This window comes from Streptomyces sp. NPDC019531 (assembly GCF_044903305.1).
GTDB lineage: Bacteria > Actinomycetota > Actinomycetes > Streptomycetales > Streptomycetaceae > Streptomyces.
Window position 1 is genome coordinate 34,397 of record NZ_JBJDQL010000044.1, and the last position, 52,351, is coordinate 86,747.

Annotated in this window: 52 protein-coding genes, 1 tRNA gene, 3 pseudogenes and 1 riboswitch; of the genes and pseudogenes, 31 read left to right on the forward strand and 25 right to left on the reverse strand. The window is 70.5% G+C overall.

Annotation, left to right across the window (positions count from 1 at the left end):
* Positions 1-573: 573 nt before the first annotated feature.
* From ACI2L1_RS35905 to ACI2L1_RS35925, 5 genes are all read left to right on the forward strand, one after another.
* Positions 574-1,224 carry a class I SAM-dependent methyltransferase gene (locus ACI2L1_RS35905; protein WP_404743612.1) on the forward strand — a complete coding sequence of 217 codons (651 nt, stop codon included), beginning with the start codon at positions 574-576 and terminating at the stop codon, positions 1,222-1,224.
* Positions 1,225-1,355: 131 nt separating this feature from the next.
* Positions 1,356-2,294, forward strand: a complete 939-nt coding sequence (locus ACI2L1_RS35910) for an N-acetylmuramoyl-L-alanine amidase (protein ID WP_404743613.1) — start codon at positions 1,356-1,358, stop codon at positions 2,292-2,294.
* A gap of 163 nt (positions 2,295-2,457) precedes the next feature.
* Positions 2,458-3,279 (forward strand): hypothetical protein, encoded by an 822-nt coding sequence (locus tag ACI2L1_RS35915; RefSeq protein WP_404743614.1) that lies wholly within the window; start codon positions 2,458-2,460, stop codon positions 3,277-3,279.
* 127 nt (positions 3,280-3,406) lie between these two features.
* Positions 3,407-4,417, forward strand: a complete 1,011-nt coding sequence (locus ACI2L1_RS35920; RefSeq protein ID WP_404743615.1) for an LLM class F420-dependent oxidoreductase — start codon at positions 3,407-3,409, stop codon at positions 4,415-4,417.
* 65 nt (positions 4,418-4,482) lie between these two features.
* Positions 4,483-4,770, forward strand: a complete 288-nt coding sequence (locus ACI2L1_RS35925; RefSeq protein ID WP_404743616.1) for a hypothetical protein — start codon at positions 4,483-4,485, stop codon at positions 4,768-4,770.
* A 139-nt stretch (positions 4,771-4,909) separates the two neighbouring features.
* Here the strand turns inward: ACI2L1_RS35925 and ACI2L1_RS35930 are convergent, their stop codons facing one another.
* Genes ACI2L1_RS35930 through ACI2L1_RS35940 form a run of 3 tightly spaced genes read right to left on the reverse strand, consistent with a single transcriptional unit; the run spans position 4,910 to position 8,108 of the window.
* Positions 4,910-5,980 (reverse strand): prenyltransferase/squalene oxidase repeat-containing protein, encoded by a 1,071-nt coding sequence (locus ACI2L1_RS35930; RefSeq protein ID WP_404743617.1) that lies wholly within the window; start codon positions 5,978-5,980, stop codon positions 4,910-4,912.
* Entirely contained in the window at positions 5,977-6,726 is a 750-nt protein-coding gene (locus ACI2L1_RS35935; RefSeq protein WP_404743618.1) for a class I SAM-dependent methyltransferase, read from the reverse strand. Before ACI2L1_RS35935 ends, ACI2L1_RS35930 begins: the two co-directional genes overlap by 4 nt.
* Positions 6,720-8,108 carry a glycosyltransferase family 4 protein gene (locus ACI2L1_RS35940; RefSeq protein WP_404743619.1) on the reverse strand — a complete coding sequence of 463 codons (1,389 nt, stop codon included), beginning with the start codon at positions 8,106-8,108 and terminating at the stop codon, positions 6,720-6,722. Before ACI2L1_RS35940 ends, ACI2L1_RS35935 begins: the two co-directional genes overlap by 7 nt.
* Positions 8,109-8,290: 182 nt before the next feature.
* Here ACI2L1_RS35940 and ACI2L1_RS35945 point away from each other — a divergent pair, with 182 nt between their 5' ends.
* Positions 8,291-8,977: a TetR family transcriptional regulator gene (locus ACI2L1_RS35945; protein ID WP_404743620.1), complete on the forward strand. Its 687-nt coding sequence runs from the start codon at positions 8,291-8,293 to the stop codon at positions 8,975-8,977.
* A 47-nt stretch (positions 8,978-9,024) separates the two neighbouring features.
* A riboswitch (TPP riboswitch) is annotated at positions 9,025-9,200 on the reverse strand.
* Positions 9,201-9,268: 68 nt separating this feature from the next.
* On the opposite strand, the gene ACI2L1_RS35950 is transcribed toward ACI2L1_RS35945, so the two are convergent.
* Both ACI2L1_RS35950 and ACI2L1_RS35955 read right to left on the reverse strand, forming a co-directional pair.
* Positions 9,269-9,502: a ferredoxin gene (locus ACI2L1_RS35950; RefSeq protein WP_266381693.1), complete on the reverse strand. Its 234-nt coding sequence runs from the start codon at positions 9,500-9,502 to the stop codon at positions 9,269-9,271.
* Positions 9,503-9,508: 6 nt separating this feature from the next.
* A complete protein-coding gene (locus ACI2L1_RS35955) occupies positions 9,509-10,966 on the reverse strand; it encodes an aldehyde dehydrogenase (protein ID WP_404743621.1) in 1,458 nt (485 codons plus the stop codon).
* 168 nt (positions 10,967-11,134) lie between these two features.
* Between ACI2L1_RS35955 and ACI2L1_RS35960 the strand changes: the two genes are divergently transcribed.
* From ACI2L1_RS35960 to ACI2L1_RS35970, 3 genes are all read left to right on the forward strand, one after another.
* Positions 11,135-12,163, forward strand: a complete 1,029-nt coding sequence (locus ACI2L1_RS35960; RefSeq protein ID WP_404743661.1) for an MBL fold metallo-hydrolase — start codon at positions 11,135-11,137, stop codon at positions 12,161-12,163.
* 431 nt (positions 12,164-12,594) lie between these two features.
* Complete coding sequence (locus tag ACI2L1_RS35965; protein ID WP_404743662.1) at positions 12,595-13,014, forward strand: transglycosylase SLT domain-containing protein; 420 nt, start codon at positions 12,595-12,597, stop codon at positions 13,012-13,014.
* A 191-nt stretch (positions 13,015-13,205) separates the two neighbouring features.
* On the forward strand, positions 13,206-13,904 hold the full coding sequence (locus ACI2L1_RS35970; RefSeq protein WP_404743622.1) for a YoaK family protein: 699 nt from the start codon (positions 13,206-13,208) through the stop codon (positions 13,902-13,904).
* A gap of 252 nt (positions 13,905-14,156) precedes the next feature.
* Here ACI2L1_RS35970 and ACI2L1_RS35975 read toward each other — a convergent pair whose 3' ends face one another.
* Genes ACI2L1_RS35975 through ACI2L1_RS35985 form a run of 3 tightly spaced genes read right to left on the reverse strand, consistent with a single transcriptional unit; the run spans position 14,157 to position 15,680 of the window.
* Positions 14,157-14,612, reverse strand: a complete 456-nt coding sequence (locus ACI2L1_RS35975; protein WP_404743623.1) for a hypothetical protein — start codon at positions 14,610-14,612, stop codon at positions 14,157-14,159.
* Between the two features lie 44 nt (positions 14,613-14,656).
* On the reverse strand, positions 14,657-15,280 hold the full coding sequence (locus ACI2L1_RS35980; protein ID WP_404743624.1) for a DUF6461 domain-containing protein: 624 nt from the start codon (positions 15,278-15,280) through the stop codon (positions 14,657-14,659).
* Between the two features lie 7 nt (positions 15,281-15,287).
* Entirely contained in the window at positions 15,288-15,680 is a 393-nt protein-coding gene (locus tag ACI2L1_RS35985) for an ATP-binding protein (RefSeq protein ID WP_404743625.1), read from the reverse strand.
* A 92-nt stretch (positions 15,681-15,772) separates the two neighbouring features.
* Between ACI2L1_RS35985 and ACI2L1_RS35990 the strand changes: the two genes are divergently transcribed.
* Entirely contained in the window at positions 15,773-16,600 is an 828-nt protein-coding gene (locus tag ACI2L1_RS35990; RefSeq protein WP_404743626.1) for a helix-turn-helix transcriptional regulator, read from the forward strand.
* A complete protein-coding gene (locus ACI2L1_RS35995) occupies positions 16,581-16,835 on the forward strand; it encodes a DUF397 domain-containing protein (RefSeq protein ID WP_404743627.1) in 255 nt (84 codons plus the stop codon). Before ACI2L1_RS35990 ends, ACI2L1_RS35995 begins: the two co-directional genes overlap by 20 nt.
* Here the strand turns inward: ACI2L1_RS35995 and ACI2L1_RS36000 are convergent.
* On the reverse strand, positions 16,819-17,988 hold the full coding sequence (locus tag ACI2L1_RS36000) for a steroid 3-ketoacyl-CoA thiolase (RefSeq protein WP_404743628.1): 1,170 nt from the start codon (positions 17,986-17,988) through the stop codon (positions 16,819-16,821). The two genes, ACI2L1_RS35995 and ACI2L1_RS36000, sit on opposite strands and share 17 nt — an antisense overlap.
* Positions 17,989-18,210: 222 nt before the next feature.
* On the opposite strand from ACI2L1_RS36000, the gene ACI2L1_RS36005 reads away from it, so the two are divergent.
* Entirely contained in the window at positions 18,211-19,449 is a 1,239-nt protein-coding gene (locus ACI2L1_RS36005) for a cytochrome P450 (protein ID WP_404743629.1), read from the forward strand.
* 110 nt (positions 19,450-19,559) lie between these two features.
* Here the strand turns inward: ACI2L1_RS36005 and ACI2L1_RS36010 are convergent, their stop codons facing one another.
* Positions 19,560-21,566 carry a bifunctional glycosyltransferase 87/phosphatase PAP2 family protein gene (locus tag ACI2L1_RS36010; protein ID WP_404743630.1) on the reverse strand — a complete coding sequence of 669 codons (2,007 nt, stop codon included), beginning with the start codon at positions 21,564-21,566 and terminating at the stop codon, positions 19,560-19,562.
* A 180-nt stretch (positions 21,567-21,746) separates the two neighbouring features.
* Between ACI2L1_RS36010 and ACI2L1_RS36015 the strand changes: the two are divergent.
* Both ACI2L1_RS36015 and ACI2L1_RS36020 read left to right on the forward strand, forming a co-directional pair.
* Positions 21,747-21,935: pseudogene (locus tag ACI2L1_RS36015) on the forward strand (MFS transporter); the annotation flags it as partial.
* An 87-nt stretch (positions 21,936-22,022) separates the two neighbouring features.
* The gene (locus tag ACI2L1_RS36020) at positions 22,023-22,694 is read left to right on the forward strand and encodes an O-methyltransferase (protein WP_404743631.1); all 672 of its coding nucleotides are present in this window, start codon (positions 22,023-22,025) and stop codon (positions 22,692-22,694) included.
* A 45-nt stretch (positions 22,695-22,739) separates the two neighbouring features.
* Here the strand turns inward: ACI2L1_RS36020 and ACI2L1_RS36025 are convergent, their stop codons facing one another.
* The 3 genes from ACI2L1_RS36025 to ACI2L1_RS36035 all read right to left on the reverse strand — a co-directional run bounded on the left by ACI2L1_RS36025 (position 22,740) and on the right by ACI2L1_RS36035 (position 24,647).
* The gene (locus ACI2L1_RS36025; RefSeq protein ID WP_404743632.1) at positions 22,740-23,132 is read right to left on the reverse strand and encodes a hypothetical protein; all 393 of its coding nucleotides are present in this window, start codon (positions 23,130-23,132) and stop codon (positions 22,740-22,742) included.
* 157 nt (positions 23,133-23,289) lie between these two features.
* Positions 23,290-23,946 (reverse strand): hypothetical protein, encoded by a 657-nt coding sequence (locus tag ACI2L1_RS36030; RefSeq protein WP_404743633.1) that lies wholly within the window; start codon positions 23,944-23,946, stop codon positions 23,290-23,292.
* Between the two features lie 5 nt (positions 23,947-23,951).
* A complete protein-coding gene (locus ACI2L1_RS36035) occupies positions 23,952-24,647 on the reverse strand; it encodes a hypothetical protein (RefSeq protein WP_404743634.1) in 696 nt (231 codons plus the stop codon).
* A gap of 67 nt (positions 24,648-24,714) precedes the next feature.
* Between ACI2L1_RS36035 and ACI2L1_RS36040 the strand changes: the two genes are divergently transcribed.
* Positions 24,715-25,203 (forward strand): GNAT family N-acetyltransferase, encoded by a 489-nt coding sequence (locus ACI2L1_RS36040; protein WP_404743635.1) that lies wholly within the window; start codon positions 24,715-24,717, stop codon positions 25,201-25,203.
* Between the two features lie 471 nt (positions 25,204-25,674).
* Here the strand turns inward: ACI2L1_RS36040 and ACI2L1_RS36045 are convergent, their stop codons facing one another.
* A complete protein-coding gene (locus tag ACI2L1_RS36045) occupies positions 25,675-27,717 on the reverse strand; it encodes a DHA2 family efflux MFS transporter permease subunit (RefSeq protein ID WP_404743636.1) in 2,043 nt (680 codons plus the stop codon).
* A gap of 160 nt (positions 27,718-27,877) precedes the next feature.
* On the opposite strand from ACI2L1_RS36045, the gene ACI2L1_RS36050 reads away from it, so the two are divergent.
* Positions 27,878-28,807 (forward strand): peptidoglycan-binding domain-containing protein, encoded by a 930-nt coding sequence (locus ACI2L1_RS36050; RefSeq protein ID WP_404743637.1) that lies wholly within the window; start codon positions 27,878-27,880, stop codon positions 28,805-28,807.
* 66 nt (positions 28,808-28,873) lie between these two features.
* Here the strand turns inward: ACI2L1_RS36050 and ACI2L1_RS36055 are convergent, their stop codons facing one another.
* Both ACI2L1_RS36055 and ACI2L1_RS36060 read right to left on the reverse strand, forming a co-directional pair.
* On the reverse strand, positions 28,874-29,539 hold the full coding sequence (locus tag ACI2L1_RS36055; RefSeq protein ID WP_404743638.1) for an HAD-IA family hydrolase: 666 nt from the start codon (positions 29,537-29,539) through the stop codon (positions 28,874-28,876).
* Between the two features lie 156 nt (positions 29,540-29,695).
* Entirely contained in the window at positions 29,696-30,277 is a 582-nt protein-coding gene (locus tag ACI2L1_RS36060) for a TMEM165/GDT1 family protein (RefSeq protein ID WP_404743639.1), read from the reverse strand.
* 353 nt (positions 30,278-30,630) lie between these two features.
* Here ACI2L1_RS36060 and ACI2L1_RS36065 point away from each other — a divergent pair, with 353 nt between their 5' ends.
* The 5 genes from ACI2L1_RS36065 (at position 30,631) to ACI2L1_RS36085 (ending at position 36,657) form a co-directional block, all read left to right on the forward strand.
* Positions 30,631-31,275 carry an HNH endonuclease family protein gene (locus ACI2L1_RS36065; RefSeq protein ID WP_404743640.1) on the forward strand — a complete coding sequence of 215 codons (645 nt, stop codon included), beginning with the start codon at positions 30,631-30,633 and terminating at the stop codon, positions 31,273-31,275.
* Positions 31,276-31,346: 71 nt separating this feature from the next.
* Positions 31,347-33,017, forward strand: coding sequence for an alkaline phosphatase D family protein (locus ACI2L1_RS36070; protein ID WP_404743641.1), 1,671 nt, complete (start codon positions 31,347-31,349; stop codon positions 33,015-33,017).
* Between the two features lie 130 nt (positions 33,018-33,147).
* Positions 33,148-35,343, forward strand: a complete 2,196-nt coding sequence (locus tag ACI2L1_RS36075; RefSeq protein ID WP_404743642.1) for an FAD/NAD(P)-binding protein — start codon at positions 33,148-33,150, stop codon at positions 35,341-35,343.
* Between the two features lie 86 nt (positions 35,344-35,429).
* Positions 35,430-35,879 carry a DoxX family protein gene (locus ACI2L1_RS36080; RefSeq protein WP_404743643.1) on the forward strand — a complete coding sequence of 150 codons (450 nt, stop codon included), beginning with the start codon at positions 35,430-35,432 and terminating at the stop codon, positions 35,877-35,879.
* 220 nt (positions 35,880-36,099) lie between these two features.
* Positions 36,100-36,657: a DedA family protein gene (locus tag ACI2L1_RS36085; RefSeq protein ID WP_404743663.1), complete on the forward strand. Its 558-nt coding sequence runs from the start codon at positions 36,100-36,102 to the stop codon at positions 36,655-36,657.
* Positions 36,658-36,850: 193 nt separating this feature from the next.
* Here the strand turns inward: ACI2L1_RS36085 and ACI2L1_RS36090 are convergent, their stop codons facing one another.
* Positions 36,851-37,081 (reverse strand): DUF2277 domain-containing protein, encoded by a 231-nt coding sequence (locus ACI2L1_RS36090; RefSeq protein WP_404743644.1) that lies wholly within the window; start codon positions 37,079-37,081, stop codon positions 36,851-36,853.
* A gap of 114 nt (positions 37,082-37,195) precedes the next feature.
* Between ACI2L1_RS36090 and ACI2L1_RS36095 the strand changes: the two are divergent.
* Positions 37,196-37,606: pseudogene (locus ACI2L1_RS36095) on the forward strand (ketopantoate reductase family protein); the annotation flags it as partial.
* A gap of 77 nt (positions 37,607-37,683) precedes the next feature.
* On the opposite strand, the gene ACI2L1_RS36100 reads toward ACI2L1_RS36095, so the two are convergent.
* On the reverse strand, positions 37,684-38,214 hold the full coding sequence (locus ACI2L1_RS36100; protein ID WP_404743645.1) for a GNAT family N-acetyltransferase: 531 nt from the start codon (positions 38,212-38,214) through the stop codon (positions 37,684-37,686).
* A 155-nt stretch (positions 38,215-38,369) separates the two neighbouring features.
* Here ACI2L1_RS36100 and ACI2L1_RS36105 point away from each other — a divergent pair, with 155 nt between their 5' ends.
* Positions 38,370-39,374: an alpha/beta fold hydrolase gene (locus ACI2L1_RS36105; protein ID WP_404743646.1), complete on the forward strand. Its 1,005-nt coding sequence runs from the start codon at positions 38,370-38,372 to the stop codon at positions 39,372-39,374.
* Positions 39,375-39,391: 17 nt separating this feature from the next.
* Here ACI2L1_RS36105 and ACI2L1_RS36110 read toward each other — a convergent pair whose 3' ends face one another.
* On the reverse strand, positions 39,392-40,588 hold the full coding sequence (locus ACI2L1_RS36110) for an MFS transporter (RefSeq protein ID WP_404743647.1): 1,197 nt from the start codon (positions 40,586-40,588) through the stop codon (positions 39,392-39,394).
* 131 nt (positions 40,589-40,719) lie between these two features.
* On the opposite strand from ACI2L1_RS36110, the gene ACI2L1_RS36115 reads away from it, so the two are divergent.
* The 3 genes from ACI2L1_RS36115 (at position 40,720) to ACI2L1_RS36125 (ending at position 42,495) form a co-directional block, all read left to right on the forward strand.
* The gene (locus ACI2L1_RS36115; RefSeq protein WP_404743648.1) at positions 40,720-41,475 is read left to right on the forward strand and encodes a hypothetical protein; all 756 of its coding nucleotides are present in this window, start codon (positions 40,720-40,722) and stop codon (positions 41,473-41,475) included.
* Between the two features lie 34 nt (positions 41,476-41,509).
* Entirely contained in the window at positions 41,510-42,058 is a 549-nt protein-coding gene (locus tag ACI2L1_RS36120) for a YciI family protein (protein WP_404743649.1), read from the forward strand.
* 92 nt (positions 42,059-42,150) lie between these two features.
* Complete coding sequence (locus tag ACI2L1_RS36125; RefSeq protein WP_404743650.1) at positions 42,151-42,495, forward strand: hypothetical protein; 345 nt, start codon at positions 42,151-42,153, stop codon at positions 42,493-42,495.
* Positions 42,496-42,540: 45 nt separating this feature from the next.
* Here ACI2L1_RS36125 and ACI2L1_RS36130 read toward each other — a convergent pair.
* Positions 42,541-42,612 (reverse strand) — tRNA-Val (locus ACI2L1_RS36130).
* 211 nt (positions 42,613-42,823) lie between these two features.
* On the opposite strand from ACI2L1_RS36130, the gene ACI2L1_RS36135 reads away from it, so the two are divergent.
* The 4 genes and pseudogenes from ACI2L1_RS36135 to ACI2L1_RS36150 all read left to right on the forward strand — a co-directional run.
* Positions 42,824-43,594, forward strand: a complete 771-nt coding sequence (locus ACI2L1_RS36135) for a DUF4097 family beta strand repeat-containing protein (protein ID WP_404743651.1) — start codon at positions 42,824-42,826, stop codon at positions 43,592-43,594.
* 80 nt (positions 43,595-43,674) lie between these two features.
* Positions 43,675-45,054 carry a hypothetical protein gene (locus tag ACI2L1_RS36140; protein WP_404743652.1) on the forward strand — a complete coding sequence of 460 codons (1,380 nt, stop codon included), beginning with the start codon at positions 43,675-43,677 and terminating at the stop codon, positions 45,052-45,054.
* 9 nt (positions 45,055-45,063) lie between these two features.
* Positions 45,064-45,285 (forward strand): zinc ribbon domain-containing protein, encoded by a 222-nt coding sequence (locus ACI2L1_RS36145; RefSeq protein ID WP_404743653.1) that lies wholly within the window; start codon positions 45,064-45,066, stop codon positions 45,283-45,285.
* Positions 45,279-45,709 (forward strand): annotated as a pseudogene (locus tag ACI2L1_RS36150) (DedA family protein); the annotation flags it as partial. The gene ACI2L1_RS36145 and the pseudogene ACI2L1_RS36150, both read left to right, overlap by 7 nt.
* Before the next feature lie 62 nt (positions 45,710-45,771).
* Here the strand turns inward: ACI2L1_RS36150 and ACI2L1_RS36155 are convergent.
* From ACI2L1_RS36155 to ACI2L1_RS36165, 3 genes are read right to left on the reverse strand one after another with little or no spacing between them, the layout of a single operon-like run.
* Positions 45,772-46,593 carry an HAD family hydrolase gene (locus tag ACI2L1_RS36155; protein WP_404743654.1) on the reverse strand — a complete coding sequence of 274 codons (822 nt, stop codon included), beginning with the start codon at positions 46,591-46,593 and terminating at the stop codon, positions 45,772-45,774.
* Positions 46,593-49,085 (reverse strand): phosphoribosyltransferase, encoded by a 2,493-nt coding sequence (locus ACI2L1_RS36160; RefSeq protein WP_404743655.1) that lies wholly within the window; start codon positions 49,083-49,085, stop codon positions 46,593-46,595. The genes ACI2L1_RS36155 and ACI2L1_RS36160 overlap by 1 nt, the downstream gene beginning before the upstream one ends.
* A 24-nt stretch (positions 49,086-49,109) precedes the next feature.
* The gene (locus ACI2L1_RS36165) at positions 49,110-50,273 is read right to left on the reverse strand and encodes an HpcH/HpaI aldolase/citrate lyase family protein (protein ID WP_404743656.1); all 1,164 of its coding nucleotides are present in this window, start codon (positions 50,271-50,273) and stop codon (positions 49,110-49,112) included.
* A 206-nt stretch (positions 50,274-50,479) separates the two neighbouring features.
* On the opposite strand from ACI2L1_RS36165, the gene ACI2L1_RS36170 reads away from it, so the two are divergent.
* Complete coding sequence (locus ACI2L1_RS36170; RefSeq protein ID WP_404743657.1) at positions 50,480-51,235, forward strand: TerD family protein; 756 nt, start codon at positions 50,480-50,482, stop codon at positions 51,233-51,235.
* 88 nt (positions 51,236-51,323) lie between these two features.
* Here ACI2L1_RS36170 and ACI2L1_RS36175 read toward each other — a convergent pair whose 3' ends face one another.
* Both ACI2L1_RS36175 and ACI2L1_RS36180 read right to left on the reverse strand, forming a co-directional pair.
* The gene (locus ACI2L1_RS36175) at positions 51,324-52,061 is read right to left on the reverse strand and encodes a Tellurium resistance (RefSeq protein ID WP_404743658.1); all 738 of its coding nucleotides are present in this window, start codon (positions 52,059-52,061) and stop codon (positions 51,324-51,326) included.
* Between the two features lie 125 nt (positions 52,062-52,186).
* Positions 52,187-52,351: DUF475 domain-containing protein (locus ACI2L1_RS36180; RefSeq protein WP_404743664.1), on the reverse strand; the 165-nt coding region annotated here is incomplete at its 5' end.

Consider the following 52,351-nt stretch of genomic DNA (forward strand, 5'->3'; position numbering starts at 1 on the left):
ACGCATGGCGGCGGGGAACGGCCGGTGGACCTGGACCTGTCGCTGCCTGGTGAGACGACCGGGGTGCCCGCGTGAGCGGGTGCCCGAAGATCAGCCGATCCCGCTGAAACCCGCCTCGTGGTCGTGGAGCGTGAGGGTGCCCGGTCCCCCCGCCGAGTATCTCCGCCTTCTGCCTGAGCAACTCCACGACCGCCGGGGCGGGCCGCCCGTACACGTCGATGGACCTCAGTTCGATGAGTCCGCCGAACGCCCGGAACCCGGGCCCGCCGACCGCCAGGTGAAGCTCCATCGACGCAGAGTCCGGACGGACGGCCACCCCGGTCATCGTGGACTCGGACTCGTCGACTGGAAGTGGTGGGCGATCAGCTGCGGCTCACGCTCCGCGACGAACGCGGCCAGGTCACGCAATGGGTTCCGCCATGGCGCCCGAACCTGGCACCGGGCCCCGGCAGGGCCCACCCGGCACGCGGTCCGCCTCCGGCGCGTACCCTCTCGTACGACACGCTCCCCCTCGTACGACACGATGGCTGTCGTACGACGCCTGTCCGCACGTTCGACACGAAAGAGACCCCCATGGCCCCCGCCCCCAAGCCGGAGATCCTGGCCGCGTTCGAGGCGGCGAAGGGATTCATGCCCGTGGACGAGGGGCTGGCGCTCCATGCCGCCGCCGTCGAGGCGGGTGCGCTCGGGCTGCCGCTGCTGGAGGTCGGTACGTACTGTGGTCGGTCCGCGATCCTGCTCGCCGACGCTGCCCGCGAGACCGGGGTCACCGCGCTGACCCTCGATCACCACCGCGGTAGCGAGGAGCAGCAGCCGGGCTGGGACTACCACGATCCGGAGACTGTGGACCCGGAGATCGGCCTGATGGACACGCTGCCGACGTTCCGCCGCACCCTGCACCGTGCGGGGCTGGAGGAGCACGTGGTGGCGCTGGTCGGCCGCTCGCCGCAGATCGCGAAGTTCTGGCGGACTCCCCTCGGCCTGGTCTTCATCGACGGCGGCCACACCGATGAGCACGCCACCGCCGACTACGAGGGCTGGGCTCCCCATGTGGCCGAAGGCGGCCTGCTCCTCATCCACGACGTCTTCCCGGACCCGAAGGACGAGTTCACCGGCCAGGCTCCGTACCGCGTCTACCTCCGGGCCCTCGACTCAGGCGCCTTCACGGAGGTCTCGGTGACCGACTCGCTGCGCGTCCTGCGGCGAACGAGGGCGGGGATGTGACCCCGCCAGTCCGGTCTCAGCTGTAGTGGTAGCGGCCTTTGAGGATCTTCACTTCCTAGTCGTCTGCCCGGTACACGAGACGGTGTTCGTCGACCAGGTGCAGGCCCTGACCGGCCGATAGGGTGGCTGATGTGTCGTACGTAGGCCCGGACTTCGATCCTCCCCAGCCCCGCCGCCCCCGCCGCAGACCCCTGACCGTGGCGGTCGCCGCGCTTGTGCCGGGGGCGTTGCTGGGGTGGCTGGTGTACGAGGCGGTGAGCGGGACCGGGACCGACGGCGGCGGCGGGGCGGACACGGCGATCGTACGGACGACGCCTTCGACGGCGGCCTCCAGCTCGCCCGCCTCCGGCGAATCCACCTCCTCCCCCACCGCTTCGGCGCCCGCGGCCGCCGGCCCGCTCAAGGGCAAGGTGGTCGTCATCGATCCCGGTCACAATCCCGGCAATGTCCAGCACCCCACCGAGATCAACCGCAAGGTGGACATCGGCACGAACTCGAAGGAGTGCGACACCACCGGTACGTCCACGAACTCGGGTTACGCGGAAGCCCAGTTCACGCTGGACGTGTCCCATCGGCTGAAGGCGCTGCTGGAAAAGCAGGGCGCCACCGTGAAGTTGACCCACGACAACGGCTCACCGACCTGGGGCCCCTGCGTGGATGAACGGGCGGCGATCGGCAACAAGGCCCACGCGGACGCGGCGATCTCCATCCACGCGGACGGCTCGGCGGCCGGCAACCGCGGCTTCCACGTGATCCTTCCGGGCTCGGTGCACGCGGGCGCCGCCGACACCCGCCCCATCGTCGCCTCCTCGGCCGACCTCGGCGAGCGCATCGCGGGCAACTTCGTCCGCGTCACGGGCGAGCCGCCGTCCAACTACATCGGTGACGGCACCGGTCTCGTCACGCGTGAGGACCTGGGCGGTCTCAATCTTTCAATGGTTCCCAAGGTGTTCATCGAGTGCGGCAACATGCGCGACAGCAAGGACGCGGCACTGCTCACGACCGGCGCCTGGCGACAAAAAGCGGCGCAAGGAATCTCCCAGGGAATCGTGAGTTTCCTGCGGAGGTAGTGATCGCCGGGTTGAACCCGCCGAACACCCTGCTCGGACGGACGATAGTGTCGTCCCTAAGATGGGGCGCCACTTCCGCGCTTCACACCGCGTCCCGACGGCGACATGGTGACGGCGACGCCTCCACCGATGACGAGAAGACTGAACCGAAGGACCCATTGAAGTGAATATCCGCTCCCTCACTCGAGGCGACGGCGTGGTGATCGGAGCAGCGGTGTTGCTGTTCATCGCGTCGTTCCTCAGCTCATTCTCCATCGACGGTGCCTCGTCGAGCAGCGACATCCCCAACGCCTGGGACAACCTCGGCCTGGCGATGAGCATGTACGTCGGCGGCATCATCGGCGCGGTCCTGATCATCGTCGCCCGGGCACTCCCGCAGCCGCCGAAGGTCGCCGGACTCGACCTCGGCCCGCTCGGCGTCGCGCTGACCATCTTCGCCGCGTGGACCTCGCTCTGGAGCATCATCGACCCGCTGGGTTCGCTCAACGACAGTTCGAGGATCAGCGCCGGCTCGGGCCTCATCCTCGGCCTCATCGCCGCCCTCCTCCTCGCCGGCGGCGCAATCGCCACCCCCCTGGTCCCCGCCCTCCAGGCCGCTCTCATCCCCGCCCCCAAGCCCGCCGCCCCCCAGCCCTACGGCGCCCAGCCCCCCGGCGGCTACGGCTACCCGGGCGCCCAGCAGCAGCCCCAGTACGGCGGCCAGCCCCAGCCGGGCCAGCCCTACGGCGCCCAGCCGCAGCAGGCGCAGGCTCAGCCGCAGCAGGCGCAGCCCCAGCCGCCGGCCGGGGACTTCTCCCCGTTCTGGTTCGCCGTTCCCGTGCCGCGGCCGCTGTTCGCCGAGGACGGCTCGCCCACTCCGATCGCCGAACTCGCGCCGGGCACCTGGTACTTGGCCGTCGAGCAGCGCGGTCCGAGCCTGGTCGCCCAGACGCAGGACGGCCGCCGCGGCGTACTGCAGGACACCTCCGGGATCCAGCGCGGCTGACCCGGCCCACCGGAGCCGTGCACGGCCCCTCGCCCTTCCGGGCGGGGGGCCGTTGTCGTACAGTCGCAGCTCGCAGCTTCGTAACTGACTGGCCGTCAGATGCCGTCGGATACCTGATGGAGGCGTCATGCGACTCGGTCTCGCCCTCGGCTACTGGGGCCGCGGCCCCTCCCCCGATCACGTGTCGCTCGCGCGGGAGGCCGAGCGGCTCGGGTACGACTCCGTGTGGACCGCCGAGTCGTGGGGGTCGGATGTCTTCACCCCACTGACCTGGATTGCGGCGCAGACATCAACGATCAAGCTGGGTACGGCCATTGCGCAGATGGCCGCCCGGTCGCCGACCACCACCGCGATGCACGCGCTCACCCTCGACCACCTCTCCGGCGGGCGCATGATGCTCGGGCTGGGGCTGTCGGGGCCGCAGGTGGTGGAGGGCTGGTACGGCAGGCCGTTTCCCAGGTCGCCGCTCACCGCGACGCGGGAGTACGTCGATGTCGTACGGCAGGTGCTGCGGCGGGAGGCGCCGGTCGTGCTCGACGGGCGGTTCCACTCCCATCCGTACGGCGGTGCGGACGGCACCGGCCTCGGGAAGCCCCTGAAGTCCATCACGCACCCCCTCCGGGCCGACCTCCCCGTACTCCTCGGCGCCGAGGGGCCGAAGAACGTCGCCCAGACGACCCGTATCGCCGACGGCTGGCTCCCCCTGTACTGGTCGCCGACGCGCCCCGAGGTGTACGAGGCCTCGCTCGCCGACGCTCCCGACGGCTTTCTGATCGCTCCCATGGCCCAGGTCCGGGTCTGCCAGGACGTGCGCGAAGGCCTGCTGCCCGTGAAGGCCATGCTCGGCTTCTACATCGGCGGAATGGGACACGTGGCCCGCAACTTCCACGCCGATCTGATGGCGAGGATGGGGTATGAGGAGGAGGCCCGCCGGATCCAGGAGTTGTTCCTGGCCGGCCGCCGCGAGGAAGCCGTGCTCGCCGTCCCGGACGCCTTCGCCGACGAGATCTCCCTCGTCGGGCCGCGTGAACGGATCGCCGAGCGGCTTGAGTTGTGGCGGAAGGGGCCGGTGACGGATCTGTTGGCGCTGTCGCCCGACCGGGAGTCGCTGCGGGTGCTTGCGGAGCTCAACACCTGAGGAAAGAGGAAATCCGAAAGAACTCGTTCGGGTTTCATCCAGGATCCGGCGGCAATCCGCAGAGTATGTCTCGATACAGCAGCGGCAATCGGGCCGGGGCGATCGTAGCGATCGTCGCCGACATCATGGCCCTCATCCTGGGCCTGTGGATCCTGATGTACCTGTTGGACGCCAACCGTGCCAACGACCTGGTGCAGTTCGTCCACAACGCGGCCAACTGGCTGGCCGGCTGGTCGCGTGACCTGTTCACCTTCGACAAGGCCTGGGCCCGCGTGATCGCAGGCTACGGCCTGGCGGCCGTGGTCTACCTGTTCATCGGCCACGCTATCGCCGGACGCATGACGCGGCACTGAGCGCTTTGCGCAGCCGGGCCGAATACGCCCAGGAAGTCGGTCGGAACTGCCGGTCGGCGAGTGCGGGCACGTCAGTGTCTGGTCGCGCCCACGCGGCGGAGCCGCACAGTGGCACAACCCCGCGCCCCACTGGGCGCGCTCACTCGCAGCAGTCGGGATCCAGCCCCTTCGGCAGGTGTTCGCCCCCGAACACCGCACATGTGGCCTCGTGGCCGCCGAGGGCGGCGACAGCCAGCAACAGCGATCCCGCCGTCCAGGTGGTCAGTTCCCGGGGCCATATCGCCTTGTCCTCGAAGACGTAGCCCGTCCAGTACAGGCCGGTCTCCGCGTCCCGCAGGTGCTGGATCGACTGGAGGATGTCCAGCGCGCGGTCCGACTCGCCCATCACCCAGAGAGTGAGGGCGAGTTCGGCCGATTCCCCGCCCGTGACCCACGGGTTGGGGACCACACAGCGGACCCCGAGACCGGGCACGACGAAGCGCTCCCAGCCCTCCTCCACACGGGACTTGGCCTCCGCGCCGGTCAACGCGCCGCCCAGTACCGGGTAGTACCAGTCCATCGAGTAGCGGTCCTTGTCGAGGAACCGCTCGGGGTGGCGACGGATCGCGTGCCGCAGGGCCCCGACCGCCAACTCCCAGTCCGGCTGCGGCTCTTCGCGCTGTTCGGCGATGGCGAGCGCGCAGCGCAGTGCGTGGTGGACGGAGGAGGAGCCCGTCAGGAGGGCGTCGGTCGTGAAGCTCCCGTCGTCCTCGCCCTTCCAGCCGATCTCCCCGCCGGGCTGCTGGAGTCCGAGGACGTACTCGATCGCCGCGTGGACGGCCGGCCACATGCGGTCCAGGAACACGTCGTCGCCGGTGGACAGGTAGTGGTGCCACACGCCCACCGCGAGATACGCGACGAAGTTCGTCTCGCGCCCGCGGTCGGTGACATCCGCGAAGTCGCCGTCGGCATAGGCCGCGTACCAGGAGCCGTCCTCGTTCTGGTGCCGCGCGAGCCACTCGTAGGCCCGCTCGGCCGCCTCGTGCTCGCCCGCCGCGTCCAGCGCCATCGCGGCCTCGGTGTGGTCCCAGGGGTCCAGATGGTGTCCGCGGAACCACGGTATCGCCCCGTCCTCCCGCTGCACGGCCAGGATCCCGGCCACGGTCGCGGCGGCCTGCTCGGCGGTGAGGACCCCGGGCAGGACGAGGTGTTCTGTCCGGGGGGTCGTCACTTGGCGGCCGCCTCGTTCTCGGAAAGGCGCGGCAGGTGCGGCTTGGTCGCGTACGCCACGAAGCTCTTGCCGATCAAAGGGTTGAGGGCCTGCTCGGCGACCCTCGTCGCCAGCGGCTTCTTCATGATGTCCCAGACCAGCAGCTTGTGGTACGCCTGCACCGGCAGCGCCTTGTCGTTGTCGACGCCGAACGCGCACTTCAGCCACCAGTACGGCGAGTGCAGCGCGTGCGCGTGGTGGGTGCCGTACGGCTTCAGCCCGGCTTCCCTGATCTTCGCGAGCAGTTCGTCCGCCTTGTAGATGCGGATGTGGCCGCCCTCGACCTCGTGGTAGGCGTCGGACAGGGCCCAGCAGACCTTCTCGGGACCGTAGCGCGGGACGGTGATGGCGATGCGGCCGCCGGGCTTCAACACCCGGACCATCTCGGCGAGTACGCCCTTGTCGTCCGGGATGTGCTCCATGACCTCGGAGATGATCACGACGTCGAAGGACTCGTCGGGGAAGGGCATCGCGAGCGCGTCGCCCTGCATGGCCGTGGCGGTGGCCCCTTCCGGCGCCTCGCCCGCCTCCTCCATCGCCGCGAACCACTTCGCGACCTCGCGGATGTCGTCGGCGTTCTGGTCCAGGGCCACGACCCGCGCGCCGCGCCGGTAGCACTCGAACGCGTGCCTGCCGGCCCCGCAGCCGAGGTCCAGGACACGGTCGCCCGGCGCGAGCGGGAACCTGGAGAAGTCGACGGTCAGCACGTGGCCCTGCTTTCGGAATAGACACCGGTGTCTGTGGTGGGGACTGCGGGTGCGGCACCCGTGGGGGCCGCGGAGCGGCTGGGGCTGCCGGCGGAGCCGGTGATCGCCTCGCGGTACCGGGACACCGTGCCCTCCGCGGCTTTCGCCCAGGTGAACTTCGTCAGTACCCGCTCACGCCCGGCCCGGCCCAGTCGCGCTCTCAGGTCCGGGTCGCCCAGGAGGCGGCTCAGGGCGGCAGCCAGTGCGCCCGGGTCGCCCGGCGGTACCGCGAGGCACGTCTCGCCGTCGCGCCCCGCCACCTCGGGGATCGCGCCGCCCGTCGTCGCGACCAGGGGGGTTCCGGTCGCCATGGCTTCCGCCGCCGGCAGCGAGAAGCCCTCGTAGAGCGACGGTACGCAGGCGACCTCCGCCGAGCGGACCAGGTCGACCAGTTCCGCGTCCGAGATGCCCTTGACGAAGTCGACGGCGCCTTCGAGGCCGTAGCGCTCGATCGCGACGGCGACCGGGCCCTCCGTGGGCCGTTTGCCGACGACCACCAGGTGCGCCCCGGGGTGTTCCGTGCGTACCTTCGCCAGCGCCTCGACGAGGAAGACCAGCCCCTTGAGGGGGACGTCGGCGCTGGACGTGGTGACGATCCGGCCGGGGACGACCGGCACCGACGGATCCGGCTTGAACAGGTTGGTGTCGGCGCCGATGTGGACGACGTGGATACGGTCGTCACGGACCCCGAGGTGGTCGACGATCTCCTGGCGGGAGGTGCCGGAGACGGTGAGCACGGACGGCAGGCGGCGGGCCACCCGCTTCTGCATGCGGGTGAAGGCGTACCAGCGGCGCTTGGACAGCCGCTGCTGCCAGCCGTCGGCCGCGTCCAGCTCCAACTGCCGGTCCACGGTGATGGGGTGGTGGATGGTGGTCACAAGCGGGGCGCCGACGTCTCCCAACAGGCCGTAGCCGAGGGTCTGGTTGTCGTGGACCACGTCGAACTCACCACTGCGGGCCCGGAGATGGCGTCGGGCCCGCAGGGAGAAGGTCAGCGGCTCGGGGAAGCCGCCGGTCCACATCGTGGCGACTTCCAGGGCGTCGATCCAGTCCCGGTACTCGCCGCGTTTCGGGGTGCGGAAGGGGTCCGGGGAGCGGTACAGGTCGAGGCTGGGCAACTCGGTGAGCGGCACTCCCTCGTCGAGGACGGGGTACGGCTGGGAGCCTATGACCTCGACCCGGTGGCCGAGGCGGGCCAGTTCGCGCGAGAGGTGCCGTGTGTAGACCCCCTGGCCCCCGCAGAACGGGTTCCCCTTATAGGTGAGGAGCGCGATACGGAGCGGTCGCTCGCCGTCGGCGGCCAGGTCCTCGAAAGACGCCGCCTGACTGGCCTCAGCGGTCACTCTGGGCCCCCTTCTGCCTGCACTGTCCCGCGAGATTACGACGAGACGGTAATCTAGAACAAGTTTCAGACTTGATCGTTCAGGAGGCTCTGAATCTACCGGCAGGTAGGGGCCCTGTGAGCGGTGGAGCGGGTGATTCACGCCACGAACACCGTGACCGCGCCACGGCCCGGCACCCTGTCATGCTGAGTGATCACACACCCTCACGGACTGTCACGGAACCCAAGGTGGACAAGGTGGCCAAGTCGACTGGAGTGGAAACCAGTACCGCGCGATCCGACGTACCGCCGCTGACCGAGCGGCAGGAGGCGCGGCGCCGCCGCATCCTGCACGCGAGCGCACAGCTGGCGAGCCGCGGCGGCTTCGACGCGGTGCAGATGCGGGAGGTCGCGGAGTCCTCGCAGGTGGCGCTCGGCACCCTCTACCGCTACTTCCCGTCCAAGATCCATCTGCTGGTCGCCACCATGCAGGACCAGCTGGAACACATGCACGGCACGCTCCGCAAGAAGCCGCCGCAGGGCGAGACGGCGGCCGAGCGGGTAGCGGAGACGCTGATGCGGGCCTTCCGCGCCCTCCAGCGCGAGCCGCATCTGGCCGACGCGATGGTCCGCGCCCTGACCTTCGCGGACCGCAGCGTCAGCCCGGAGGTCGACCAGGTCTCCCACCAGACCACGCTGATCGTCCTGGACGCGATGGGGCTCGACAACCCGACCCCCGAGCAGCTCTCCGCGGTCCGCGTCATCGAGCACACCTGGCACTCGGCCCTGATCACCTGGCTCTCGGGCCGCGCCTCCATCGCCCAGGTGAAGATCGACATCGAGACGGTGTGCCGTCTGATCGACCTGACGGATCCGGAGAGGCGCGCGTAGCGCCCCACAGGGCCACAGACGTGCAGAGCCGCACGCCGGCACACAAAGGACCTACGAGACGGGTTCCCTTCGCCGGCATGGTCCGGATCAGGTTCCGGGGGTCGCCGTCGAGCCCTACCGCTGCTCTTCGGCCTCTCAGCCCGACCGTCGACGTCGGCACCGGCGGAAGCCTTCGCTTCACGCCCGAGTCGGCTACTCCGCTCGGACTCCCTCACTCGTCTCGTAGGCCTGCTTCCAGAATAGAACGCTCGTCCGAGAATGAACCCCCTCAAACCATGATTTTCTCGACGCCTACTCCTCCGGCGGGAAGACCGGTTCCCCGCTCCCGAGCAGGCTGATCATGATGGCCTCGACCGGGCAGTTCTCGGCGGCCGCCAGGATCTTCTCGTTGGCGTCGGTCTCCGGGTCCGCGGGGTGGGACTGGCGGGCCGTATCGAGGCGGAAGCCGTCGGGGGCGGTGTGGACGCACTGGGCCGAGCCGATGCACAGGGAGCGGTCGACCTCGACGTGCCAGCGGTCTCCCATCGCCTCTCACCCCTCCCAGCCGGCCGGCAGATGGATCATCTTGTGCTCCAGGTACTCGCCGTAGCCCTCCGGACCGAACTCCCTTCCCAGGCCCGAGTTCTTGTAGCCGCCGAAGGGGCCGAACATGTCGAGGCTGAAGGTGTTCACCGAGTAGGTGCCGGTACGGACCTGGCGGGCGACCTCGATGCCGTGTGCCGTGTCGGCGGTCCACACGCTGCCGGACAGGCCGTAGTCGGAGTCGTTGGCGATCTTCACGGCCTCGGCCTCGTCGCCGTAGGGGAGCAGGCAGATCACCGGGCCGAAGATCTCCTCCCGCGCGATCCGCATCGAGTTGTCGACGTCCCCGAAGAGCGTCGGCTCGACGTACCAGCCGCGGTCCAGGCCCGCCGGACGCCCGCCGCCGGTGAGGATCTTGGCGCCCTCCTCCTGGCCGATCCTGATGTAGTCGAGGTTGCGGCGCTGCTGGCGTTCGGCGACGAGGGGGCCTACCTGGGTGACCGGGTCGAGCGGGTCGCCGACGACCAGCGCGCTCGCGGCGGCCGCGAGGGCCTCGGCGAACTCGTCGTAGCGGGAGCGGGGCAGGAGGATGCGGGTCTGGGCCACACAGGCCTGTCCGTTGTTCATCCAGGCGCTCGGCACGATCCCGGCCACGGCCGCCTCGACGTCCGCGTCCGGCAGCACGACCGCCGCCGACTTTCCGCCCAACTCCAGTGTCACGCGGGTGAGGTTGCGGGCGGCGACCTCCATCACGCGCTTGCCCGCGGCCACGGATCCGGTGAAGGAGACCTTGTCGACGCCCGGGTGTCCGACCAGGTACTCGCTGACCTCGCGGTCGGCCGGGAGGATGGAGAGCACACCCTCCGGCAGCCCGGCCTCCTTCGTGATCTCGGCCAGGATGTAGGCGTCCAGCGGCGACTCGGGCGACGGCTTGAGCACCACCGTGCAGCCGGTGAGCAGCGCGGGCGCGAGCTTGGCGGCGGCGACGAACTGCGGGACGTTCCAAGGGACTACGGCGGCCACCACCCCGACCGGCTCGCGACGCACGAGGATACGGCCGAGGACTCCGTCGCGCGTCTCCTCGTACGTGAAGTTCCGTGCGACCGTGATCGCCGAGTCCCAGACCATCATCGCGCCGAGGGCCTGCGCGAGGACGCTCCAGGAGTACGGCGAGCCGTTCTCGGAGGAGATCACGCGGGCGATTTCCTCGTGCCGTATCGCGATGGCGTCCTTGATCCTGGTGACGACCTCGATGCGCTCGTCGAGGGACATCCGCGGCCAGGGTCCCTCGTCGAAGGCGGTGCGTGCGGCGGCGACGGCCGCGTCCACGTCCGCCCGGGAGGCGTGCGGTACCCGTCCGATGACCTCCTGGGTGTGCGGGGAGATCACCTCGATGACGTCCTTGCCCAGGGGGTCGGTCAACTCCCCGCCGATGAACAGCTGTCCGTGTTCCACGAGCTCGGCCATGGCGACTGCCTCCCAGGGGCGGCTTACTGACGATCCATCAGATACGGAACTGATACCAGTTCCCTCCGGAGGAGTCCACGGCCCGCACACCACGGCTGTTGGTGACCTCGGGCTCCCATCGAAACGCGTTCTAGTTATAGTGACGTGGACGCGGTGATTGGGGAGCTCATGGCGCAGGTGTACGACCACGGCGGCGGCGTGCGGTCCGTTCAGGTGCCCATCCCCGACAACCCCCTCGGCCACACGCTCGTGTACGTCATGGAGACCGACCGCGGTCCGGTGCTGGTCGACACCGGGTGGGACGACCCGGCCTCCTGGGACACCCTCGGCGAGGGGCTCACCGCGTGCGGCACCTCGGTCGGCGAGATCCACGGCGTGGTCATCACCCACCACCACCCCGACCACCACGGTCTCTCCGGCAAGGTGCGCGAGGCCTCCGATGCCTGGATCGCGATGCATGCGGCGGACTCGGCGATCGTGCGGCGCACCCGTGAGACCCGTCCCGGCCGCTGGTTCTCCTACATGACGGCCAAGCTCATCGCGGCCGGCGCCCCCGAGGAGCACGTGGCGCCCCTGCGCACCGCCCACCCCCGCACGACCCTGCCCGGCTTCTCCCCCGCCCTGCCCGACCGCGAGATCGTCCCGGGCGAGCTCCTCGACCTCCCCGGCCGCAGGCTCCGTGCCATCTGGACCCCGGGCCACACCCCCGGCCACGTCTGCCTGCACCTGGAGGAGGAGCATCCAGCCCAACTCCCCGGCCACGGCCGCCTGTTCTCCGGCGACCATCTGCTCCCCGAGATCACCCCGCACATCGGCCTGTACGAGGACCCCGACGACACCACCGTCACCGACCCCCTCGGCGACTACCTCGACTCCCTGGAACGCGTCGGCCGCCTCGCCCCCGCCGAGGTCCTCCCCGCCCACCAGCACGTGTTCACCGACGCGCCCGCCCGCGTACGGGAGTTGCTCGCCCACCACGAGGAACGCCTCACCGACCTGCGCTCCCTGCTCGCCGAACCCCTCACCCCCTGGCAGCTCGCCGAGCGCATGGAGTGGAACCGGCCCTGGGACCAGATCCCTTACGGATCACGGAACATCGCCGTCTCCGAGGCTGAGGCGCATCTGCGGCGGCTGGTGAAGCTGGGGCGGGCGGAGGCGGTGACGGGGAGCGATCCGGCGACGTACGTGGCCGTCTGACCGACTCCGGGTACCTCCCTTCGGGCGAGTAGAGCGGCGCGGTCGTCACCCCCGCCGTGGGCCCCGCCGTGGTCAGGGCACTACGCAGAGCCACCCGGCGGGCGGCGTTCGAGAGCGCGGTCACATTCGAGCCTCGTTGACCAGTGAAGCACCCCACATGACCCACATCACCAACTAACCGCACTAGTAGTGCATATCGGACGCCATGTCCGCGACAAAATGGCCTCTGACCTGCACATTGAGAGCCAGATCACACGACACCCCCACCCCCCGGATGCGACCACAACTAGTAAAAAGGGTCATTGCGGACACCCTCCGAGCCTGTTTCTCTGGACCACGTCGCACGGCGCCGACAAGCCCACGGGCCTCGGCGCCGCCGCATGTCCCCCGGGATCGCGAGCGACATCACCGTCCCCGAGAAAAGGTTCCTCGTGTCCGTCTCCCGCATCGCCCGCCGCATCGCTTCTCCGAAGAAGGCCATCACCACCGTCGCGATGGCCGCCGCCACCGCCGGCCTGGTCCTGACCGCGGCGCCGGCCCATGCGGCCACCACCAACTCGTCCGCCCAGGCCAAGGCCATCGCGCACAAGATGATCCCGAACGCCGCTCAGTACAACGCGTTCAGCAAGATCGTCGAGCACGAGAGCGGCTGGGACGTCGACGCGACGAACTCCTCCTCCGGCGCCTACGGCCTGGTCCAGGCCCTGCCCGGCTCCAAGATGGCCTCCGCGGGCTCCGACTGGAAGACCAACGCCAAGACCCAGATCAAGTGGGGTCTCGACTACATGAACTCCCGCTACGGCAGCCCGACCGCCGCCTGGGCCTTCTGGCAGGCCAACGGCTGGTACTGAGCCGCCGGAGCCGAAGGGAGCCACGGCTCCCTCATCGACCACCCGCACCCTCGTTCCCTGACCGGCGAGGGTGCGGGGGCATGTCCGGGCGCATGTCCGGGCGCCGCCGACGGGCCCGCCGACATCCAGGACTCCCCCGCATCCGTGATGGACTTGAGGGCCACCCGCCCGTCCGGCCGTCCGGAGACTCGATGAGCGACCAGAGCAGCACCGGCACGAAGACAGCCGGCGATCCCGAGGCACGCGGCCTGCGTCTGGTGGCCGTGCTGTTGGGGCTGACGGTGGTCAGCGGACTGATCGACGCGGTCAGCTATCTGGGCCTGGAACACGTCTTCACCGCGAACATGACCGGCAACGTGGTCGTGCTCGGTTTCGCCGCGGCCGGCGCGCCCGGTTTCTCGGTGTCGCACACGCTCACCTCGCTGGCGTCCTTCGTGGTGGGCGCGGTCGCCGGCGGCCGGGGCGCCGTACGCCTCGGCGGCGGCTCCCGCCGGACCTGGGCCCGGCTGACGCTCACCGCCGAGGCGGTACTGCTGGGGGTCTCGGCCGTGGTCGCCTTCGCCGCGCCCGGCGCCACGGCCACCGCCTACACCCTGATCGCGGTCACGGCCTTCGCGATGGGCCTGCGCAACGCCACGGTCCGCAGGCTCGGCATCCCTGACCTGACGACTACCGTGCTGACCATGACGCTGACCGGCCTGGCCGCCGACTCCCGGGCGGGCGGCGGCCCCGGCACCCGTTCACCCCGCCGTACCGCGTCCGTGATCGCGATGGTCGCCGGTGCCGGGCTGGGCGCATGGCTGGTGCTCCACCACGGTCTGGGGATTCCGCTGGCGATCGCGGCAGGGCTGGTGGCCGTGCTGGCGGTGACGGCCTCGGGACGCGAGTGATCCCTTGCGGGAGCTACCTCGCAGTGCGACCCATAGCTCCAGGCTGTGACGGGCATCCCCGGGCAGATAGCCGGTTATTCGACTCCGCAAAAGTCAATGTTGAGCGCTCGTTCGCGCCAGGTTGCCTCGCGTTCGTCGTGCTGCTCGACGAGCATCCCCGACCGTCGTTCGTCGGCCTCCGTCATCGCTGAAGCGATGGCGGCCCGGGCATCGAGGTTGTCATACGCGCCACACCACAGACCCCCCGAGCTCTCAACCGCTCCTTCGATACGTCAGCCCGAAGTCCGCCTCCCACTCCGCGGAGGAGTCCTTCGACTGCTCCCACACCCCGTGGATGCTGTCCCCGTCTGCGCTCATCCGCCCGGTGAACCGCTGCCGGAAGGACAACGGCGAGAAGTCCTCCTCCTCGCGCAACAGCTGCCACATCCCACCGCCGAAGGTCATCGCGTACACCCGTACGACCCCTCGCGAGTCGAAGTAGTGCTGGGTGTACGCCCCGGTCTCCGGGTCGACCGAGATGATCGCCATGCTGTCCGGCGCGGGATCCGGCGCCTCGGTCCGCTGCACCAGGAACCGCCCGTCCAACGTCCACTCGAACACGCTTCGCCCGGCAGCCGCCCCCTGCCCGGGAAACTCCGCCTCCACCACCCACTCCCCGACCAGCCCCCGCAACCGCTCCAGAGCTTCCTGCCCTACCGTCGCGTCCATCGCGAACACCTCCTCGGAATGAGGACCCCGTCGGCGGTCCGAAGTCATCGGTGGGTCGACAGTCCCGCCGCCGGGAGCCGCCGCTCCTCGGAATCCTTCGGCACCCACAGCCCGAACCGGCTCTCCAGGTACTCCAGCACCCGCGGCGGACTCATGCTCCCGCCGTCCGTCGGCCAGGCCAGGACCGACGGGTCCGCTCCGTCGTCGTACCGGAAATTCCCGGGGTCGAGGGAGGACAGGACCTGCCCGTCGACCGCGTACTCCACCCGCTGCGTGGCATTGACGTCGCAGCTGACGGCGAGGACGCGGGCGCCCGGGGAGAGCACGGGGAGGTAGTTCACCGCGGAGACGTACGACGTGGAGGCCTGGACGGCGAAGGCCCAGCCCTCGATCTCCCCGGCCCGCACGACCGCGTCCACCGAGCGCCGCAGGAAGCCGAGTTCCGCCACGGCCTCGACGTCCAGATCCTCCAGGTGGTCCAGGCTGAACGGCTCGTCCATCGAGTTGCGGACCTCGATCTCCTGGGCCTGACTGCGGGTGAGCGGGAAGAGGAACTCCCGCCGCGCACCGAGCCGCACGAGGACCTCAGTCGGCGCGAGATGTTCACAGAACACCAGGCTGTAGCCGAAGGGATACGCCTCGGCCACCCAGCGGAGTCCGTCGGTCATGTCTCCATCATGAGGTTCCGCACTCGAACCAGACCGTCTTGCCACCACCCGATCTCGGCCCCACGCCCCACTTGCCCACGACGGCGTCCAGCAGCGCCAGACCACGACCGTGCTCCGCATCCCCGTCCAACTCCCTTACTGGGAGCGGCAGTTCGGACACTCCGTCGGCGACCTCCACCCTGACCCCGGACTCCAGCCGCAGCACCAGCACCACACACCGCCGGTCCGGAACATGGCGTACGACATTGGCGACCAGCTCCGTCACGCCGAGCTCGGCGGCGTCGGACAGCTCCGCCAGCTCCCACTCGTGGAGCAGCGAGCGGACGATACGGCGGATGTGGCGGGCCGAGTGGGCGCCCGCGGTGAGGTTCAGACGCCACTGGGGAATGTATGCGTTCACATGACGAGGGTGACCTCGCATGACTACGCTGGGCTACCGAACAGATACAACCAGTGTGACAGTGGGCCGAGTTGCCCGAGAGGGGACTTCGCGTGACGACCATCAACGCCCTCGACCCCGGCGCCTCGCCGCTCGACTACTACGGCTACGAGCTGCGGCGACTCCGGGAGACCGCCCACCTGACACAGCGTCAACTCGGAGACATCCTCAACTACACGGGCTCGCTCGTCGGCCAGATCGAGACGGCGAGGAAGATCCCCACACCGGAGTTCAGCGTGCGGGCGGACGCGGCGCTGGGGTCGGACGGGCTGCTGACGCGACTCGTCCAGCTGGTGCTGCGGAGTCAACTGCCGGCGTGGTTTCAGCAGGTGGCGGAACTTGAGGCGCGGGCGATCGAAATCTGCACGTTTCAGGCCAACATGATCCACGGCCTGCTTCAGACCTCCGGGTACGCCCGCGCCACGCTCGGCGCGCTCGACCGGACCGACCTCGACGACCGCACCACGGTACGGCTGGCTCGTCAGCGCATCTTCGAGAAGGAGGAGCCGCCGGTCTTCTGGTTGGTGATCAGCGAGGCCGCGCTGTACCAGGAGATCGGCGGCGGGGACGCCATGCGAGGCCAACTGACCCACCTGTTGTCCTTCGAGGAAGATCCCTGGATCAACGTCCAGGTGCTGCCATTCTCGGCGGGCGCGCACGCGGGACTGACCGGCTCGTTCAACCTCTACCGCTTCGCGAGCGATCCGACCATCGTCTACACCGAGGGGTACGGCAGCGGACATCCGACCGCGAACCCGGACACCGTCAAGGACTGCTCACTCCGTTACGATCATCTCCGGGCCGCCGCTCTATCCCTCAAGGACTCGGCGGAGTTGATCCGGCGCGCGATGGAGGACCGCTATGGAGAGCAACTGGCGTAAGTCCAGCTACAGCAGCGACCAGGGCGGAGAGTGCGTGGAGTGCGCGCCGCTGGGCCAGCTCGCGTGGCGCAAGTCGTCGTACAGCAGTGACCAGGGCGGTGACTGCGTCGAGATAGCCGACACGACCACCACCGTCGCCGTCCGTGACTCCAAGACCCCGGCGGGACCGATCCTCACGATCGACCCCGCCGTCTTCACCGCCTTCGTCAACTGGACGTCTACAGACGCTGGATGATCGTGCCGGTGGCCAACCCGCCCCCCGCGCACATCGTGATCAGCGCGAACTCCTTGTCCGCGCGCTCCAGTTCATGCAGGGCCGTCGTGATGAGCCGGGCCCCGGTGGACCCCACCGGGTGCCCGAGCGCGATCGCGCCGCCGTTGACGTTGACCTTCTCCAGGTCCTGTTCGAAGACCTGGGCCCAGCTCAACACCACGGACGCGAAGGCCTCGTTGATCTCGACGAGGTCGATGTCCTTCAGGGACATGCCCGCCTTGCCCAGCACGGCACGGGTCGCGTCGATGGGCCCGTCGAGGTGGAAGTGCGGGTCGGCGCCGACCAGGGCCTGCGCCACAATCCGTGCCCGCGGCTTCAGCTTCAGCGCCCGCGCCATCCGCTTCGACGCCCACATGATCGCCGCCGCGCCGTCGCTGATCTGGGACGAGTTGCCCGCCGTGTGAATCGCTGTCGGCATGACCGGCTTCAGGCCCGCCAGCGCCTCCATGGACGTGTCGCGCAGCCCCTCGTCCCGGTCGACGAGCCGCCACATGCCCTGCCCGGCCCGCTGTTCGTCCTCGGTGGTCGGGACCTGGACGGCGAAGGTCTCCCGTTTGAAGCGCTCCTCGGACCAGGCGACGGCCGCCCGCTCCTGGGAGATCAGGCCGAGTGAGTCGGCGTTCTCGCGGGTCAACCCCCGGTGCCGGGCGATCCGTTCGGCCGCCTCGAACTGGTTGGGCAGGTCCACGTTCCACTCGTCCGGGAACGGCTTTCCGGGCCCGTGCTTCGACCCCGATCCCAGCGGCACCCGGGACATCGCCTCGACACCGCAGCTGATGCCGACGTCGATGACCCCGGCCGCGACCATGTTGGCGACCATGTGGGAGGCCTGCTGCGAGGAGCCGCACTGGCAGTCGACGGTGGTCGCCGCCGTCTCGTACGGCAGCCCGACCGTCAGCCAGGCGGTGCGCGCGGGGTTCATGGACTGTTCGCCGGCGTGGGTGACCGTGCCGCCGACGATCTGTTCGACCGCGTCGGCGGGGATGCCGGTGCGGCCGAGGAGTTCACGGTAGGTCTCGCCCAGCAGATAGGCGGGATGCAGATTGGCGAGCGCGCCACCGCGCCTGCCGATGGGGGTGCGGACGGCTTCGACGATCACGGGTTCGGCGGCCATGGGTGCGGGTCCTCTCCTCCGAACGGATCCCTGGAACTAGTACGTGTTCTAGTTAGCGCGCTGTGTGCAGTCTGCTGACGATCCGGCCACCACCGCAAGGGTCTTGCAGGCAATTGAGGCCTCCGCACCCCTTGCCTCTTGTAGAACCCGTTACTACCTTCACGGCAGCTCTGTTCCTGATGGACCGTCAGAAAGCTTCCAGACAGCTGGAGTGAGTTGCCGATGACCTGTCCAGCGCTCCCCGAGGGGTTCGACTTCACCGATCCCGACCTGCTGCAAAGCCGCGTGCCGCTGCCGGAGTTCGCCGAACTGCGCCGGGCCGAACCGGTGCGCTGGATCCCCCAGTCGGGCAATGTCGCCGGCTTCCAGGACGAGGGGTACTGGGCGGTCACCCGGCACGCGGACGTCAAGTACGTCTCGACGCACCCCGAGATCTTCTCCTCCTCCCTCAACACGGCGATCATCCGCTTCAACGAGCGCATCGAACGGGACGCGATCGACGCGCAGCGCCTGATCCTCCTCAACATGGACCCGCCGGAACACACCCGGGTCCGCGGGATCGTCCAACGAGTGTTCACCCCCCGGGCCATCCGCGCCCTGGAGGAACGCCTGCGCAACCGCGCCCACGCGATCGTCGAGGCGGCCCGGGCCCACCCCGGCGACTCCTTCGACTTCGTCACCCAGGTCGCCTGCGAACTCCCCCTCCAGGCGATCGCCGAGCTCATCGGCATCCCCCAGGACGACCGCGCGAAGATCTTCGACTGGTCCAACAAGATGATCTCGTACGACGATCCCGAGTACGCGATCAGCGAGGAGGTCGGCCAGGAATCGGCCATGGAGGTCATCGCCTACGCGATGAACATGGCGGCCGACCGCAAGCAGTGCCCGGCGAAGGACATCGTCACGACCCTGGTGTCGGCGGAGGACGAAGGCAACCTGGGCTCCGACGAGTTCGGCTTCTTCGTCCTGATGCTGGCGGTGGCGGGCAACGAGACGACCCGCAACGCCATCACCCACGGAATGCACGCGTTCCTGACCCACCCCGACCAGTGGGACCTCTACAAACGCGAGCGCCCGTCGACGGCCGCCGAGGAGATCGTCCGCTGGGCGACCCCGGTCAACGCCTTCCAGCGCACGGCCACCCAGGACACCGAACTGGGCGGCAAACAGATCAAGAAGGGCGACCGCGTGGGCATCTTCTACGCAGCCGCCAACCACGACCCCGAGGTCTTCACCGACCCCGACCTCTTCGACATCACCCGCGACCCCAACCCCCACCTCGGCTTCGGCGGCGGAGGCCCCCACTACTGCCTCGGCAAGTCCCTGGCAGTCCTCGAAATAGACCTGATCTTCAACGCCATAGCCGACGCCATGCCCAACCTCCGGGCGGCCGGAGACCCCCGCCGTCTCCGCTCGGCGTGGATAAACGGCGTCAAGGAGCTACAAGTAACGCTCAGTTGAGTCTTTTAGGGGCGCGGGGCTGTATCAATTTGCGACTCCGCCGCGTGGGCGCGACAAGCCACGACGATGCCGCACCCGCCAACCACCACCGCGCGGCACACCAGTAGGCGCTACCTCTTCACCAACGCCCGTTCCTCATCAACCTCCGCCGCCACACCAACCACCCGACCCCGCGGCCCCTGGAAGACATACGACAACCCGAACCCGGCCCCCACAACCACCGCACCCCCCACCGCATCCAGCACCCAGTGATTCCCGGTGGCCACGATCGCCGTCACCGTGAAGAACGGATGCAGCAACCCCAACCCCTTCATCCACCACTTCGGCGCGATGACCGCGATCACGACCCCGCACCACAACGACCAGCCGAAGTGCAGCGAAGGCATCGCCGCGTACTGGTTGGTCAAAGCAGTGAGCGTCCCGTAATCCGGCTTCGAGAAGTCCTGGACCCCATGCACCGTGTCGATGATCCCGAACGCCGGCATCAGCCGCGGCGGGGCCAGCGGATACAGCCAGAACCCGACGAGAGCCAGCAAGGTGGCGAAGCCGAGCGAGGCCCGAGCCCACCGGTAGTCCACCGGCCGCCGCCAATAAAGAACCGCCAGCACGGTCAGCGGCACCACGAAGTGGAAGGACTCGTAGTAGAAGTCGAAGAAGTTCCGCAGCCAGTCCACCTTGACGACCGCGTGGTTGACCCAGTGCTCGATGTCGATGTGCAGCCACCGCTCCAGATCGAGGACCTGGTGGCCGTGCTTCTCCGCGGTGGCCCGCCCCGCCGCGTTGCTGCCGCCGGTCGCCGCGAGGCGGACCTGCTGATAGGCGGCGTACGTGACACGGATCAGCAGGAGTTCGAGAAGCAGGTTCGGCCGGGTCAGCACCCGACGCAGGAACGGCAGCAACGGCACGTGCCGCAGCCGCGCGGGCACCGCCGACGCGTAGTCCGTGGGGATCGGTGACCGGTAGTACGGCGAGGTCCGCGACAGGAACGGGATCACGGTGGCGGCGGCGAGTGCGGCCAGCAGCACCACGTTGTCCCGCAGGGTGTACAGCGTCGACACGTTCGGGAGCATCATCTTCGCCGGCAGGGTCATCACCACGACGACGGCGACCGGCCACACATACCGGTCGGAGGCCCGCTTGCCGACTCGCCCCACGACCGCAAGCAGCACCCACAGCAGCTGGTGCTGCCAGGTGGTCGGTGAGACGGCGATCGCCGCGCACCCGGTGATCGCCACGGCGAGCAGCAGCTGCCCGTCGCGCGCGTACCCGACGGCCCGCCGTACGCCGAGCGCGGCGACCGCCGCGCCCAGCACCAGGAAGAGCCCGATCTCCAGCGGTCCGTTCAGACCGAACCGCAGCAGCAGTCCGTGCAGCGACTGGTTGGCGAGGTCGTCGGCGGGGCCGCCGAGGCCGGTGCCCGCGATGTGGTGCACCCAGTAGGTGTACGAGTCGTGCGGCAACGCGGCCCAGGCGAGCGCGGTGCTCGCGGTGAAGGTCGCACCCGCGGTCAGGGCGCCCCGGCGGCGGCCGGTGAACCAGAGCAGTGCCGCGAAGAGCAGGACCGTGGGCTGGAGGGCGGCGGCGAGGCCGATGAGCAGGCCGCTGACCCGCTCACCGCGGACGGTGAAGCAGGCCACCAGGACCAGCAGGACCGGGATGATGCTGGTCTGCCCGAGGTAGAGCGTGTTGCGCACGGGCAGCGACAGCATGAGCAGGCTGATCGCGACCGGCGCGGCGAGCAGGGAGGTGCGGCGGCTGACGGGCTGGGGCAGGGCGCGGGCGGCGACGAGGCCGAGGGCGACGACCAGGAGCAGGGTGCCGAAGGTCCAGCCCCAGCCGAGGGCCTGTTCGGCCGCGCGGGTCAGCGGCTTCAGGACGAGTCCCCCGAAGGGGGTACCGGTGAACTGCGTCGAGTCGTACAGCGAGCCCTTCACATGCAGGACGCCGTCCGGGCCGACCCAGGTCTCCAGATCCGTCAGCCGCTCGCCTCTCGGCGTACTGAGGACGACGGCCACCTGCCGTACCGCGAGGACGGCCGCCACCAGCCACAGGGCGAGCCTGGCCACGCGCAGCCGCGCCTGGACCTCACTGGTCCCACTGTGCTCCGCATTCGCCACGCCTCGTCGGCCTCTCGTCCCGTTCGTGCCACGTGTCCATGAGGGGGGACGCAGGCAACCCCGTCTTCACCTGACGTCCGCTCTCCTTTTGTCCGAATGACGATAGTCCGCCGCGCGGGCCCTCGGGCAGCCAGGGCGCGAGATGGATCACATCTGGCCAGGGAAGACTCGTTCCGACCGGTGCCCCTCTTCGGCGGCACGACACCGCGGCACGACACCGCTGATGGCGCGGTCCTGATCGGCGCGGCCGGGAACATGATGATGCCGGCCTGCTACATGATGGCCGCGGCCGTGGTCGGCGGTGTGGCGGTGCGGTTCATGACGGAGTCGGCGAGTCGGCCGCTGCCGGGCTCACCCCCGCAGCGGTAATGCCACTGACAGAGACCCTGCGCCGGACTATATTCATTAGCGCAACTAGTTAGCTGCTCTAACTAGCCATATGAAAGGCACAGGTGCATGAGCGAGTCGCAGCTCTGGGACGACGTCGACGACTACTTCACCACCCACCTCGCGCGCGAGGACGAAGCGCTCCTGGCGGCTGTGCGCGACAGCGAGGCCGCCGAGCTCCCGCACGCCGCCGTCACGGCGCCACAGGGCAAGTTCCTCCAGCTCCTGGCCCAGATCCAGGGCGCCCGCACGGTTCTGGAACTCGGCACGCTCGGCGGCTACAGCACCATCTGGCTGGCCCGCGCCCTGCCCGTCGACGGCCGCCTGGTCTCGCTGGAGTACAGCCCGAAGCACGCCGAGGTCGCAGTCCGCAACCTCGCCCGCGCGGGCCTCGACAAGATCGTCGAGGTCCGCGTCGGCCCCGCCCTGGAGTCCCTCCCCCGGCTGGCCGACGAGAACCCGCCCCCCTTCGACCTGGTCTTCATCGACGCCGACAAGGCCAACAACCCGCACTACGTGGAGTGGGCGCTCAAGCTCACCAGCGCGGGCAGCCTGATCGTCGTGGACAACGTCGTACGCAACGGCCGGGTCGCCGACCAGGCCAACCCGGCCCCCGACGTCCAGGGCACCCGCACCGCCATCGAACTCATCGGACGGCACCCGAGGTTGAGCGCCACGGCGATCCAGACGGTCGGCAGCAAGGGCTACGACGGTTTCGCGCTGGCGCGCGTACTGGAGTGACCCTGGGCCCTGGATTACCCCGGGTCCTGGAGTGCCCCCGGGTCCTCACACCTCGTGGTAGAAGCCAACGTTGACGCTGCGCGGGGCGGTGCGGTCACGGATGATGATCTCGCCGTTGCCGCCCCGGGGCAGCGTCACACTGCCGCCGTAGACCAGCGGTTGGGCGTACGCCCCGGCCACCAGTTGCACCTCGGACGAGGGGTCGGCCTGCGAGCCCTGCAACCAGGTCACCTGCCAGACGCCCTCGGGCCCGCACAGGAACTCCAGGTGGACCCTGGAGACGAACAGCCAGTCGTCGGGCGTCGAGAGCCGGCACACCGACTTGTCCCGGCCCACGCGCAGCACGGTGCCCGGGTCACTGGGCGCGTCGGCCATCTGCATCCCGGCCGTGGCACCCTCCTCCGCCGCGGTGACGACGGCCATGGTGAGTTCGAGCACGTGCGCTCCTCCTGAAAGGTCCTTGCGCGGCAACCCCGTTGACCTGCCGCCGCCGCATGATAAATCGCCCGGCATGGCGGTGTCCGGCGCAAGGTACCCAAGACCGGCCTGCTGCCCGACTCCGGGCAGCAGGCCGGTCGTAGATCTGAACCGTGCGTCAGCTGTGCAGCAGCCGCTCCGTCAGCTCGCGGTAGTCCCGCAGCACCAGCCGGAGTTGCTCGGTGTCACCGGCGGTAGCGGCCTTGCCTTCGCCGGTCTGCCAGGAGTTGCGCAACGTACGCCGACGCTGCTTCACCGCGTCCGCGAACCGGGCGGCGGCCTCCTCCAGCACGTGGTCGGCCTCCTCCACGGCGGACCGGGGCTCGTCCACGAACCCGGCGACGGCGTGCTGCAGCCGCATCCCCAGTTTGTCGCACTCGTCGTGCGGCAGAAGCCGCGTCTCGTGGTGCCCCGAGGCACTCCGCGCACCCGCTCCGGACCCGGCGTCCTGCCCACGCGCGGTCTCACGACCGGGAACCTCGGTGTCCCGACCGAAGCCTCCGGCCTCACTGCCGAAACCAGAGGCCTTGTCGCCACCAGGGACGGAGCCGCCCCTGAGACCACTCTCGCCACCCGGCGTGTCCTCGGTACCCCGCACCCCGTCCCGGCCGGGCGCCGTCGCCGGGCGTCCCGCCTTCGGGTCCGTGGCCGGAGTCGCCGACTCGGTGGGGGTCGCCATGGGGCTGTACGCACCCGTGGGGTCGCCCGTGCCCTTGCCGGTCCTGTCCTCGCCCCGGGTGCCGTCGGCGCCCGACCTGCTCGTGGCGTCCGCCATTTCGCTCAACTCCCCTTCGCCTGACGCCTGTTGAAAGCCCACGGCAGGTGGCCGCGGCCGTCGCTGCGACCGTCCCGCGGCTGACCCGCGTGTACGTGAGACTCTTCGGTGGGTGTGCGGGACTCCTCGCGGCTCCGAGCCGGTCCGACGAGGTCCTCGAAGAGGGCCCGCGCCTCAAGCATCGCGGCGCGCATGTCCTCCGTGTTCTCCCGGCCGTCGCCGTCCCGTCCGGCGTTGGCGCGGGCGCCCGCCACCGCGTGCACGCGCCGATAGCCGTGCACATGGTCCGCGTGGTGCACGGACAGCGCGGCGAACTGCTCCTCGTACTGCTCGCCGTCCGGGAACCCCCGTGCCTTGGCGATTTCGGCGAGCAGCCGGTCCGCCTCGGCGACGGCCTCCCGGGGGGAGTCCACGAAGCGTTCCTGGGCGGCCGTCCAGCGGGCCTCGTACCGCTGGCGCTCCGCCGGTTCGAGTGGCTGCTCGCGCAGGGATCCGTGCCGCTCGACGCGCTCGGCGAGTTCGCGCTCGGCGGCCTTCTCGTCCCCGTCGTGCCGGGCCACGGTGCGGCCGTATTCGGGCCCGAAGCGTCGCTTCAGGCCCCGGCCGTGCTGCGGGCCCCGGCCACGCAGGGTCAGGACGGCCGCCACGACAAGGACGGCCGCCACGATCACGATCAGAGCGATGATCAGGCCTGTTGACATGCCAGCCGGGTTGCCCTCACCCATTAATTCAAACCGCCCCCACATCTGTGTACGCGACAATCAGGCCATGACCTGGACCGTCACCCCGGAGCCCCCCGACTCCCCCACGGCAACCGCACTCTGGCGCGCGTACTACACCGAGGTCAGCGACCGCTACTACCTCCGTCACGAGAACCGCCGCACGGACCCGGCCGAGCTCCAACGAGAGCTCGCCAAGCGCACAGGCACCGAGCTCACCCCGCCCACGGGTCAGTTGCTGGTGGCCCGTTACGCCGGAGAGCCGGCCGGCAGCGCGGGCGTACGGCTCCTGAGCAGCGAGGTCGCCGAACTGACCACGGTCTTCCTCTACGAGAAACTGCGCGGCAAGGGCGGCGCGACACCCCTCGTCCGGGCCGCCGAGGACGCGGCCCGCCGACTCGGCGCCACACGGCTGATCCTCGACACCCGAAGCGACCTGGTCGAGGCCCGCGCCCTGTACGCACGCCTCGGCTACGAGGAGACGGCCCCGCACAACGACGACAAGTACGCCGAGCACTGGTTCAGCAAGGTCCTGTAGCGGGCGGCCAGCGCTGGGCTTGGGCCGTGCGCCTCGGATGTGCCTCCCTGTGACGACTGGCGGCTGCGGGTCCGTTGTGGCTGGTCGCGCAGTTCCCCGCGCCCCTGGGAAGCTGCAGTCGCCGACGGCGCGAAGGGGCCGGGGTGGGGGGTGTCCGCCCGCAGCGGCCGGCGTCCGTTATCCAGCACATGTGAATCAACAGCAACCGCCGGACCGAGGACGGACACCCCCCACCCCCGCCCCCCCCCCCCCCCCCCCCCCCCCCCCCCCCCCCCCACCCCCCCCCCCCCCCCCCCCCCCGCGCCCCCCCCCCCCCCCCCCGGCCCCCGCCGAACACACCGAACCCGACGCGCTACACAAACCCCCACCGGAGCCGCACAGGCCGCCGCAGGCACTCAGGGGCGCGGGGAACTGCGCAAAACGCCCGCCCCCACCAAGCCGCACCCGCCGCCGCAGGCACCCGCGCCCCCATCACATCCGGGCCCCAGGCCCGTCATACGGCTGCTCCCGATCCGACCCGCACAGCTCGTCGTTCAGATCCTTCACCAGCTGAGCAAGATCCGTCGGCCGCCCCGGCCCCCACCAGTCCCCCAGCAGCTCCGCCAACGACGCCTCCCGAGCCTCCGCGAGCCGCGCGGCGACCTCCCGCCCCCGCTCCGTCAGCTGCAGATCCAGTCCGTCCCGCGAGGCCAGCCCCCGCTCCTCCACCTGCCGCACCGCCTCGATGATCACGGTCAGCGGCACAGTGGCCCGCTCGGCGAGCAGCGCCGGTTCCACCCACCCGTGCCTCCGCATCCGCAGCAGCAGCCAACTCGCGGCGGGCAACAGGTCGTCCCCGGCCCGAGCGGTGATCTTCCGGTAGACCTCCCGCCGCCCCTCCCGCGTCCCGAGCACCGACAGCGCCCGGCACACCTCGTCGTACGACGACCGCTCCACCGGATTGCTGGCGAGCGTCTCGGTGACATCGGGAGCCGTGACCGACCCCCGCAGCCGGTCCTCCTTGAGGAACCAGGCGAGCACGAACCCGAGGAACGCGACGGGCGCGGCGTACAGGAAGACGTCGGTGATCGAGGAGGCGTAGGCGTGCAGCGCCACGGGACGCACCGCGGCCGGCAGCTCCGCGAGCCCCCGGGAGTCGGACTCCAGCCCCGACACCGAGACCCCTGGCGGCAGTTGGTCCCCGCGCAACGCGTCCGCCAGCTTGCCCCCGAGCCGGCTCGCGAAGACCGTCCCGAAGATCGCGACACCGAACGACGCCCCGATGGACCGGAAGAAGGTCGCCCCGGAGGTGGCGACACCGAGATCCTCGTACGACACGGCGTTCTGCACGATCAGCACGAGCACCTGCATGACAAGGCCGAGCCCCAGCCCGAACACACAGAAGTACGCGCTCATCACCCAGGTCGAGCTGTTCTCGTCGAGCTGGTGCAGAAGCAGCAGCCCCAGCGTGGTGACCGCGGTCCCGGCCACCGGGAACACCTTCCACCGCCCGGTCCGGCTGACGATCTGTCCGGAGACCGTGGAGGACACCAGCAGCCCCAACACCATGGGCAGCATGTGCACACCGGACATGGTCGGCGAGACCCCCTGCACGACCTGTAGGAAGGTCGGCAGATAGGTCATCGCCCCGAACATCGCGAACCCGACGATGAAGCTGATGACCGCGGACAGCGTGAAGGTCCGGACCCGGAACAGCTTCAGCGGCAACACGGGCTCGGCGGCCCTCCGTTCGACCGCCACGAACGCGACCGCGAGCAGCACCCCCGCCACCGCGAGCCCGACGATCTGCGCGGACCCCCATCCCCACGTCGTGCCGCCCAGCGAGGCCACCAGCACCAGACAGGTGGCGACGGCGGCGATGAGGAAGGTCCCCAGGTAGTCGATGACGTGCTTGGTCGACTTACGGGGAATCCGCAGCACGACGGCGATCACGGCGAGCGCGACCGCACCCACCGGCAGATTGACGTAGAACACCCACCGCCAGCTCAGATGCTCGGTGAACAACCCGCCCAGCAACGGGCCGAGCACGCTCGTCGCGCCGAACACCGCCCCGAACAGCCCCTGGTACCGGCCGCGTTCGCGCGGCGGGACGAGGTCGCCGACGATCGCCATCGACAGCACCATCAGCCCACCGCCGCCCAGCCCCTGCAGGGCCCGGAAGGCGATGAGCTGGGCCATGTCCTGGGCCATTCCGCACAGCGCCGACCCGATCAGGAAGATCACGATCGCGGTCTGGAACAGCCGTTTGCGCCCGTACTGGTCGCCGAGCTTGCCCCACAACGGCGTCGCCGCCGTGGAGGCCAGCAGATACGCGGTCACCACCCAGGACAGATGCTCCATCCCGCCGAGGTCGCTGACGATGGTGGGCAGTGCGGTGGACACGATGGTCTGGTCGAGGGCGGCGAGCAGCATCCCGAGCAGCAGGGCCCCGATCGAGACGAGGACGTTGCCGGACACGTGCTGTTCTGGCGTGTCTCGCACATTCCCCGTCATACCGTGCGCATCCGCGGCCATGAAGTCCTCCCGGGGCTCTCGTTACCACTCCATCGTGGTCGGTGTGACCGCTTATGGCCTGTTGAGTCCTGTTGGAAGCAGTTATTCCGGGGGCTTCCGTAAGCCGACTGTGGAGGGGTTCTGCATAATCTCTGGGGTTTGTGAGGGGAGGGACGAACACATGGCGGAGTCGAACAGTCATCAGTGCCCGGAGTGCGGGGCGCCGAGAGGGGCCGACAACACCCCGTCGTGCGGGTGCACCCGGCGCGCGTCGGACGCGCTGCGCGACGCACGTACGGCGGAGGCGGCCGCGGCGGAGGACTTCGATCCGCTGCGCATACGGCCGTACGTGGAACTGGACGACGAGACCGCGCCGGTGCCGCAGATGCCCGTACCGGAGATCACGATGCCGCTGCGCGCCGTGCCACCCCGGCCGAACCCCACCGACCTGAGCCTGTTCGAGGCGGCCGGAGCCCCGTCCGACCCCGACAAGGCCCCCGACGACCGACCGCGCCGAACCCGACCTCGTACGGTCCTCCTCGCCGCAGCCGGAGCGGTCGTGGCCGTGGTCACCGCGGCCGGCTTCGCCAGTGGGCTGTTCGCGTACGAGTCGCCGTCACGGGACGAGGCTGCGCCGGAGGACGTACGGCCGGCGGTCCCGGACTCGACGACGACCCCGGCGTCGGTGTCGCCGTCCACGAGCACGGTGTCCGTACGGCCGTCCACCGCACCCCCGTCCCCGACGGCGAGCGCGAGCCCGTCGGCGTCCCCGTCCCCGTCGAGGACCAGCGCCTCCCCGACGCCGTCCCTGTCGGCGCAACCGACGGCCACACCGACGGCTTCCGGCGCGACGGACTCGGCGAGCGAGTCGGACGCGGCGGTGGCTCCACCGGTGTTGCGGCGCGGGTCCAATGGCGCGGAGGTCGTCGAGCTCGAACTGCGGCTCACTCAGCTCGGGCTGTACACGCGGAAGGCGAGTGGGCACTACAACGAGGGTGTCGAGGATGCGGTGAGCCGGTATCAGTGGGCTCGGGGGATTCAGGTGGCGGAGTACGGGGTGTATGACCTGGTGACTCGGGAGCGGCTGGAGTCTGAGACCACGGAGCCATAGGTCGTTTTTTGGGTGCGGGCCGGTGGGCCTCGTCGCGCAGTTCCCCTTGCCCGCCCCTGGGTAGATCTACCTGACGTGGATCCGAAGCGTGCCGTCCTCCTGCGCTTCCACCCGCACCTGCGTCAGATCGCGCACCGCCACATCCGGGCCGTGCAGACCTGCCCGTGGGCCGATCCCCACCACCCGCATCCCGGCCGCCCTACCCGCCGCGATCCCCGCCCCGGAGTCCTCGAAGACCACGCAGTCCGCCGGAGCCACGCCCAGTTCCGCCGCGCCCTTCAGGAACCCCTCGGGATCCGGCTTGCTCGCGCCCACGGACTCCGCCGTGATCCGGATCCCGGGAAGGGACAGGCCCGCCGCCGCCATCCGGGCCGTGGACAGCGGGACGTCGGCGGAGGTGACCAGGGCGTGGGGCAGGCCCCGCAGGGACGCCAGGAACTCCCGGGCGCCCGGTATCGCCACGACCCCGTCCGTGTCCGCGGTCTCCTCGGCGAGCATGCGCGCGTTGTCCGCGAGGTTCTGTTCCACGGGACGGTCGGGCAGCAGGACGGCCATCGTCGAGTGGCCCTGGCGGCCGTGGGCGACCTTCATGACCTCGTCGGCGTCCAGCCCGTGGCGTTCGGCCCAGCGGCGCCAGATGCGTTCGACGACGGCGTCGGAGTTGACGAGCGTGCCGTCCATGTCGAGCAGGAGGGCGCGGGCGGTGAGCACGGTGAACGCGGCGGCCGTCATCGGCAACTCCAGAAACAGACGGAAGAGACAAGGTGGCCCCGCCCGCCGGTCAGGGAAAACGGGCGGAGGCCACTTTGTTCATCCACGGTACAAAATAAGGCGGGGTTCCGCCACCGCGCTCGGAAACCGCCCGTAACAGTTCACCCGTTGTTCAGCTCATCCGGCCGCGGCCTCCCACAGGCTCCACAGTCCGAGTCCCAGCATCAGCAGCGCGGCCACCTTGGTGATCAGCTTCAGCGGGACCCGCTTCATCAGGGCCTTTCCGCCGACGATGCCGAGTCCGGCGACCGCCCACAGCGCGAGCACCGCGCCCAGGCCGACGGAGAGCGGGTCGTCGTAGCGGGCGGCGAGGTTCGCCGTCATGATCTGGGTCAGGTCCCCGAACTCGGCGACCAGGATGAGCATGAACCCGGCCCCGGCGACCTTCCAGAAGGACTGGTCCTCCGGCTTGCGGATCTCCTCGTCGCCGTCGTCCTTCTTCAGTAGCAGGACGGCCGCGCCACCCAGGAAGAGCACGCCGGTGAGCGCCTGCACGATCTGCTGCGGCAGCAGGGTCAGCACGCTGCCGGCCGCCACGGCGAGCGCGACATGCAGCGCGAAGGCGGCTGCGACGCCCGCGAAGACGTAGGAGGCGCGGTAGCGGGTGCCCAGGACTAGGCCGGCGAGCGCGGTCTTGTCGGGCAGTTCGGCGAGAAAGACGACGCCGAAGACGACGGCCGTCACGGTGAAGCTGATCAAGGGTCCTCAATCGGTCGGGGCTGCCCCACCGAGAGTGCTGCACCTCACACGAAGACACCTCGGCACGGCAGCACACGGTCAGTGCGCTGCTCTGCCGAAGGTCTCGCTGGCCGGCCGCGTACACGACCTGCCTCCGGGCGCCGGCTCAGAACGAGCTGAGCAGTATGTCGACGGTCCGGCGAAGAGCTACTCCCCTTCAACTCCGACCATCTTACGTGATCGTTTCGCGATAAACCTTGTCGTGTCATGTACACGTCACTAGCTTCTTACCGAGCGCACACCTCCCGGCAACACAGCGCGGCGAGCATTCCCTCGCCCGCGCTCCAACACCCCCACCCCGCAAGGGAGTTCGCATGCCGAAGTTCTACGCGCGTCGACGGCTCAGCATACTCGGGGCACTCACCGCCCTCATAGCCTCCGTCGCGGTTCTCAACGGCCCGTCCGCCTCCGCCGCCCTCCCCACCCCGGTCAGCGCGGCCACCGCCCGCAGCTACCTCGCCACGCTCACCGTCGCGACCGAGGACCGCACCGGCTACGACCGCGACCTGTTCCCGACGTGGATCACCATCAGCGGCACCTGCAACACCCGTGAGTACATCCTCAAGCGGGACGGCTCGAACGTCGTCACCAACTCCGCCTGCACCGCCACCAGCGGCAGCTGGTACTCCCCGTACGACGGCGCCACCTGGACCGCCGCCTCCGACGTGGACATCGACCACCTGGTCCCGCTCGCCGAGGCCTGGGACTCCGGCGCCGACGCCTGGACCACCGCCCAGCGCCAGGCCTTCGCCAACGACGTCACCCGCCCGCAGCTCCTCGCGGTCACCGACAACGTGAACCAGTCCAAGGGCGACCAGGACCCGGCGACCTGGATGCCGTCGCTCACCTCGTACCGCTGCACGTACGTGCGTGCCTGGGTCCAGGTGAAGTACTACTACGACCTCTCCGTCGACTCGGCGGAGAAGAGCGCGCTCACCAGCTACCTCGCCAACTGCTGACGATTCCGTAACGGAACCTCCCCGCAGCCCTCCGTCGTTCCGTACCGTACGGGGCGACGGAGGAGGATCACGTGGCGGATCTGCGCCTAGGACCACTGCTCAGGTACGTCGACGGCTCGTCCGCGAACGTCTGGGTCGAGACGAGCCGTCCGTGCACCGCCGAGGTGCGCTGCTCGGACGGCACCGGCGGCGAGGCCCACACCTTCCAGGTCGCGGGCCACTACTACGCCCTCGTCCCGGTCGACGGCCTCGACCCGGACACGGAGCGGTCGTACGAGGTGTTCCTGGACGGCACACGCGTGTGGCCGCTGCCGGACTCGCCCTTTCCTCCGTCGGTCATCCACACCCTGGCCGAGGACGACGCCGTCCGCGTCGCCTTCGGCTCCTGCCGCTGGGCCGCGCCCCCGGAGGGCGAGAAGGACCCCGTCGGCCCTGACGCCCTGGACACCCTCGCGGCCCGGATCGCCGCCGACCCGGCTGGTGAACGGCCGGACGTCCTCCTGCTGTTGGGCGACCAGGTCTACGCCGACGAGACCTCCCCGGCCACCCGGAAATGGCTGGCCGCCCGCCGCGATCTGAGCGAGCCGCCGGGCGACCAGGTGGCGGACTACGAGGAGTACACGCACCTCTACTACGAGTCCTGGCTCGACCCCGAGGTGCGCTGGCTGCTGTCCACCGTGCCCAGTTGCATGATCTTCGACGATCACGACGTCATCGACGACTGGAACACGTCCGCGTCCTGGGTCGAGGACATGCGCGCCGTCCCGTGGTGGCGGGAGCGGGTACTGAGCGGCCTGATGTCGTACTGGGTGTACCAGCACCTGGGCAACCTCACCCCGGCCGAGCTGGCCGCCGACCCGCTCTACGCCGCCGTACGCGAATCCCCGGACGGCACCGACGAGTTGCGCGACTTCACCTGCAGGGCCGACACCGACCCGGCCTCCGTGCGCTGGAGTTACCGGCGCGACTTCGGCCGGGTGCGGCTGCTCATGGTGGACTCCCGCGCGGCCCGTGTCCTCGACGAGGAGAACCGGTCGATGCTGGACTCCGGCCAGGCCGAGTGGCTGCGCGACCAGGTGCTGGAGGAGCGCGGTTCCTACGACCATCTCCTGATCGGCACCTCACTGCCCTGGCTGCTGCCGCACCTGGTGCACGACGCCGAGGCGTGGGACGCGGCGCTGTGCCGGGGCGACCGCGGGGCGCGCTGGGCCCGGTTCGGGGAGGATCTGCGGCGGAAGGCGGACCTGGAGCACTGGGCGGCGTTCCCGACGTCCTTCGCGGCGCTGGCGGACCTGATCGCCGAGGTGGGGTCGGGGCCCGAGGCGCCGGCGACGGTGCTGGTGCTGTCCGGGGACGTGCACCACGCGTACGTGGCCGAGCCGAAGTGGCACTCCGGCGGACCGGATGCGCGCGTCCTCCAGCTCACCTGCTCCCCGGTCCACAACTCCGTCCCCCGCTGGATACGGTTCGGCTTCCGCTTCGGCTGGAGCGCGACGGCGCGGGCGCTGGGGCGGCGGCTCGCCCGGCACGGACGCTGTGCACGACCGCCGGTCTCCTGGCGGCACACGGGCGGCCCCTGGTTCGGCAACCAGCTCATGACGCTGACGCTGCGCGGGCGTTCGGCGCGGCTACGGTTGGACCGGGCGCGGGAGTCGGGTGCGGGGCGGGCACGGCTGGTGAAGGTGTCGGAGTCCGAGCTCACCGGCGAGAGCGGGCAGAAGGCGCCCCGACTCGCCCGGTGATCGGCCCCTTCCGTCACCACAGTCCGTGCACCCCGGGCACGGCACCCCGTGGTCCCGACGGCATGATGAGGCGGACCGTCCGCTTCCGGTGGAGCTCCACGGCTCCGCCACACGCCCGGGAGTCCCACTCTTGCCCGCACCGACCACGGACCATGTGCCCGTCTCCGTTGCCCTGGTCGGCGCGGGGCCTCGCGGCACCAGCGTCCTGGAACGCCTCTGCGCCTCCGCCCCCGAACTCCTCCCGCCCGGCGCCGACTTGACCGTCCACGTCATCGACCCGTCCCCACCGGGCCCCGGCCGCGTCTGGCGCCCCAACCAGTCCCCCGACCTCCTGATGAACACGGTGGCCTCCCAGGTGACCCTGTTCACCGACGAGACCGTGGACTGCTCGGGACCAGTACGCCCAGGACCGAGCCTGCACGAGTGGGCCCGCGGGGAGTGGGGGGCCCACGAGGAAACAGGGCCCGACGCCACTCGGGGGGCGGGCGGGGGGCGGGGCTCCGGAGACCGGCGCGCGGGAGCGGGCGGGGGGCCGGGTCCCGGAGACCTGCGGGCGGAGACCGGCGAGAGGCCAGGCCCTCGAGACCGGCGCGCGGAGACGGGCGAGAGGCCGGGTCCCGGAGACCGGGGCGCGGGAGCGGCCGGGGGGCCAGGCCCCGGAGACCAGAGGCCGAGAACAGACGGGGTGCCCGGCCCTCGCCAAATCTCGCGGTCCGGTGGGTTCGCCGGGCCCGGTGATCCGCTCGGGCCCGATGACTACCCGAGCCGCGCTCAGTACGGGCGCTACCTGGAGTGGGTGTTCGCGCAGGTGGTGCGCCAGGCGCCGGGCGCTGTGCGGGTGGAGGTGCACGCGGCGCGGGCCGTACGGCTCGATGACGGCGCCGACGGCCGGCAGACGGTGACCCTGGACGACGGCACCGCGCTGCACGGCCTGTCCGCCGTGGTCCTCGCCCAGGGGCATCTGCCGGTCGTCGCCGACGCGGCCCGGCGCCGCCACTCCGCCCACGCCGAACGCCACGGCCTGCACCATGTCCCGCCCGCCAACCCGGCCGACGTGGACCTGTCGTGCATACGACCGCACGAGCCGGTGCTGCTGCGCGGCCTGGGCCTGAACTTCTTCGACCACATGGCCCTGTTGACCACCGGCCGCGGCGGCCGCTTCGCCCACTCGGACACCGGCGGCCTGCGCTACCTGCCCTCCGGCAACGAGCCGCGCCTGTACGCCGGTTCACGCCGCGGCATCCCGTACCAGGCACGCGGCGACAACGCCAAGGGCCCCTACGGCCGCCATCTCCCCCGCGTCCTCACAGACGACACGATCGCCCGCTTCCGTAAACGCGCCGACTCCGGCGAGGCACCCGACTTCCTCACCGAGATATGGCCGCTGGTGGCGAAGGAGGTGGAGACGGTCTACTACGAAGCCCTGGTCAGCGCAGGGGAGTTCGGGGACCGCTTCCTCGGTACGGCCCATCGCAGCCCCGAAGAGACCGCCGTACTGGACGAGTTCGGCGTCCCGCACGCCGACCGCTGGTCCTGGGACCGTATTTCACGGCCGTACGCCGGGCTGTCCTTCACAGGCCCCGGCACCTGGCGGGCCTGGCTGATCGGCCATCTGCGGCGGGACGCGGCCGAGGCAGCGCTCGGCAATGTCGCCGGCCCGCTCAAGGCGGCCCTCGATGTCCTGCGGGACCTGCGCAACGAGCTGCGGCAGATCGTCGACCACCGCGGCCTCGCGGGGCCCTCCCGCAGGGACCATCTGGACCGCTGGTACACCCCCCTCAACGCCTTCCTCTCCATCGGCCCGCCCCGCCGCCGCATCGAGGAACTGACCGCGCTGATCGAGGCGGGCACGGTGGAGGTGCTGGGCCCCCGTCTGGAGGTCCGTGAGGAGGACGGGGCCTGGCTGGCCGGATCGCCCGAGGTCCCGGGGTCCGCCGTCCGCGTGACGGCCCTCATAGAGGCGCGCCTTCCGGAACCGGATCTGCGGCACACCGCCGACGACCTGCTCGCCCGCCTGCTGAAGACGGGCCAGTGCCGACCGCACACCGTGGACGGCCACGAGACCGGCGGCCTGGACGTCAGCCGACGCCCGTACCGTCTGATCGACCGTCAAGGACGGGTCCACACAAGGAGGTTCGCCTTCGGTGTGCCGACCGAGGGCGTGCACTGGGTGACCGCGGCGGGCGCCAGGCCAGGCGTGGATTCGGTCACGCTTTCGGACGCCGACGCGGTGGCGAGAGCCGTTCTACGTGCGGCTGCGAGCGAAACGGAAGGGACGGCTGAGGCAAACCGATGGCCAAATGTTGAACTTGCAAGCATAGATTAGGGTCACCTAACGTGGATGGCTCACTCGGCTCCATCCCCCTGGGGCGACCCCCCGGTGGGACCAACCCGACCGAAGGAGTCCCCCACATGACCGGACGCCTGAACAGCGCCCAGCCATACGCCCTCGGCCTGTACCGCATCGTCGTCGGCCTGCTCTTTCTCTGTCATGGCGCCGCCTCCCTCTTCGGCATCCTGGGCGGCGCCTCGGGCACCGACGGCGGCACCGTGGAGACCGGTGCCTGGCCCGGCTGGTACGCGGCCGTGATCCAACTCGTCGGCGGCGGCCTCGTACTGCTCGGCCTGGGCACCCGCATCGCCGCGTTCGTCGCCGCGGGTTCCATGGCGTACGCGTACTTCAAGGTCCACCAGCCCATGGCCCTGTGGCCCATGGAGAACGGCGGCGAGGCCTCGGCGATGTTCTGCTGGGCCCTGGTGCTGCTGGTCTTCACCGGATCCGGCGCGTTCGGCCTGGACCGGCTGTTCGCGAAGCGCACGACGCAGGAACGGAAGCCGGCATCGGAGCCGGTGGCCGTCTGAGCGGACCGCGTACGGTGCCTTCCCCTCCCCTCCCGCGTGGAGGGGAGGGCACCCTCGCGCCGACCGGCTGGGTGAACATGCCGCGTTCATCTCATGAGCCCCCCGTGAATCTCCTGTCACTGCCCACGCGTACGCTGTATGGCTGTCTACGGGGGAATCACGGGGAGTCGCGGTGCTGGAGAATCTGGGGTCACTGACCGGCAGTCCATGGATCTACGCCATGGTCATGCTGTCGGTGCTCCTCGACGTGTTCGTGCCGTTGCTGCCGAGTGGTGTGCTGGTCATCACGGCCGCCACCGCGGCGGCCGCGGGCAGCGCTGCGACGGGGCGGGTCCCCGACGTGATGGCCCTGATCCTCTGCGCGACGACCGCCTCCGTCCTCGGCGACCTGGCCGCGTACCGTCTCGCCTTCCGGGGCGGTGCACGCCTCGACCGCGCGATCGCCCGTTCCCGTCGTCTGACCACGGCGCAGGAACGTCTCGGCGATGCGCTGTCCGCGGGTGGCGGCGCACTGGTGGTCCTCGCCCGCTTCACCCCCGCCGGCCGCTCGGTGGTCTCCCTGCTGGCCGGCACGGCTCACCGCCGAGCCCGCGACTTCCTCCCCTGGTCCGCCCTGGCCGGCCTCTCCTGGGCCGCCTACAGCGTCGCCCTCGGCTATTTCGGCGCCCACTGGCTGGGAGCGACGTGGCTGGCGACTGGGGTGTCGGTGGCGGCGCTGTTCGGGGCGGGGGCGGGGGCGGCGTATGTGATGCGGCGGCGTCCGGAGGGGGCGCAGTAGGGCGTCGGGAGGGATTTCGGCCGCGGCCCGGTGGGGCTGGTCGCGCCCCGCGTGGCGGAGCCGCAGATTGATACAGCGCCGCGCCCCTGGGTAGTTTCCGGTCACCGCCGACTGACACTCCACGTAGCCGCTGGCACCCGTACAGCGCGGGCAAGCGAGACCCGCCCCCGGCCGGCGACGGCACCGGCACGGATCAGCTCGCCTCCCGCCGCGCGGCCCCCCGCACCTCCAACCCCGCCAGCAACTCCGCCGTCGCCTCGGCGATCACATCCACGGCCCGTTCGAACACCTCCTGGTTGTGCGCGGCCGGGGCCCGGAAGCCGGACACCTTCCGCACATACTGAAGCGCGGCGGCCCGAATCTCCTCCTCCGTCGCCTCCTCGGGCAACACAGGCGGACGAAGCGTCTTGATACTGCGGCACATACCGACAGTCTCCCTCCACGAGCGGAGCGGCGCTTCCCACCGCTCACGAATGCCATGATCCTCAGCGAGGCGGCCACCGACCCCGGGGCCGACCGACGAGAGGAACAACTCCACATGGCGCACGACTTCGCGCACCCACAACCCACCGTGGCCGTCCTGGGCCCCGGCGGCACCGGAGGCTCCTCGCCGCGCCCCTGTCCCGCGTCGGCCACCGCGTGATCTGCCTGGCCGGCGACGACACAGCACACACCCTGCGCACCACCGGCATCAAGCTCCGCAGCAGCGTCTTGGGGACTTCACGACCCCCGCGAAGCCGACACCGAACTGCGTGAACCGGTCGACGCGTGTGTGATCGCCGTCAAGCACACCTCCCTCGACGCCGTCCTGGACCGTGTCCCGCCCACAGCCCTGGGCGACGGCCTGATCGTCCCCCTCCTGAACGGCGTCGAACACCCGGCGATCCTCCGCACCCGCTACCGCCAGGAACTGACCGCCCTGGTCACGGGGCGTTGCTCCGCGCGGCGGACCGGCACGAGGTGAAGGCCCCTGTCGCGACCCGGGTGGTACGGGAGTTGACGGAGTCCGGGTACTGACGCCCGGCCTCAGCCCTCCCCACCCGCCAGGTCGATCCGCCAGTCGTTTGACGTGATCCAGCGCCCCTTCGGGTACTCGAACTCGGCCTGTCCGAGCAGCGTGAAGCCCGCCCGGCGGCAGACCCCGTTGGACGCGGCGTGCTCCACGCTCGGGAACGCGTGCAGATACCGGTGCCGGCCCGCGGCCCGTGCCTCCGCCACCACGGCACGGGCCGCCTGCGCGGCCAGTCCGCGGCCCTGGAACTCCGGCAGGATGCCCCACCCGGCCTCCCATATCCGGGAGTCCCGCCACTCCCGCTCCCAGAACCCCACCGAGCCGACGGTCTCCCCGCCCTCCGCGAGCGTGACGCGGTACATCCGCCCCGACGCCAACTCCATGTACCGCTTGTGCCGCCCGGCGAGCTTCTCCGCGTTCTCGGGCCCGCCCAAGTGCGCGGTCATCTCGGGGCTGTTGGTCCTCTCCAGCAGCCAGAAGTCGCCCTCCGCCCAGGGCACCAGCCGCACCTGCTCAGCCTGCTCTTCCGCCTCCACCGCTTCCATGTCCGCCACAGTAGACGCCGGGTCTGACAAAGCCTCCGGCCTGCGGTTTTGCCGAACCGGCAACAGACCTCGCGCCATCGCGCCGTACGCTGCGAGGATCGCCGTGAGCCGCAGTCCGTGAGCCGTCACCGCACCGCCGTACGCACGGAGGACACATGCCGCACCGCACCCACCGTCTGGTCCCCGGTCCCGTCGGCCGGATCCATCTCGTGGAGCAGGGCAGCGGGCCCCTGGTCCTGCTGCTGCACGGCTTCCCGGAGTCCTGGTACTCGTGGCGCCACCAGCTGCCGGTGCTGGCCGCGGCGGGATATCGCGCGGTCGCCGTGGACGTGCGCGGATACGGCCGCTCCTCGAAGCCGGAGGCGGTGTCGGCGTACCGGATGACCGAGCTGGTGGAGGACAACGCGGCCGTGGTGGAGGCACTCGGCGAGCGTTCCGCGGTGGTCGTCGGGCACGACTGGGGCGCGACGATCGCCGCGCACTCGGCGCTGCTCAGGCCGGACGTCTTCCACGCGGTCGCCCTGCTGAGCGTGCCGTACACCCCGCCCGGCGGCCCCCGCCCCAGCGAGGTCTTCGCGCGGCTCGGCGGGGAGGAGGAGTTCTACGTCTCCTACTTCCAGCAGCCCGGCAGGGCCGAGCGCGAGATCGAACCGGATGTCCGGGGCTGGCTGGCCGGCTTCTATGCCGCGCTCTCGGCCGACACCATGCCCATGGCCGACCCGCACCTGGTGCCCGCCGGCACGCGGCCCGCTGCCGACCCCCACTTCGTCGCACCCGGCGGCCGGCTCCGCGACCGCTTCCCCACGGGCCGTCTCCCGGACTGGCTCACCGAGGACGATCTCGACGTCTACGCGGGGGAGTTCGAGCGCACGGGCCTGACCGGTGCCCTGAACCGCTACCGCGCGATGGACCGGGACTGGAAGGATCTGGCCGCCCACGCGGGCGCGGCGGTACGTCAGCCCTCTCTCTTCCTGGGCGGCACCCTGGACGCCTCCACCACCTGGCTCTCCGACGCCATCGACGCCTTCCCCACCACCCTCCCCGGTCTGCGCGGCGCCCATATCCTCGACGGCTGCGGACACTGGATCCAGCAGGAACGCCCCGAGGAGGTCGGCCGTCACCTGACCGACTGGCTGGGATCGGTCGTGGCCGGGCGATAGCGCACGTTCACCGAAAGTCACCGCCCGACCGCCGACTCGCGGGCCTGTCCTCCGGCCGGCTTCGCTCGATGCGCGGCGACGATCATGACGGCGACGGAGGTCAGCGCGATGCCGGCGCCGACGTAGAGAGGCGCGGTGTAGCCGAGGCCCGCCGTGATCGCGAGGCCGCCGGCCCAGGCCCCCAGCGCGTTGCCGATGTTGGACGCGGACACATTGGCCCCGGCGGCCAACGGCGCGCCCTGCGCGTAGTCGGTGACGCGGGTGATCAGGCCGGGCACACTCGCGAACCCGAACACCCCCATCAGGAACACCAGGACCACCGAGGCCGTGGCGTCGGCGGCCAGCAGACCGAACACGGCCAGGGTGACGGCGAGCCCCACCAGCGCGAGGACCAGCGTGCGGTCACGATCCTGGTCGGCGGCCCGCCCACCGAACAGGTTCCCGACGACCAGGCCGACGCCGTACACCATGAGCAGCCAGCCGACATCCCCCGAGGAGAAGCCGCTGACCTCGGTGAACGTATAAGCGATGTAGGTGAACGCGCCGAACATCCCGCCATAGCCGAGCGCGGTCGCCGCCAGGGTCAGCCACACCTGCCCGGTCCGGAACGCGCCGACCTGGGCACGCAGGCCGGTGGGAGGCACCGGCTCCGTCGGTGATGTCCGTCCGGCCCCGCCCGGCACGTACACGACGATTCCCGCGAGCGCGACCAGACCGATCGCCGTCACCGCCCAGAAGGCGGCCCGCCAGCCCCAGCGCTCCCCGACGAGCGCGCCGAACGGCACGCCGAGCACGTTCGCGACCGTCAGCCCGGCGAACATGACGGCCACCGCGCGGGACTTCCGCTCGGGTGCGACCAGGCCGCGCGCGACCAGTGAGCCGATCCCGAAGAACGAACCGTGGCACAACGCCGCGACGATCCGCCCGAGCAGCATCACTCCGTAGCTCGGCGCGATCGCGGACAGCAGGTTGCCGATGACGAACAGGACCAGCAGGCCGACGAGGACCTGTTTGCGGGGCAGCCGTGCCGTCGCCGCGGTCAGGACGATCGCGCCGACCGCGACGCTCAACGCGTACCCGGAGATCAGCCGGCCCGCGACCGCCTCGGAGACCGCGAAACCCGCCGCCACCTGCGGCAGCAGTCCCGCGATCAGGAACTCGGTCAGCCCGATGCCGAACCCGCCGAGGGCCAGCGCGACAAGTCCCGTCGGCACCCGCCCTTGTCCGGTCGCCCGCCTACGCACGACAATCCCGAAGATCCGCATCCATGGACCGACCCTCGCGCCCCGCCCCCGGGCCGGTCCATGGACAAAGAACCGACGACACTTGGACGAAAGCGGGGCCGATGTTCACGGTCGAGGAACGGGACCGCCTCAGAGAGCGGCTGCTGGCCCGCGCCGAGGCCGATGAGACCGTCGTGGGCGCCGCCTTCACCGGCTCGTACGCCGACGGAGAGGGCGACCGCTGGTCGGACACCGACCTGGTCCTGGCCGTCCGCGGCGACCTCACGCCGACCCTGGACCGGTGGACCGGCTGGCTCTACGACGACCTCGGCGCGCGGCACCACTGGGACCTGTCCGTCGGGGCCGGCGTCATCCGCGTGTTCCTCTTGCCCGGCTGGCTGGAGATCGACCTGACGTTCGCGACGGAGGCCGAGTTCGGCCCGCGCGGCCCGCAGTGGAGGACGGTCTTCGGCCGGCCCCGCCCCCTGGCACCCTTCGCTCCCCCGGACGCCGACACCCTGGCGGGCCTTCTCTGGCATCACGCCCTCCACGCGCGCGCGTGCATCGAGCGCGCCCGCTGGTGGCAGGCCGAGCACTGGATCAGCGCCCTGCGCGACCATGTGATCACCCTGGCCTGTCTGCGCCTGGACCTCCCGGCGGCCCACGCGAAGGGCGCCCATCTGCTGCCCGATGCCCTCTCGGCCCACCTGGAGACGACACTCGTGCGCTCGCTCGCCGCCGAGGAACTCCACCGCGCCCTGACCGCCGCGATCACGGTCGCCACGGCCGAACTCGAACTCTCCCGCCCCGAACTCGCCACCCGTCTGGCCCCCATGCTCGCCGAACTGACGAACACGCCGACCGGTCAATGCCGTTGAGATGCGTCCCCAAAGTGGGCAAGGCTCCGGGGTCATGGAGTTCTTCTGCTATCACCGTGACCGGCCCGGCTCCCTGGCGCTGCGGGAGGAGTTGAGGGAGGCGCACTGGTCCTACATGGACCGGTACGCGGACGAACTGATCGCCCGCGGCCCGACCTTCGCCGACAACGGCGAGACGCTCACCGGAAGCGTGCACATCGTCGACCTTCCCGACCCCGCCGCCGCCCGCGCGTTCGCCTTCGACGAGCCCAACTACCAGGCGGGCGCGTACCGGGACGTGCTGCTGCGCCGCTGGCGCAACCTGCTCGGTCGCACCATGTGGGACTTCCCCGGCGGCCGCACCGGTGGCAACCGGTACCTGGTGCTCGGTCTCGGCACGGGAGAGGCCGCCGACCTCGTCGTACCACCCGACGAGGACGACCTGATCGCGTACGGCCCGCTGCTCTCCGACGACGGCACCGCCTGGCTGGGCACGGCGGCCCTGGTCCGCGCCCCGGACCCGGACCGGGCGCGGTCAGTGCTGACCCGGGACCGGTACGCGGCCGTGGAGGTCCACGAGTGGGAGTTCGGCGGCCGCCGGTGAGAAACCGTTCGGGCGGCCCAGGAACTCGGCAGAACGTATGAACCACAGGAAGAGACTCGCAACCCAAAATCGAACAGGCGTAGCATTGTGGCGTGGCTACGACCTATGACTTTCCGAGTGACCTCCTCGCCGGTCAGGAGGAGCTGCATCAGGTCCGGGCCGAGCTGTCGGCCCTGCTCAAGCGGCTCCCCTGGTCGGTCGCGCCGCTGGACGGCTTCAGTGACGCCCACGGCTGGCGCAAGGTGGAGCGCCCCGCCTCCCCCGGCTGGACCCCCGACGAACAGGCCGAGGTGGAGAAGCTCCGGCAGCGCGAACACGAACTCGCGGTCTTCGTCACCACCCACCGCTTCTGGACGGACGTGGCCGTACCGGAACGCGTGGACGCCCGCTCCCGGCTGAAGCACACGCGAGAGACCTCGGAGCGGGAACCCGGGTGAACGACAGAGGACCCCGGCCGCGATAGGCCGGGGTCCTCTTCGGTGTGGGCGCGGACGGTTTCGAACCGCCGACATCCTGCTTGTAAGGCAGGCGCTCTACCCCTGAGCTACGCACCCGAGACGAGTCGACAGCCTACCTTGCCCGGGGCCATGCGCTGCAAACCCTTACTCAGGGGCCGAGGAAGTCAGGGTTGATACGGGGGAAAACCCCACCCCGGATCCGGGAGCGACCCGGATCCCCCGCAACAGCCCCGTTCCCTAGGGTCGAAGCAGGCTCGCGGAGTGCCCGCGACCGCCCCGCCCAGGGGTAGATCAGGGGGAGATCGTCATGGTCCGTTCCGTTCCCGCACGTGCCGCCGCGGCGGCCGGGGTCGTCGCGCTCGTCGTCGCGGGGGCCACCGCCTGCGGTGCCTCCGCCGGGGACGACAAGACCCCCGACCAGCGGTCCTTCGCCCTTCAGGGCCGCACCCTCACCGTCGACTCCGACGATTCGGCGCTGGAGATCGTCGCCGCCGATTCGAACAAGTCGGGCACGGTCGAGGTCACCCGCTGGTTCCAGGGCAGCGTCGCCTTCGGCAAGGACCCCAAGGTGACCTGGTCGATGAAGGACGACCGGCTGGTTCTGCGGGTGAAGTGCAGTGGTGTCGTGGCGGACTGCGCGGCCAAGCACCGCATAGAGGTGCCGCGGGACATCGCCGTGAAGGTCGAGGACGGCGACGGCAGCGTGCGGGCCCGGGGCTTCACCCAGCCGCTGAGCATCACCACCGGCGACGGTTCCGTGCGGGTCTCCGACTCCAGCGGGCCGCTGGAGCTGCACACCGGCGACGGGTCCATGCGTGCGGACGTCACCTCACGCCAGGTCACCGCCCGCACCGGGGACGGCTCGGTCCACCTCGAACTCGGCGCCGTACCCGACCGGGTGGAGACCCGCAGCGGCGACGGCTCGGTGACCGTCGAGGTGCCAAAGGCCACCTATCGCGTGGACACCAAGTCGGGCGACGGCGGGATCGATGTGTCCGTGCCCCGGTCCGACTCCAGCGACCACGTCGTGTCCGCCCAGAGCGGAGACGGGAAGATCACGGTCCGAACCGCGAACTGACCGGCCCGTGTGTTCGTCCCTTACCGGTGGGAGAATGACACCGGGCACCGCCAGGACGGAACACAGCACGGGAGAGGGATGTGACGGCGACACCATCGCAGCCGTACTCGTCGTCGTCGGTGCCACGCGCACACCGTCAGACGCTCAAAGACACCCTCTCGCTCATCGGGCTGCCACTGCTCGTCGCCCTCGCGCTGCCTGCCACGTTCGCCGGCGGCGGCACCCGGCGCTGGTTCGGCGGGCGCGCGGAGAGCCAGCGGGCCGAGGCGCAGGCCGCGAAGGACGCCGCCGCGGCCGCGTTCTACGAGCTGGACACCGCCCAGCGCGATCTGCGGATCTCGATAGAGACCATCACGGCCGTCGACGACTCCCCCGCCGCCCGGCGGGCGGTCGCCGACTTCCAGGCGATCAGCGGACGGATCGACACGGCCAGCCAGCGCTACATCGAGGCCGTCGACGCCCACGACCTGGACCGGGACGACCTGGAGGCCTCGGTCGCCGCACACGCGCGTACCGAGCTCACCCGGGCCAAGGACGACCTGGGCAACGTCAAGAAGGAGCTGGACCGTTTCGACGACAGCCTCGGTCCGCTGCTCGGCAAGGCCGAGACCCAGCTCGCCCGGCTCGCCCCGGCCGTGGAGCGGGCCCGGCAGGGTCTGCTGGCCGCCTCCAACGCCCTGGACGCCGTGCGGGAGTCTGGGCTGAAGGCGGACGACCTCGCCGCCCGGCTCGCCACCCTCGGCCCCGAGCTGACCAAGCTGAACCAGGGCGCCGGGCAGCACGGCGTGCCGCAGACCCTGGAGCGCGCCGAGCGGGTCGCGCGGGAGGCCGAGTCGATTCGTGTGGAGGCCGAGCGGCTGCCGGAGCGGGCCGCGGAGATCGACCACCGGCTCGTCTCCCTGCGCACCCGCGCCGAGGCCCTCACCACCCGCGCGGGCCAGGTCGACCCGGTCCTCAGCGAACTGCGCCGACGCTTCACGGCCGCCTGTTGGCAGGACCTCCAGCACGTCCCGGACCAGGCCGCGGAGAACGTAGCCCAGGCCGAGCGGAAGCTCCGCGAGGCGAGGGCCGCGCGCGACGAACAGCGCTGGCCGGACGCGACCTCCCTGCTCTCCACGGTCCGCGCGCTGCTCAACACCACCGACGAGTCCGTCTCCGCCGCCGGCGACCGGCTGCGCCGGCTGAACGCCGTGCAGAAGGACCCCCAGCAGGAGATCGACCGCACCCGCTTCGCCATCCGGGACGCCCAGCGCCTCGCCATGAGCGGCCGCGCCACTCCCGACCCGCGTCATGCCCGCCCGCTGGACGACTCGGTGGCCCGACTGGACCGGGCGATCGGCACGCTGGAGGGCCGCCACCCCGACTACTGGCACTTCCTGACCGAGACGGAAGCGGTACGGCAGACGGTGGCCGGGGTGGTCTCCCGGATCCGCGAGGAGCGCGGCGGCGCGCACGGTTAACCTGTGTCCATGCCTCGCTACGAGTACCGCTGCCGGACCTGCGGCGACACCTTCGAACTGAGCCGCCCGATGGCCCAGTCCTCCGACCCCGCCGACTGCCCCGCCGGCCACGACGATACGGTGAAGCTGCTGTCGACGGTGGCGGTGGGCGGCACGTCGAGCGCCGCCTCCGCTCCCGCCCCCTCGCCCAGGGCGGGCGGCGGTTGCTGCGGCGGAGGCTGCTGCGGCTGACCGCCGTCCAAGCGCGGCCGCCCCTCGTCAAGGTCTCGGACATCGAGAAGACGGAAGCCGGGTTCCTGCGGCACGGCACCGAGGCGGTGTTCTCCGGCCGGATGATCCCGTGGCTCCGCAGTCTCGTCTCGGTCCCGGCGGGCGTCGAACGCATGCCGCTGTCCGTCTTTCTCACGCTCACCGCCCTGGGCAGCGCGCTGTAGAACACCGCGTTCGTGTTCGCGGGCCACGCCCTGGGCTCAAATGGACCCATGTAACCGACGTCGTGTCCGCGTACTCGAAGGTGGTTCTCGCGGCGGTGGCGCTGACGGTGGCGGTCTTCATCACGCTACGGCTGCTGCGGCGCCCGGGACCGGGTCGCCGCAGGGCGGGCACGGACGCGGACACGGGGCGTGAACGCGCGTCGGTGGAGCCGGTGTCGTAAGCCGACAGGCTCCCGCCGACACCGTCAGCGCCCCGGGCCACTCATCGTGCCGCCCCGGCTCCTCAGACCGCTCCGTGCCGCGTCCCCCGCAGGAACTCGCGCAGAATCCGCTCCCCCGCCAGCACGCCCCTCTCGGGCAGTGCGCTGATCGCCGGCGCCGTCCAGCCCACGTCCGCCAGTTCCCCGTGGCCCGGCCGCCAGCCCCGGTCCGCGGCGAGCAGCAGGTCGGCGTCGAGCAGGGAGTCGCCCGCGGCCAGTGTCAGGGAGGCCCCGGCCCGGCGGGCCACCTCGCGCACGGCCGCGCTCTTGGTGAGCGGCTTCGGGACGGCGTAGATCTTGCGGCCCTGGAGGGAGACCGTCCAGCCGCGGTTCTCGGCCCACACCGCGAGTTCCTTCACCCAGTCCTCGGGCAGCAGTTCGCGCTCGACGACGAGGTAGACGAAGAGGTCCTCGGCGATCCGGTGCTTGCGCACCCACAAGGGATCTGCCGTCTCCTGGAGGTGGGCGCGCACCTCCTCCAGGGGCGCGCACTCGTCAGCCAGGCGGGCCGTCACGCGCGCGTGCCAGTCGAGGTCGGTGACGCCGTCGACCAGCAGATGGCCGCCGTTCGCGCAGATCGCGTAAGTCGGCGGGGGGCCGGGCAGGTTGATGCGCTGGTACTGCTTGCGGGTGCGGGTCGTGGTCGGCACGAAGACCGCCGCGTCCCCGAGTTCGCAGAGCAGCCCGGCCGCGGTCTCCGTCATGTACGACAGCGGCCTGCTCTCGTGCACCTCGACGCAGAGCAGCCGGGGTGCCCGCGCGTCCGGCATGGTCAGCGCGAGGGCGGCGGCGGAGTAGATGAGCGTACGGTCGAGGTCGCTCGCGACGAGCACGGGAGCCGGCATCAGACACCCACCGCCTTGCCGTCGGCGCCCGTCGCGCCCCGCGTGTACCTGGGGTGGATCAACCCCACGCAGGTGTAAGGGAGTTCGGCGACCTCTTCCACCGGGACACCTCTCTGCTCGGCCAACAGGCGTACGTGGTCCAGGTCGGCGCCGGCGCCGGCCCGCGCCAGGATCTTCCAGGGCACCCGGCGCAGCAGCACCCGGGTGGTCTCACCGACACCCGGCTTGACGAGGTTGACGTCGTGGATGCCGTACTCCTCACTGATGCGTTCGACGGCCGCCCAGCCCTCCCAGGTGGGCTCGCGGTCGCCGGACAACAGGTCCTTCGCCGTCGCGTCCACGGCTTCCACGACGTCCGGGAAGCGGGCGGCCACGGCGTCCAGGAACTCCACCGACACATCCGCGCCGGCGAGTTCACGGTAGAACTTCGCGCCGTGGAAGTCGTCCGGGCCGACCAGGTCCGCGCGCAGGACCGTACGCGAAATCAGGCCGGACACCGTGGAGTTGAGGCACGCGGAGGGGATGAGGAAGTCCTCGCGGGTGCCGTACGTCCGCACGCACGAGCCCGGGTCGGCGAGTACGGCGATCTCCGGGTCGAAGCCGACGGGACCGCCCTCGGCCTCGAACTCCTCGATGGCGGCGGTCAGTTCGCGGGTGATCGCGCCCTTGCCGGTCCAGCCGTCGACGAAGACGACGTCGGCGGGGTCGTGGTGTTCGGCCAGCCAGCGCAGGGCGTTGGCGTCGATGCCGCGGCCGCGGACGATCGAGACCGCGTAGTGGGGCAGGTCGAGGCCGTGGCGGAACTGGGCCCAGCGGCGCATCAGGACGCCGACGGGGGTGCCGGCACGGGCCAGGGAGACCAGGACGGGGCGGGGCGAGCGCTCCTGGAGCACGATCTCCGTCACGGCGCCGACGGCCTGAGCGAGCCTCGCGGAGGACTCCTGGAGGGCCGTCCGGAACAGCTCCTGGTACTGGTCGCTCGGCTGGTACTCCACCGGCAGCGACTCCGCGTAGTGCGCGCCGCCGCTCTGGATGGCCTCCTCGCGCTCCTCGGTCGGCGCCTCCAGGGTGACGTCCGAGAGGTCCTGGAGCAGCCAGCCGACGTCCTCCGGAGCGTAGGAGGAGAAGGCGGGGCCGCGGAGGGGGGCGGGGAGCATGGGGGGCCTTTCGGGGGTGTAGCTGGGGACCACCGCGAGGACTGTCTGCCGGGTGTGCTGGGCCAGCTGGGCCAGGAGGCCGTCCGGTGCGTGGAGTCGTGGGGTGTCGGCGGTGGAGTCGACGACCGCGATCACCGCGTCGAAACCGGCTCCGGCGACGTTGTAGGCGTAGCGGTCGCCGGGGCCGTCGGCGGGGGTGTCGTGGGCGGGGAAGGTGAGGCGGGTGCGGATGGCGTAACCGGGGTCGTCGACGGCGAGGACGGGGCTGCGGGTGGTGGTGGAGTAGGTCACCTGGACGCCCTGCGCGACCTGTTCGAGTTCTCGGGCGAGTCTCAGGGGGGCGTACATCAGCTCTTCGAAGCCGAGGACGTGGACGCGGTGCGCGTCTTCCGGGAGCGCCTCTGCCAGACGGGCGGCCATCGCGGGAAGGGCGGATTCGAGGCGTATTCGGTGCGCCGGGGTGAAGCCGTGGCGGCCGCCGTCCGGGAGGTCTCGGGGCCACGACAGGTCCATGCGGCTGATTGCCGGGTGCGGGTGTGTGGGGCCTGGTCGCGCCCACGCGGCGGTAGCCGCAGATTCAATACAGCCCCGCCCCCCTGACGAACCTTCGTACAGGGCGACCAGATCTTGCCCCTTCTCCAGTACCCTTTCAGGCAGGCGCACGGTGCCCGAGGCCGCCGCCACCAGGTCCACTCTCGCGCCGATCTCCCCCGCGAACTCCTCCAGTCGCCCCGCGTCCGTCTCCGACCGCATGTCGACCAGGGCGACCACCACGTACCGGTCCCGTGGATACCGGTCGTGCAGATCCCTGATCGTGTTCAGGACCGTGTTGCCCGTCGAGAACTCGTCGTCGACCAGGACCAGGGGGCCGTCGCCGGCCAGCAGGGCCGGGTCCTCCGGCAGCAGGAGATGACTGGTGGCGTGGGAGTGGGACTCCTCGAAGCCGCCCGCGGGGGGCACGCCGGGGACCGGGCGGCGGGTGGAGTGGAGGTAGGGAGCCAGGGCGATGCCGTCGGCGACCGAGTGGCCGAGGCCGGTCGCGGTCTCGGCGTAGCCCAGGACCACCGCCCGGGCCGCGTCCTCGTCGCCCAGCAGGTCGCGGACTCTGCGGCCCAGTGCGAAGCCCTGGCCGTAGACCACCGACGGCGACTGCGGTACGTGCTTGCCGAGCACGTTGGAGACCAGCAGGTGGGCCCGCTTGGGGTTACGGCGCAGCGCGAGTCCCAGCAGATCGGTCAGCCCGGCGTCGCCCACGAGTTCGACGCCGAGCCGCTCGGCGACCCACGTCCCCGACCAGACCTCGCCCGGGCTCCCGTCGTTCACTGCCTTGTTCATGCGTCCCTTGGTGTCCACTAATGATCAGCCGGGTATTCCGGCGGCCAGCAGCTCCACGAAGCCGATGTCCTCGTTGGCCACACCGAAGACCTCGGCGCGCAGCAGGGTGCGCTCGGCCCAGGCACGGTGCGGCTTCACTTCGTTCATTTTGTTCGTGTACTGCGACCTCAGTACACCCCCGCCGCCGCGCTCGGGCCGCAGGATGTCCTGCGCGTCGCTGAACTCCTCGTGGCTGACCACGGACAGCGCGTGCACGGGCAGGACGTGGGAGGGGTGGATGCAGGTCTTGCCGAGCAGACCGTTGGCCTGGTCGAGGGTGATCTCACGCAGCAGGCCGTCCATGGCGTGCTCGATGAGTGCCTCGCGCAGTTCCTCGGCCTGGCCCTCCAGGAAGGGGCTGCGGCGCAGCTGGGGCTTGAACATGCGCTCCTGGACCCGGAAGTACTCCCAGACCGGCCCGGTCACCGTGAAGCCGGTGCCGTCGGCGCGGCCCAGCATGTTCACCACGTCGGCGATCACGGAGGCGACGATCTGGACGTCCCAGGCGGTCATGTCGGGGGCGCGGCGCAGGCCGTAGGAGGAGCAGAAGTCGGTGACGCCGAGGCGGAGCGCGAGGACCCGCTCGCGGTACTTGTCGACCGCGCGCGCGATGCCCTCCAGGGTTTCTACGCGCGTCTCCCGGTACAGCAGGTCCGGGGACTCCAGGACGGGCATGGCGAACAGCCGGTGTCCGCTCGCGGCCTCGGCGGCGGAGAGCGCCTCCAGGAAGGGGATGCCGCGCTCCTCGGTGAACTTCGGGAGCACGAACCCGGACAGCAGGCTCACGGCGGGGCCGAGCCGTCGTACGAGATCGGGGATCTGTCCGGGGTGACGGACCCGGATGAAGAGCAGCGGAAGGTCCACCGCCCGCTCCGCGAGGTCCGTGAACTGCCGGACGAGGTTCTCCTCGCCCTCGGCCACGTCGTCGTCACCGATCGAGTCTTCAAGGCACAGCACCATCGAGACCACGCCGCGTCCGGTCTGCTTGACGATGTCGTCGGCAAGCCGCGGCCGCGTGGCCGGACTGTAGAGCGTGGCGCCCAGAGCCGCGGAGAGCAGCCGGGTCGGGGAGTCCGCGGTGAACTCGCACGGCTCCTGGTAGAAGAGGCGCTGACGCACCTCAGGGGCAATGTGCCCGAAATGACGCATATGACTCCCCCGCGACAGCTGCGCCGTCTGTGAACCGTTCACAGGTGGCCGGTAATAGTACGTAGGGATCCATGTCAGAGGTTCCCGCTGGGCATGAATTTCAGGTAACGCAGACAAACACGGCCATGTCGACTCCGCTGCGCCATGAACCGGCTTCTCTCACCCCCGCGTTGTCGTGACCAGGACCGAGAGGGCAGGATGACCGCATGACGCACGCCATGCTGAAGGGGTCGAACGTCCCGCTTGATGCCACTACGGTACGCGCCGTGCTGCGCTGGGCGCCCGGGCAGGGGGTCCCGCCCGTCGACGCCTCGGCACTGCTCCTCGGCCCCGACGGCCGTGTGCGGTCCGACGAGGACTTCGTCTTCTACAACCAGCCCCGACACCCCTCCGGGAAGGTCTGGCTCCTCGGCAAGAAACGCGTCGCGGAAGGCCCCACCGACACGATCCAGACAGACCTGACCGGTGTCGAGCCCGGCGTCAGTCAGATTCTCCTGGTCGCTTCGGCCGAGGGTGCCACCTTCGACCGCGTACAGGGCCTGCGCATCCTGCTGTACGACGCCACGGTCGCCGACAGCGAGCCGCTGGCCTACTTCGACATCAAGCCGGAGACCGGCGAGGAGACGGCCCTGATCTGCGGCGAGCTGTACCGCCGCGGCGAGGGCTGGAAGTTCCGCGCCCTGGGCGAGGGCTATGTGAACGGCCTCCAGGGCCTGGCCACGGACTTCGGTATCACGGTGGACGAGTCGGAGCCCGCGGCACAGCCCCTCCCGCCCGAACAGCCGGCCCAGTCGGCCACCTCGGTCCCCACCCAGCCGGCATACGGCTACCCCCAGCCGTCAACCCCGGCAACGGCGCCCGTGGCATCGGGCTACGGCTACCCGCCTCCGGTGAGCCCGGTCCCGGCCGCGGCGGGGGAATTCCGCATGCCTCCGCAAGGGCCACAATTCATCGGTCGGTAGAGAGATCTACTCAGGGGCGCGAGGCTGTGTCGATGTCCGGCTCCGCCGCGTGGGCGCGACCAGCCACACACAACCGGCAGACAAGAACTCACCTGTCCGCCTTGGCCTTGTAACCCCGCCCCCACTGCAACCCCCACCCGTACAACCGGTCCAGCTCCCCCTGGAACCCGTACACGAACTGCACCTCACGCCGCACGACAAGCTCACCCTTGACGTTCTCGATCATCACCACCGCACACGACCGGGCCTGCGGATGCCGCTCGTCGAGACCTATCTCGATCCGCGGCCCGTTGCTCGGATACAGCGTCACGATCGCGTGCGTACGGTCGAACGCCGGTGTCTGGTCGTAGATGTACACGAAGACCAGCAGCCGCTTGATCTCGTCCCGGTGATCGAGGTTGACGTACATCGTCTCGCCGGACGCCGACCCGAACCGGTCGTCCCCGCTGAGCTTCACGTACGGCGGCGCGTTGACGTCCCCCAGCAGCCCACCGAGCGGCTGGACGACCCCCTTCGTCCCGTCGGCCAGTTCGTACAGGCACCCCAGGTCGAGGTCGACGTTGACCATGCTCTGACTGTGCCCGAGGACCTCCGGCGGCTTGAGCGCCTTGAAGGGGTGCCGCAGCAGCGACTCGCGCTGTGAGCCCCCGATGTCGGACGTCCGCATCCGCCAGGTCAGGTTGACGCGCAGGTTCCCGGTCGCCGCGCCCTGTTTGGTGAGGGAGACCCGGTTGTGCCGCTTGGTCAGTTCGATCGCGTTGCTGGCCGCGCTGCCCGAGTCGAAGTCGACCTCGCGGCCGCCCCTGAGCCCGTCGAAGAAGCCCATTCCCGCCCCCCACGTTCGCGTTGGAAAACCGGCGTCACCTGGCGTCGCCTGGCGTCACTTGGAAAACCGGCGGGGCGGCCGGAGGCCGGCCGCCCCGCTCAGAGCGTTCCTCACCAGGAAGGGTGTCACACCCCGGACGAGACCTCAGTCTTCTCGTCCGAGCCCTCTGCTTTTCCCTCCGCGGCCGCGAGTGCGTTGTTGCGGCGCACCGAGGACCAGAAGGACCAGCCGATCAGGATCACACCGACGAGACCGGTGATGATCTCGTTGATCTGGTACTGGATGGTGAC

What these genes read in the sequence shown, in the direction of transcription:
- ACI2L1_RS35905 (WP_404743612.1), top strand. Translation starts at nt 574, where the DNA reads ATGGCCCCCGCCCCCAAGCCGGAGATCCTGGCCGCGTTCGAGGCGGCG.
- ACI2L1_RS35920 (WP_404743615.1), top strand. Translation starts at nt 3,407, where the DNA reads ATGCGACTCGGTCTCGCCCTCGGCTACTGGGGCCGCGGCCCCTCCCCC.
- ACI2L1_RS35925 (WP_404743616.1), top strand. Translation starts at nt 4,483, where the DNA reads ATGTCTCGATACAGCAGCGGCAATCGGGCCGGGGCGATCGTAGCGATC.
- ACI2L1_RS35945 (WP_404743620.1), top strand. Translation starts at nt 8,291, where the DNA reads ATGCTGAGTGATCACACACCCTCACGGACTGTCACGGAACCCAAGGTG.
- ACI2L1_RS35950 (WP_266381693.1), bottom strand. Translation starts at nt 9,502, where the DNA reads ATGGGAGACCGCTGGCACGTCGAGGTCGACCGCTCCCTGTGCATCGGC.
- ACI2L1_RS35955 (WP_404743621.1), bottom strand. Translation starts at nt 10,966, where the DNA reads ATGGCCGAGCTCGTGGAACACGGACAGCTGTTCATCGGCGGGGAGTTG.
- ACI2L1_RS35960 (WP_404743661.1), top strand. Translation starts at nt 11,135, where the DNA reads ATGGCGCAGGTGTACGACCACGGCGGCGGCGTGCGGTCCGTTCAGGTG.
- ACI2L1_RS35970 (WP_404743622.1), top strand. Translation starts at nt 13,206, where the DNA reads ATGAGCGACCAGAGCAGCACCGGCACGAAGACAGCCGGCGATCCCGAG.
- ACI2L1_RS35975 (WP_404743623.1), bottom strand. Translation starts at nt 14,612, where the DNA reads ATGGACGCGACGGTAGGGCAGGAAGCTCTGGAGCGGTTGCGGGGGCTG.
- ACI2L1_RS35980 (WP_404743624.1), bottom strand. Translation starts at nt 15,280, where the DNA reads ATGACCGACGGACTCCGCTGGGTGGCCGAGGCGTATCCCTTCGGCTAC.
- ACI2L1_RS35995 (WP_404743627.1), top strand. Translation starts at nt 16,581, where the DNA reads ATGGAGAGCAACTGGCGTAAGTCCAGCTACAGCAGCGACCAGGGCGGA.
- ACI2L1_RS36000 (WP_404743628.1), bottom strand. Translation starts at nt 17,988, where the DNA reads ATGGCCGCCGAACCCGTGATCGTCGAAGCCGTCCGCACCCCCATCGGC.
- ACI2L1_RS36005 (WP_404743629.1), top strand. Translation starts at nt 18,211, where the DNA reads ATGACCTGTCCAGCGCTCCCCGAGGGGTTCGACTTCACCGATCCCGAC.
- ACI2L1_RS36020 (WP_404743631.1), top strand. Translation starts at nt 22,023, where the DNA reads ATGAGCGAGTCGCAGCTCTGGGACGACGTCGACGACTACTTCACCACC.
- ACI2L1_RS36030 (WP_404743633.1), bottom strand. Translation starts at nt 23,946, where the DNA reads ATGGCGGACGCCACGAGCAGGTCGGGCGCCGACGGCACCCGGGGCGAG.
- ACI2L1_RS36035 (WP_404743634.1), bottom strand. Translation starts at nt 24,647, where the DNA reads ATGTCAACAGGCCTGATCATCGCTCTGATCGTGATCGTGGCGGCCGTC.
- ACI2L1_RS36040 (WP_404743635.1), top strand. Translation starts at nt 24,715, where the DNA reads ATGACCTGGACCGTCACCCCGGAGCCCCCCGACTCCCCCACGGCAACC.
- ACI2L1_RS36045 (WP_404743636.1), bottom strand. Translation starts at nt 27,717, where the DNA reads ATGGCCGCGGATGCGCACGGTATGACGGGGAATGTGCGAGACACGCCA.
- ACI2L1_RS36050 (WP_404743637.1), top strand. Translation starts at nt 27,878, where the DNA reads ATGGCGGAGTCGAACAGTCATCAGTGCCCGGAGTGCGGGGCGCCGAGA.
- ACI2L1_RS36055 (WP_404743638.1), bottom strand. Translation starts at nt 29,539, where the DNA reads ATGACGGCCGCCGCGTTCACCGTGCTCACCGCCCGCGCCCTCCTGCTC.
- ACI2L1_RS36065 (WP_404743640.1), top strand. Translation starts at nt 30,631, where the DNA reads ATGCCGAAGTTCTACGCGCGTCGACGGCTCAGCATACTCGGGGCACTC.
- ACI2L1_RS36080 (WP_404743643.1), top strand. Translation starts at nt 35,430, where the DNA reads ATGACCGGACGCCTGAACAGCGCCCAGCCATACGCCCTCGGCCTGTAC.
- ACI2L1_RS36085 (WP_404743663.1), top strand. Translation starts at nt 36,100, where the DNA reads ATGGTCATGCTGTCGGTGCTCCTCGACGTGTTCGTGCCGTTGCTGCCG.
- ACI2L1_RS36090 (WP_404743644.1), bottom strand. Translation starts at nt 37,081, where the DNA reads ATGTGCCGCAGTATCAAGACGCTTCGTCCGCCTGTGTTGCCCGAGGAG.
- ACI2L1_RS36100 (WP_404743645.1), bottom strand. Translation starts at nt 38,214, where the DNA reads ATGGAAGCGGTGGAGGCGGAAGAGCAGGCTGAGCAGGTGCGGCTGGTG.
- ACI2L1_RS36105 (WP_404743646.1), top strand. Translation starts at nt 38,370, where the DNA reads ATGCCGCACCGCACCCACCGTCTGGTCCCCGGTCCCGTCGGCCGGATC.
- ACI2L1_RS36115 (WP_404743648.1), top strand. Translation starts at nt 40,720, where the DNA reads ATGTTCACGGTCGAGGAACGGGACCGCCTCAGAGAGCGGCTGCTGGCC.
- ACI2L1_RS36120 (WP_404743649.1), top strand. Translation starts at nt 41,510, where the DNA reads ATGGAGTTCTTCTGCTATCACCGTGACCGGCCCGGCTCCCTGGCGCTG.
- ACI2L1_RS36135 (WP_404743651.1), top strand. Translation starts at nt 42,824, where the DNA reads ATGGTCCGTTCCGTTCCCGCACGTGCCGCCGCGGCGGCCGGGGTCGTC.
- ACI2L1_RS36145 (WP_404743653.1), top strand. Translation starts at nt 45,064, where the DNA reads ATGCCTCGCTACGAGTACCGCTGCCGGACCTGCGGCGACACCTTCGAA.
- ACI2L1_RS36155 (WP_404743654.1), bottom strand. Translation starts at nt 46,593, where the DNA reads ATGCCGGCTCCCGTGCTCGTCGCGAGCGACCTCGACCGTACGCTCATC.
- ACI2L1_RS36160 (WP_404743655.1), bottom strand. Translation starts at nt 49,085, where the DNA reads ATGAACAAGGCAGTGAACGACGGGAGCCCGGGCGAGGTCTGGTCGGGG.
- ACI2L1_RS36165 (WP_404743656.1), bottom strand. Translation starts at nt 50,273, where the DNA reads ATGCGTCATTTCGGGCACATTGCCCCTGAGGTGCGTCAGCGCCTCTTC.
- ACI2L1_RS36170 (WP_404743657.1), top strand. Translation starts at nt 50,480, where the DNA reads ATGACGCACGCCATGCTGAAGGGGTCGAACGTCCCGCTTGATGCCACT.
- ACI2L1_RS36175 (WP_404743658.1), bottom strand. Translation starts at nt 52,061, where the DNA reads ATGGGCTTCTTCGACGGGCTCAGGGGCGGCCGCGAGGTCGACTTCGAC.